52 protein-coding genes (2 of these 52 running past the window's edge) are annotated in these 57,437 nt (G+C 72.1%); 11 read left to right on the top strand and 41 right to left on the bottom strand.

Features of this window, described 5'->3' with window-relative positions:
* Positions 1-398, top strand: the 3' portion of a protein-coding gene (locus AMYBE_RS0117160) for an ArsR/SmtB family transcription factor (RefSeq protein ID WP_020660622.1). 343 nt of this gene lie to the left of the window's left edge; 398 of the gene's 741 nt are visible here — the last part of the coding sequence; its start codon lies beyond the left edge, outside the window; the stop codon is at positions 396-398.
* A 123-nt stretch (positions 399-521) separates the two neighbouring features.
* On the opposite strand, the gene AMYBE_RS0117165 is transcribed toward AMYBE_RS0117160, so the two are convergent.
* The 11 genes from AMYBE_RS0117165 to AMYBE_RS0117215 form a co-directional block, all read right to left on the bottom strand.
* Positions 522-1,130, bottom strand: coding sequence for a hypothetical protein (locus AMYBE_RS0117165; protein ID WP_020660623.1), 609 nt, complete (start codon positions 1,128-1,130; stop codon positions 522-524).
* Between the two features lie 150 nt (positions 1,131-1,280).
* Positions 1,281-2,132: a DivIVA-like cell division protein Wag31 gene (gene wag31 / locus AMYBE_RS0117170; RefSeq protein WP_020660624.1), complete on the bottom strand. Its 852-nt coding sequence runs from the start codon at positions 2,130-2,132 to the stop codon at positions 1,281-1,283.
* 52 nt (positions 2,133-2,184) lie between these two features.
* Positions 2,185-2,457: a YggT family protein gene (locus AMYBE_RS0117175; protein ID WP_020660625.1), complete on the bottom strand. Its 273-nt coding sequence runs from the start codon at positions 2,455-2,457 to the stop codon at positions 2,185-2,187.
* Between the two features lie 114 nt (positions 2,458-2,571).
* Positions 2,572-3,144 carry a cell division protein SepF gene (locus AMYBE_RS0117180; protein ID WP_020660626.1) on the bottom strand — a complete coding sequence of 191 codons (573 nt, stop codon included), beginning with the start codon at positions 3,142-3,144 and terminating at the stop codon, positions 2,572-2,574.
* 89 nt (positions 3,145-3,233) lie between these two features.
* Positions 3,234-4,064 carry a YggS family pyridoxal phosphate-dependent enzyme gene (locus AMYBE_RS0117185; RefSeq protein WP_020660627.1) on the bottom strand — a complete coding sequence of 277 codons (831 nt, stop codon included), beginning with the start codon at positions 4,062-4,064 and terminating at the stop codon, positions 3,234-3,236.
* 98 nt (positions 4,065-4,162) lie between these two features.
* Positions 4,163-4,876 (bottom strand): peptidoglycan editing factor PgeF, encoded by a 714-nt coding sequence (gene pgeF / locus AMYBE_RS0117190; RefSeq protein ID WP_020660628.1) that lies wholly within the window; start codon positions 4,874-4,876, stop codon positions 4,163-4,165.
* A gap of 151 nt (positions 4,877-5,027) precedes the next feature.
* Positions 5,028-6,341, bottom strand: coding sequence for a cell division protein FtsZ (gene ftsZ / locus AMYBE_RS0117195; protein ID WP_020660629.1), 1,314 nt, complete (start codon positions 6,339-6,341; stop codon positions 5,028-5,030).
* Between the two features lie 229 nt (positions 6,342-6,570).
* A complete protein-coding gene (locus AMYBE_RS0117200) occupies positions 6,571-7,338 on the bottom strand; it encodes an anti-sigma factor (RefSeq protein WP_020660630.1) in 768 nt (255 codons plus the stop codon).
* Positions 7,335-7,925, bottom strand: a complete 591-nt coding sequence (sigK, locus tag AMYBE_RS0117205) for an ECF RNA polymerase sigma factor SigK (protein WP_020660631.1) — start codon at positions 7,923-7,925, stop codon at positions 7,335-7,337. The genes AMYBE_RS0117200 and sigK overlap by 4 nt, the downstream gene beginning before the upstream one ends.
* A complete protein-coding gene (locus AMYBE_RS0117210) occupies positions 7,918-8,643 on the bottom strand; it encodes a DUF1365 domain-containing protein (protein ID WP_027927744.1) in 726 nt (241 codons plus the stop codon). The genes sigK and AMYBE_RS0117210 overlap by 8 nt, the downstream gene beginning before the upstream one ends.
* Positions 8,637-9,902, bottom strand: coding sequence for an NAD(P)/FAD-dependent oxidoreductase (locus tag AMYBE_RS0117215; protein ID WP_020660633.1), 1,266 nt, complete (start codon positions 9,900-9,902; stop codon positions 8,637-8,639). Before AMYBE_RS0117215 ends, AMYBE_RS0117210 begins: the two co-directional genes overlap by 7 nt.
* An 82-nt stretch (positions 9,903-9,984) precedes the next feature.
* Here AMYBE_RS0117215 and AMYBE_RS0117220 point away from each other — a divergent pair, with 82 nt between their 5' ends.
* Positions 9,985-11,217 (top strand): SAM-dependent methyltransferase, encoded by a 1,233-nt coding sequence (locus tag AMYBE_RS0117220; RefSeq protein WP_020660634.1) that lies wholly within the window; start codon positions 9,985-9,987, stop codon positions 11,215-11,217.
* Entirely contained in the window at positions 11,202-11,993 is a 792-nt protein-coding gene (locus AMYBE_RS0117225; RefSeq protein ID WP_020660635.1) for a DUF1295 domain-containing protein, read from the top strand. Before AMYBE_RS0117220 ends, AMYBE_RS0117225 begins: the two co-directional genes overlap by 16 nt.
* A 159-nt stretch (positions 11,994-12,152) precedes the next feature.
* Here AMYBE_RS0117225 and AMYBE_RS0117230 read toward each other — a convergent pair whose 3' ends face one another.
* A complete protein-coding gene (locus tag AMYBE_RS0117230; protein ID WP_027927745.1) occupies positions 12,153-12,662 on the bottom strand; it encodes a DinB family protein in 510 nt (169 codons plus the stop codon).
* Positions 12,663-12,774: 112 nt separating this feature from the next.
* Here AMYBE_RS0117230 and AMYBE_RS0117235 point away from each other — a divergent pair, with 112 nt between their 5' ends.
* Positions 12,775-13,209, top strand: a complete 435-nt coding sequence (locus tag AMYBE_RS0117235) for an OsmC family peroxiredoxin (protein ID WP_020660637.1) — start codon at positions 12,775-12,777, stop codon at positions 13,207-13,209.
* A 151-nt stretch (positions 13,210-13,360) separates the two neighbouring features.
* Here AMYBE_RS0117235 and AMYBE_RS0117240 read toward each other — a convergent pair whose 3' ends face one another.
* The 17 genes from AMYBE_RS0117240 to AMYBE_RS0117320 form a co-directional block, all read right to left on the bottom strand.
* Positions 13,361-14,194 carry an NAD(P)H-binding protein gene (locus AMYBE_RS0117240; protein ID WP_020660638.1) on the bottom strand — a complete coding sequence of 278 codons (834 nt, stop codon included), beginning with the start codon at positions 14,192-14,194 and terminating at the stop codon, positions 13,361-13,363.
* A 187-nt stretch (positions 14,195-14,381) separates the two neighbouring features.
* Positions 14,382-15,239: a cell division protein FtsQ/DivIB gene (locus AMYBE_RS0117245; protein WP_027927746.1), complete on the bottom strand. Its 858-nt coding sequence runs from the start codon at positions 15,237-15,239 to the stop codon at positions 14,382-14,384.
* The gene (murC, locus tag AMYBE_RS0117250) at positions 15,236-16,654 is read right to left on the bottom strand and encodes a UDP-N-acetylmuramate--L-alanine ligase (RefSeq protein WP_020660640.1); all 1,419 of its coding nucleotides are present in this window, start codon (positions 16,652-16,654) and stop codon (positions 15,236-15,238) included. Before murC ends, AMYBE_RS0117245 begins: the two co-directional genes overlap by 4 nt.
* Positions 16,647-17,771: an undecaprenyldiphospho-muramoylpentapeptide beta-N-acetylglucosaminyltransferase gene (gene murG, locus AMYBE_RS0117255; RefSeq protein ID WP_020660641.1), complete on the bottom strand. Its 1,125-nt coding sequence runs from the start codon at positions 17,769-17,771 to the stop codon at positions 16,647-16,649. Before murG ends, murC begins: the two co-directional genes overlap by 8 nt.
* Positions 17,768-19,198, bottom strand: coding sequence for a putative lipid II flippase FtsW (gene ftsW, locus AMYBE_RS0117260; protein ID WP_020660642.1), 1,431 nt, complete (start codon positions 19,196-19,198; stop codon positions 17,768-17,770). The genes murG and ftsW overlap by 4 nt, the downstream gene beginning before the upstream one ends.
* Positions 19,185-20,591 carry a UDP-N-acetylmuramoyl-L-alanine--D-glutamate ligase gene (gene murD, locus AMYBE_RS0117265; RefSeq protein WP_020660643.1) on the bottom strand — a complete coding sequence of 469 codons (1,407 nt, stop codon included), beginning with the start codon at positions 20,589-20,591 and terminating at the stop codon, positions 19,185-19,187. Before murD ends, ftsW begins: the two co-directional genes overlap by 14 nt.
* A 61-nt stretch (positions 20,592-20,652) precedes the next feature.
* Complete coding sequence (mraY, locus tag AMYBE_RS0117270) at positions 20,653-21,735, bottom strand: phospho-N-acetylmuramoyl-pentapeptide-transferase (protein WP_020660644.1); 1,083 nt, start codon at positions 21,733-21,735, stop codon at positions 20,653-20,655.
* On the bottom strand, positions 21,732-23,246 hold the full coding sequence (locus AMYBE_RS0117275) for a UDP-N-acetylmuramoyl-tripeptide--D-alanyl-D-alanine ligase (RefSeq protein WP_020660645.1): 1,515 nt from the start codon (positions 23,244-23,246) through the stop codon (positions 21,732-21,734). The genes mraY and AMYBE_RS0117275 overlap by 4 nt, the downstream gene beginning before the upstream one ends.
* A complete protein-coding gene (locus tag AMYBE_RS0117280) occupies positions 23,243-24,802 on the bottom strand; it encodes a UDP-N-acetylmuramoyl-L-alanyl-D-glutamate--2,6-diaminopimelate ligase (RefSeq protein ID WP_020660646.1) in 1,560 nt (519 codons plus the stop codon). The genes AMYBE_RS0117275 and AMYBE_RS0117280 overlap by 4 nt, the downstream gene beginning before the upstream one ends.
* Positions 24,803-25,079: 277 nt before the next feature.
* The gene (locus AMYBE_RS0117285) at positions 25,080-27,002 is read right to left on the bottom strand and encodes a peptidoglycan D,D-transpeptidase FtsI family protein (protein ID WP_020660647.1); all 1,923 of its coding nucleotides are present in this window, start codon (positions 27,000-27,002) and stop codon (positions 25,080-25,082) included.
* A 181-nt stretch (positions 27,003-27,183) separates the two neighbouring features.
* Positions 27,184-27,876 (bottom strand): cell division protein FtsL, encoded by a 693-nt coding sequence (gene ftsL / locus AMYBE_RS0117290; protein ID WP_020660648.1) that lies wholly within the window; start codon positions 27,874-27,876, stop codon positions 27,184-27,186.
* Positions 27,873-28,829 carry a 16S rRNA (cytosine(1402)-N(4))-methyltransferase RsmH gene (gene rsmH, locus AMYBE_RS0117295; protein ID WP_020660649.1) on the bottom strand — a complete coding sequence of 319 codons (957 nt, stop codon included), beginning with the start codon at positions 28,827-28,829 and terminating at the stop codon, positions 27,873-27,875. Before rsmH ends, ftsL begins: the two co-directional genes overlap by 4 nt.
* 189 nt (positions 28,830-29,018) lie before the next feature.
* Positions 29,019-29,450, bottom strand: coding sequence for a division/cell wall cluster transcriptional repressor MraZ (gene mraZ / locus AMYBE_RS0117300; RefSeq protein ID WP_009080393.1), 432 nt, complete (start codon positions 29,448-29,450; stop codon positions 29,019-29,021).
* A gap of 506 nt (positions 29,451-29,956) precedes the next feature.
* The gene (locus AMYBE_RS0117305) at positions 29,957-30,670 is read right to left on the bottom strand and encodes an ESX secretion-associated protein EspG (RefSeq protein WP_020660650.1); all 714 of its coding nucleotides are present in this window, start codon (positions 30,668-30,670) and stop codon (positions 29,957-29,959) included.
* Positions 30,667-31,251: a PPE domain-containing protein gene (locus tag AMYBE_RS0117310; protein ID WP_020660651.1), complete on the bottom strand. Its 585-nt coding sequence runs from the start codon at positions 31,249-31,251 to the stop codon at positions 30,667-30,669. The genes AMYBE_RS0117305 and AMYBE_RS0117310 overlap by 4 nt, the downstream gene beginning before the upstream one ends.
* Positions 31,252-31,273: 22 nt before the next feature.
* Positions 31,274-31,819 (bottom strand): DUF3558 family protein, encoded by a 546-nt coding sequence (locus tag AMYBE_RS0117315; protein ID WP_020660652.1) that lies wholly within the window; start codon positions 31,817-31,819, stop codon positions 31,274-31,276.
* Positions 31,812-32,177: a hypothetical protein gene (locus tag AMYBE_RS0117320; protein WP_020660653.1), complete on the bottom strand. Its 366-nt coding sequence runs from the start codon at positions 32,175-32,177 to the stop codon at positions 31,812-31,814. The genes AMYBE_RS0117315 and AMYBE_RS0117320 overlap by 8 nt, the downstream gene beginning before the upstream one ends.
* Positions 32,178-32,439: 262 nt before the next feature.
* Between AMYBE_RS0117320 and AMYBE_RS0117325 the strand changes: the two genes are divergently transcribed.
* The 3 genes from AMYBE_RS0117325 to AMYBE_RS0117335 all read left to right on the top strand — a co-directional run bounded on the left by AMYBE_RS0117325 (position 32,440) and on the right by AMYBE_RS0117335 (position 37,643).
* Positions 32,440-33,510 (top strand): AAA family ATPase, encoded by a 1,071-nt coding sequence (locus AMYBE_RS0117325; RefSeq protein WP_020660654.1) that lies wholly within the window; start codon positions 32,440-32,442, stop codon positions 33,508-33,510.
* A 31-nt stretch (positions 33,511-33,541) separates the two neighbouring features.
* The gene (locus tag AMYBE_RS0117330) at positions 33,542-34,813 is read left to right on the top strand and encodes a DUF58 domain-containing protein (protein WP_020660655.1); all 1,272 of its coding nucleotides are present in this window, start codon (positions 33,542-33,544) and stop codon (positions 34,811-34,813) included.
* Between the two features lie 262 nt (positions 34,814-35,075).
* Positions 35,076-37,643, top strand: a complete 2,568-nt coding sequence (locus tag AMYBE_RS0117335; protein WP_020660656.1) for a transglutaminase TgpA family protein — start codon at positions 35,076-35,078, stop codon at positions 37,641-37,643.
* Between the two features lie 307 nt (positions 37,644-37,950).
* Here the strand turns inward: AMYBE_RS0117335 and AMYBE_RS0117340 are convergent, their stop codons facing one another.
* The 3 genes from AMYBE_RS0117340 to AMYBE_RS0117350 all read right to left on the bottom strand — a co-directional run bounded on the left by AMYBE_RS0117340 (position 37,951) and on the right by AMYBE_RS0117350 (position 41,028).
* A complete protein-coding gene (locus AMYBE_RS0117340; RefSeq protein WP_020660657.1) occupies positions 37,951-38,355 on the bottom strand; it encodes a DUF3040 domain-containing protein in 405 nt (134 codons plus the stop codon).
* Positions 38,356-38,974: 619 nt separating this feature from the next.
* Positions 38,975-40,192 carry a DNA polymerase IV gene (dinB, locus tag AMYBE_RS0117345; RefSeq protein WP_020660658.1) on the bottom strand — a complete coding sequence of 406 codons (1,218 nt, stop codon included), beginning with the start codon at positions 40,190-40,192 and terminating at the stop codon, positions 38,975-38,977.
* 110 nt (positions 40,193-40,302) lie between these two features.
* On the bottom strand, positions 40,303-41,028 hold the full coding sequence (locus tag AMYBE_RS0117350) for a methyltransferase domain-containing protein (protein ID WP_020660659.1): 726 nt from the start codon (positions 41,026-41,028) through the stop codon (positions 40,303-40,305).
* Positions 41,029-41,139: 111 nt separating this feature from the next.
* Here AMYBE_RS0117350 and AMYBE_RS0117355 point away from each other — a divergent pair, with 111 nt between their 5' ends.
* From AMYBE_RS0117355 to AMYBE_RS0117370, 4 genes are all read left to right on the top strand, one after another.
* The gene (locus AMYBE_RS0117355) at positions 41,140-41,991 is read left to right on the top strand and encodes a ParA family protein (RefSeq protein WP_027927749.1); all 852 of its coding nucleotides are present in this window, start codon (positions 41,140-41,142) and stop codon (positions 41,989-41,991) included.
* Positions 41,992-41,994: 3 nt separating this feature from the next.
* Positions 41,995-42,813: a DNA-formamidopyrimidine glycosylase family protein gene (locus tag AMYBE_RS0117360; protein WP_020660661.1), complete on the top strand. Its 819-nt coding sequence runs from the start codon at positions 41,995-41,997 to the stop codon at positions 42,811-42,813.
* A 592-nt stretch (positions 42,814-43,405) separates the two neighbouring features.
* Positions 43,406-43,978 (top strand): GNAT family N-acetyltransferase, encoded by a 573-nt coding sequence (locus tag AMYBE_RS0117365; RefSeq protein WP_020660662.1) that lies wholly within the window; start codon positions 43,406-43,408, stop codon positions 43,976-43,978.
* A gap of 90 nt (positions 43,979-44,068) precedes the next feature.
* The gene (locus AMYBE_RS0117370) at positions 44,069-45,097 is read left to right on the top strand and encodes a quinone-dependent dihydroorotate dehydrogenase (protein WP_027927750.1); all 1,029 of its coding nucleotides are present in this window, start codon (positions 44,069-44,071) and stop codon (positions 45,095-45,097) included.
* Positions 45,098-45,200: 103 nt separating this feature from the next.
* Here the strand turns inward: AMYBE_RS0117370 and AMYBE_RS0117375 are convergent, their stop codons facing one another.
* The 9 genes from AMYBE_RS0117375 to AMYBE_RS41850 all read right to left on the bottom strand — a co-directional run.
* Complete coding sequence (locus tag AMYBE_RS0117375) at positions 45,201-46,532, bottom strand: allophanate hydrolase-related protein (protein WP_020660664.1); 1,332 nt, start codon at positions 46,530-46,532, stop codon at positions 45,201-45,203.
* A gap of 455 nt (positions 46,533-46,987) precedes the next feature.
* Positions 46,988-47,983: a phage shock envelope stress response protein PspM gene (gene pspM, locus AMYBE_RS0117380; RefSeq protein ID WP_020660665.1), complete on the bottom strand. Its 996-nt coding sequence runs from the start codon at positions 47,981-47,983 to the stop codon at positions 46,988-46,990.
* A gap of 37 nt (positions 47,984-48,020) precedes the next feature.
* On the bottom strand, positions 48,021-48,863 hold the full coding sequence (locus AMYBE_RS0117385) for a PspA/IM30 family protein (protein ID WP_020660666.1): 843 nt from the start codon (positions 48,861-48,863) through the stop codon (positions 48,021-48,023).
* Between the two features lie 242 nt (positions 48,864-49,105).
* Positions 49,106-49,564: a helix-turn-helix domain-containing protein gene (locus AMYBE_RS0117390; protein ID WP_020660667.1), complete on the bottom strand. Its 459-nt coding sequence runs from the start codon at positions 49,562-49,564 to the stop codon at positions 49,106-49,108.
* Positions 49,565-49,664: 100 nt separating this feature from the next.
* Positions 49,665-50,129 carry a CinA family protein gene (locus AMYBE_RS0117395; RefSeq protein ID WP_020660668.1) on the bottom strand — a complete coding sequence of 155 codons (465 nt, stop codon included), beginning with the start codon at positions 50,127-50,129 and terminating at the stop codon, positions 49,665-49,667.
* On the bottom strand, positions 50,129-50,758 hold the full coding sequence (gene pgsA / locus AMYBE_RS0117400; protein WP_034288733.1) for a CDP-diacylglycerol--glycerol-3-phosphate 3-phosphatidyltransferase: 630 nt from the start codon (positions 50,756-50,758) through the stop codon (positions 50,129-50,131). The genes AMYBE_RS0117395 and pgsA overlap by 1 nt, the downstream gene beginning before the upstream one ends.
* 29 nt (positions 50,759-50,787) lie before the next feature.
* Positions 50,788-52,245 (bottom strand): 30S ribosomal protein S12 methylthiotransferase RimO, encoded by a 1,458-nt coding sequence (gene rimO / locus AMYBE_RS0117405; protein ID WP_027927751.1) that lies wholly within the window; start codon positions 52,243-52,245, stop codon positions 50,788-50,790.
* 154 nt (positions 52,246-52,399) lie between these two features.
* The gene (locus tag AMYBE_RS43405) at positions 52,400-56,848 is read right to left on the bottom strand and encodes an AAA family ATPase (RefSeq protein ID WP_051124731.1); all 4,449 of its coding nucleotides are present in this window, start codon (positions 56,846-56,848) and stop codon (positions 52,400-52,402) included.
* Between the two features lie 156 nt (positions 56,849-57,004).
* Positions 57,005-57,437 carry the end of an acyltransferase family protein gene (locus AMYBE_RS41850; protein WP_020660671.1) on the bottom strand. 1,616 nt of this gene lie beyond the right edge of the window, so only the last 433 of its 2,049 coding nucleotides appear in the window; its start codon lies off the right edge, out of view; it ends in the stop codon at positions 57,005-57,007.

Genomic DNA, 57,437 nt, shown 5'->3' on the forward strand with positions numbered 1-57,437 from the left:
ACGTCGCCGGTCGGCTCGGCGTGACCATCACCGCGGCGCTGCTGGACCGGGGCGCACTGGCCACTGTGGACGGTGACCCGACCACCCGCCGCCGCGCCGGGGACCGGATTTCCTCGCAGCTGCCGGAACATCCGTACGTACTGGGACCCGCCTCGGCCGAGGTGTTCGGGGAGCTGGGAGTGGACGTCGCGATGGCGGCGGCGGGGCGGCGGCCACTGCTGCGGTTCTGCCTGGACTGGACCGAGCAGCGACATCACCTCGCCGGTGCACTGGGCGCGGCGGTGACCGAACGGTTCATGGCGGCCGGGTGGCTGCGCTCGCGAGCGAAGGCACACCGGGCGGTTCAGCTCACCGATAGCGGGAGCGCCGTGCTCGGGGACGTGCTCGGCGTTTCGTGAGCGGCAACGCCGTGCTCGCGGACCTGCTCAGCGTTTCGTGAGCGGCAACGCCGTACTCGGGGGTCTGCTCAGCGTTACCTCAGCGGCAACGCCTGTCCTCCCCGGCCGACCGCTCGGGCCGGGTCAGCGGTGCGCAGCCGCCAGCACTCCGTCCGGACCGCAGCGGGCGCACGGTGTGAAGCCGAGCTGGCGCGCCTCGCCGACACCGATCGGGATCGTGTCGCGGCCGGACAGCCAGCCGCAGTCGACCAGGTGGTAGCGCGGGTACTCGTCGACGACCACGACCTCGTCCTCGAGTTCCTTGACCACCGCGAGGTCTTCCGCCGCGGTCTCCTCCTCGCCGGGCGGGGTGTCGCGGGCCGCCTTCGCCTCCGCCGCCGCGGGCTCGGCGGTCACGTCCGGATGCGGCACGTCGGCCGGGTCGCCCAGCTCTCCGGTCTTCGGGATCAGCGCGGTCTGCTCGGCTTCTTCTTCGGCGGGCACGTCCGCCGTCACGTCCGTGTCCGCGGCCGAGTCCGCCGGCTTGTCCTCGTCCTCGTCCGCCGCCGCTTCGGGCTCCGCATCCGATTCGGGCGCGCGCCTGCGCCGGCGCAGCCAATCGACGAGCAGCAGCAGACCGGCGAGCACGGACAGCCCGATGGAGACCCAGGCCCACAGCGAAGTGCCCGTGACGAGGGCCGTGACGAGCAGCCCGAGAGCCGCCAGCACCAGAAGAAGGACGATGTAGAGCACGCTGAATTACAGCACGTGCCGCCCGCGAGAGGGGCGCGACCCGCCCACGCGGCGTACCACGACGGTTTCCCACCGTGGCCGTGCCGACCGCGGGCACGCCGAAACCCCGCCTGGTCCACAGAGGACCGGGCGGGGTTTCGCCGGATCAGATCAGCCGGCTTCGGCGCGCGGGCCGAACGAGTAGCCCTGGCCGCTGCCGCCGGTCGAGGACTGGTTCGAGCCGGACGACGCGGAGGCCGGGGCCGCCGAGCCGCGGTCGTCGAGTTCGCGCAGCTGGGACTCGAGGAAACCGCGCAGCCGGGTGCGGTACTCCCGCTCGATCGTGCGGAGCTCTTCGATCTTCTTGCCCAGAGCGCCCTTCTCGGCGTTCAGGTTGTTCATCGTCTCGGTGTACTTGCGCTGCGACTCGCGTTCCATCGTGGTCGCCTTGTCGCGCGCCTGGCGCTCCAGCGTCTCGGCACGCGTGCGCGCGTCGTTCAGCATGGTCTCGGCACGAGTACGCGCCTCGTTGACCATCGAGTCGGACTTCGCCCGGGCGTCGGACAGCAGCTGCTCGGACTTGGTCCGCGCCTCCGCCAGCATGCCGTCGGACTCGGTCTTGGCCTCGGCGGTGAGCCGGTCGGCCATCTCCTGCGCCAGGCCGAGCACCTTGGCCGCCTGGACGTTCGGCTCGCCGGCGTCCGGGACCATCGAGTGCGCCTGGGTCTGCTCCATCGCCGAGGCGGGAGGCGGGACCGGCGCGAGCCGACGCGACGGCTCCGGGTCCCGTGCCGGCGGCGGGCCGGCGACCTTCGCGTTCTCGAGCTCCGAGCGGGTCGACTCCAGCTCGCGGTCGAGCTGCTCGACCTGCTGGCGCAGCTCGTTGTTGTCCTCGATCAACCGGGCAAGCTCGGTCTCCACCAGGTCGAGGAACGCGTCCACCTCGTCCTCGTTGTAGCCCCTCTTGCCGATGGGCGGCTTGCTGAACGCGACGTTATGCACGTCAGCGGGGGTCAACGACATCAGATCACCTCACGCACTCCATGGACTGCTGTCAGCACCCGGGTTTCCCCGATCACCTGGGCGTCAGTTGCATCGCGAAGAACACAACCAACAGCAGCACCATAATCGACAAGTCCAGTCCTACGCCGCCGATCCGGACCATCGGAATCATCCGGCGGAACAACCGCACCGGCGGGTCGGTCACTGTGTAGATGGTCTCGAGCGTCACCGCAACCCCTCCGGCGGGACGCCATTCGCGCGCGAAGGTGCGCACGAGCTCGACCACGATCCGGGCCGTGAGCAGCAGCCAGAAGGCAAACAGCACGTACCAGATCGCAAGCCACACAGCAGTCACGGGAACCACTCTAGCGGGCGACAGCTCGATAACGCGCATCAAGCCGTCCGCCGGGCCGCATAGTCGACTAAATCACGTCTTGCTGCGCCCAGCGGTCCGATGTGTTCACCCGCGCAGGAACAATCCGCCCTCGGCGATCCGCCTGCGGTCCTCGGCGGTCACGTCGACGTCCGGCGGCGAGAGAAGGAACACCTTGTTGGTGACCTTGTCCATCGACCCGCGCACGGCGAACGCCAGCCCCGCCGCGAAGTCCACGATCCGCTTCGCGTCCGCGTTCTCCATCTCGGTGAGGTTGATGATCACCGGAATGCCCTCGCGGTAGTGCTCGCCGATGGCGCGCGCCTCGATGTAGCTCGTGGGATGCAGGGTGGTGATCCGGCTCAGCGGGTCCCGCGACGGGGCGGGGACCGGCTCGGCCACCGGCCGCAGCCGGGCCACCGGCTCCGGCTGCCGGTCGACCGCGAGCGCGCCGTGCGTGGTCGGCTCGGCAGTGACCGAGCGTGACCGCACTCGCGGGACCGGCTCCTCGTACCCGTCCTCGACGTCGCGGTAGCGCGACCGGGACCGGGCCGGGGGCTGGTCGTAGCCGTCGTCGTAGTCGTCGTACTCGGCCTCGTAGCCGTCCTCGTCCGCGGGCACCATACCGAAGTAGGCCTTCAGCTTCTGCAGCGCGCTCATGCCTCTCCCTAGCCCTTGCGACCCTCGGCGCTCCCGCACCGTTGTGCCCCGCCCGGCCGGACACTAAACGTGACCGGCGGACGGACTCCCTACGGCGAGGCTAAACCGCGGCTGCCGAGCAACGCGGTTCCGACACGCACACACGTCGAGCCGTGCCGGATCGCCTGGTCCAGATCATGGCTCATTCCGGCGGACACTTCAGCCGCTTCCGGGTGCTCCGCCCGGACTCTTTCCGCAGCCAGGGCCAGCCGGGCAAAAGCCGTGCCCGGGTCTTCCCCCAGAGGGGCCACCGCCATCACGCCACGCAACCGCAACTCCCCCGTGTGGGTGATGTGCGCGGCGAGGGCGTCGACGTCGTCCAGTGCGGTGCCACCGCGTGCGACGTCCCCGTCGAGGCTCACCTGGACCATCACGTCGAGCGGCCCGCTGCGCTCCCCTGCTTCGCGGGCGGCGGCGACCGCACGGGCGAGCGCGTCGGCGAGGCGGACGGAGTCGACCGACTGCACCTCGTCCGCCCAGCGGACGACCGAGCGGGCTTTGTTCCGCTGCAGCCGCCCGACCATGTGCCAGCGCGGCTTCGCGTCCGGACGGAGCGCGGCGACCTCGGCCGCCTTCGGACCGGCTTCCTGGTCGCGGTTCTCGGCGAGGTTCAGCAGGCCGAGGTCGGTCAGGAGGGCGGCGTCGCTCGCCGGCCGGGTCTTGGTGACGCCCAGCAGCCGCACTTCGCCGCGCTCCCGGCCGGCGGCGGCGCAGGCGGCCGCGATGCGTTCTTCGACCTCGGCCAGCGCGGCGGCGAGTTCTTCCCGCCGGACAGCGAGCGCCTCGGCGGCTTCGTCGCTTTCGCCGTTCGCTTCGCCCCCGGCCCCCGCGTCCGTGAGGGGCCCCTTGCCGGACTTAGATTCCCTCAAGGGGCCCTTCACGGACGCTGATTCCGGCAAGGGGCCCTTAACGGACGACATCGTCTGGTCCTCGGCCGATCCACGGCCCGTATCCGCCGCGCCGTCCCCCGGCCGCCCGGTCACGCTGTCTCCTCTTCCAGCCAGGTGATTCCCGCGATCCGCCCGGTCGTCCCGTCGCGGCGGAAGCTGAACAGCGTCTTGTCCTCCGCCGTGCAGCGCGGGTCCGCGCCGACCCGGCCCACGCCGAGGTCCGCCAGCTGCTGCCAGAGCCCGGCACGCAGGTCCAGCCCCGTCGTTCCCTTCCGCGTCTTGCACGAACTCCCCGGCAGATGCTTCTCGACGTCGGCCGCCATCGCGGCCGGCACCTCGTAGCAGTCGCCGCAGATCGCCGGGCCGAGCAGGGCCTCGACGCGGGCCGGATCGGCGCCCAGGTCGCGCATCGCCGCCAGCGCGGCCGGCAGCACGCCCACCCGCGCGCCGACCCGGCCGGCGTGCACCGCGGCGATCACTCCGGCTTCCGGATCCGCCATCAGCACCGGCACGCAGTCCGCGACCAGCACCACCAGCGCGACGCCCGGACGATCGGTCACCAGCGCGTCGGTCGCCTCGGCGGCCGAGGTCTCGCTGCCGTCCACCACGGTCGCGGTGCGGCCGTGCACCTGCTCCATCCAGGCCAGCCGGTCCTCGGCGAGGCCGAGTTCGGACGCCAGCCGCTTGCGGTTGGCATACACGTCTCCCGCGTCGTCGCCGACGTGGTCGCCGAGGTTGAAACTGTCGTACGGCGGCCGGGATGCCCCGCCCGCCCTGGTCGTGACGATTCGTCGTACGCGCACCCTGTCATCCTGCCAAAACCCGCACCCGGCGCCCGGCCCGAGCCTCGGGAGTGTTCGTCCCGGTCCTCCCCGGCGCCGACGCTCCCGAGAGCCGGGCATACGACAGCGGCCGCCCCGAACATGTCGGGACGGCCGCTGCCGAGGTTCCTGCTTACCGCCGCATGAACGGCGGGACGTCCACGTCGTCGTCGGTCGGATCGTCGTGCACCGTGGTCGGCCTGCTGGGCAGGCCGCCGGTCGCCGAGCCGGACCCGATCGGCGAGTAGCCGCGCGAGCCGCCGCCGGGCTGGGGCAGGCCGCCCGGCGGGGTGCCGGCGCCGGGCTGCGGGAGCCCGGGCTGCGAGGTGCGCGGCGGCGCGACCGGGTAGCCGGAGCTGCCCGCGGGCGGCACCGGGGTGGCCCCGGTCTGCGGCGGGGACGACTGGCCGGAGCCGCCGACCTGCCCGGCCGACGCGGACGCCGTCCCGTTGCCGCTCTTGCCGCTGAACGCCGGCGGGTCGAGCTTCTTGTGGGTGGGCGCGCCGGCGTCGAAGCCGGCCGCGATCACCGTCACCCGGACCTCGTCGCCGAGCGAGTCGTCGATGATCGTCCCGAAGATGATGTTCGCGTCCGGGTGCGCCGATTCCTGCACCAGCGACGCGGCCTCGTTGATCTCGAACAGCCCGAGGTCCGAGCCGCCCGCGATGGACAGCAGCGCGCCGTGCGCCCCGTCCATCGACGCTTCCAGCAGCGGCGAGTTGATCGCCTTCTCCGCGGCCTGGATCGCCCGGCCCTCGCCGCGCGCCGAGCCGATGCCCATCAGCGCGGAGCCCGCGCCGGACATGACGCTCTTGACGTCGGCGAAGTCCAGGTTGATCAGGCCCGGGGTGGTGATCAGGTCGGTGATGCCCTGGACACCGGACAGCAGCACCTCGTCGGCGGAGCGGAACGCGTCCATCAGGGACACGCCGATGTCGCCGAGCTGCAGCAGCCGGTCGTTCGGGATGACGATCAGCGTGTCGCACTCGTTGCGCAGCGCCTGGATGCCTTCCTCGGCCTGCTTGCCGCGGCGCTTGCCCTCGAAGGTGAACGGGCGGGTCACCACGCCGATGGTGAGCGCGCCGAGCTTGCGGGCGATCTGCGCGACGACCGGCGCGCCGCCGGTGCCGGTGCCGCCGCCCTCGCCCGCGGTCACGAACACCATGTCGGCGCCCTTGATGACCTCTTCGATCTCTTCCCGGTGGTCCTCGGCCGCCTTCTGCCCCACCTCGGGGGCGGCGCCGGCGCCGAGGCCGCGGGTCAGTTCCCGGCCGATGTCGAGCTTGACGTCGGCGTCGGACATGAGCAATGCCTGCGCGTCGGTGTTCACCGCGATGAACTCGACACCTTTGAGGCCGACCTCGATCATCCGGTTCACGGCGTTCACGCCGCCGCCGCCGATGCCGACGACCTTGATCACCGCAAGGTAGTTGTGCGGGGGCGTCATCGGGTCCGCCTTCCTGATCGTGATGTGCACATGCCGCCCGCCGGGGCCGGAAACCCTCAACCTCAACCCGAGAGTGAGAGTTATGTCAACCACCGGCGTCAAGGCAGGACGGTAGGCGCCGCGCAAGCTCTAATCCAGTAGCCACGCCGTGCTGCGGCAAAGGTGTTTTGCCACAAGGCGAACCCGCGTGCAAGGCCGGCACCCGCCGCCAGGCCCGTCGTGGGGTCTGCTATGCGGGCACCGACGCGATCAGCACGACGTCCTTCGACGGCTTGCCGGTCGGCGATCCGCCGGCCTGCTCCACGCTCACCGCGAACTGCTGCGCACCAGCCAATCCGTCCGCCACGACCAGCGAACCCGAGGGCCCGCCAGGCAGCAGCCCGGCCGGTCGCGGGGCGAGTTCGGGACCCATCAGCCAGGCTTCGTAGACCTGTCCGGCCGGCACCGGCGGCAGCCCCGACTGCAGGAACATCACGCGGTCGAGCTGGTGCGACACCATCACCGTGCCGCCGCCCCCGTGCGGCGCCGCGACGTGGACGGTCTGCGCGTCCGGCGCGGCGAGCAGTTCCGCCACCGGCAGGTACCGGTTGCGCGCGTCGTCCAATTGGGACTGTGCGCTGTGCAGCTGGCTGCTGGTGTTCAGCGCGACGGCGCCGAACACGCCGGCGAGCGCGAGCCCGATCACCGCGGCGGCCGCCGCGAACAGCATCGGCCAGCGACGCGGGCCGCGGGTCCGCTCCTCCGGTTCGGCCTGCCCGGTCCGCGGCGGCAGCTGGGGCGTGGTCCGCATTTCCGCGAGCACCCGGTCCTTGAATCCGGACGGCGGCTGCTCGTCCATCGCCGCGCCGAGCCGGGCGGCGGTCTCGCGCAGCTCCCGCACTTCCTGCGCGCAGGCTTCGCATTGTTCGAGATGGCGGCGGAACTGCGCGGCTTCGGTCTCCGACACCGCGTCGAGCGCATAGGCACCCGCCAAGGTGTGCATCTCCGGACTGGTCACGCCGTCACCCCCAAGCAGTCGCGCAATCGGATCAGCCCGTCACGCAGTCTGGTTTTGACCGTTCCCTGCGGGGTCTCCAGCACGTCGGCGACCTCGCGATAGGTGTAGCCCTGGTAGTACGCCAGCAGAACGGATTCCCGCTGCAATTCGGTGAGCGCCTTCAGGCAGCGGCGCACCGCCGAGCGCTCCAGACGGGTCGCGACCGATTCGGCGACCTCGTCGAACGGACGGCCGCGCGCGGCTTCGAAGGTGGCTTTTTGCTCTCGTTCGGTGCTCGCCCGCGCGGACCGCACCCGGTCCACCGCCCGCCGGTGCGCCAGCGTCATGGCCCAGTTCAGGACGCTGCCCTTCTCCGCGGAGTAGCGCGTGGCGGTCTTCCACAGTTCCACGAGCACTTCCTGCGCGACCTCCTCGGACTGCGCGGGATCCCGCACGATGCGGCGGACCAGTCCGTAGACCGGGCCGGCGAGCTGGTCGTAGAGCCGCTCGAAAGCCCGCTCGTCGCCCTTGGCGACCAACGCCATCAAGTCCTCGGCCCCGGCCGGCACCGCGGCGAGCGGTTGGCTCTCGCGAGCGTTCTCATCCATGGCAGGCTCCCGTGTCGAACGCGGTCCGGGCGGTGATCGGCGCGCGGCGGCGCCACAGGGCGAGACCGTGCCGGCGGATCAGCGCGGACACCCGCTGCGGCTGCAACGGCCGGCCCAGCAGGTACCGCGCGAGGGTGCGCGGTCCGATCGGACGGCGGACTCCCCGCAGCGTAGCGGTCAGCGCCGGCTCGCCGTCGTGGTGCAGGACGACGGTCAGCGCCAGCAGTGCGTCCGGGCGCGGCAGATGCATCCGGTACTCCCCGGTCATCGGCTGGAACGGCGACACGTAGAACTCCTTGTCCGCCCGCAGCTCCTCGCCGGGACGGAGCAGGTAGGCGTGCCTGCCCCGGTAGGTGTTGTGCACCTCGGCCACGACACAGGCGAGCTCGCCGTCCGGCGTGTGGCACCAGTAGACGGTGATCGGGTTGAACACGTACCCCAGTGCCCGCGCGGACGCGAGCATCACGACCGGCCCGCCTCGCAGATCCACTCCATGGCGCGCCAGCCAGCGGTCCAGCTTGGACCGGATGTCGCCCGGCTCGTCTCGGGCGAAGTGATCGCGCCCGTCGAACCGGGCGAACGGGCGGAGCCAGCGCGGGAGCTGCGGCAGGTCGTCGAGATCGGCCAGCCACAGGTACATGCGGTGCGCGAAGGAGTAGCGCGGACCGGCGCGGCGGACGTGCGCGACGGTGGCGTCGTAGAGGGCAGCCGTCACCAGCTCACCCCGAAACTGGCCGCCGCGCGGACGCCCGAGGAGCAGCCGTCCTCGTGGAACCCCCAGCCTTGGTACGCGCCGGCGTAGGCGAGCGTGCCGTCGTTCAGCTCCGGCAGCCGACGTTGCGCGGCAACGGATTCCGGCGTGTAGACCGGGTGCTCGTAGGACATCTTCGCCACCGCCGAACGGGGCTGCTCGCCCGGGTTCAGGGTGACCGCGTAGGTGGTCGTCTCCTCCAGCCCCATCAGTCGGTTCAGGTCGTAGGTGACCTGGACGGCGTTCAGATCCGCGCCGCAGGAGGGCGTCCGGTAGTTCCACGACGCCCGCGCGGCAGGAACGGTGGGCAGCACGGCGGGATCGGTGTGCAGCCAAGCTTCGTTGCGGGAGTACCTGAACGCGCCGAGCAGTTCCCGCTCGGCCGCGGTGGGATCGGCCAGCAGCCGCAGCGCCTGGTCCGCGTGCGTCGCGACCACCACGCGGTCGACGCGGTGCGGAGTGTCCGCGTCGTCGCGCACCTCGACGCCGTGGGCGGTCCGTCGCACCGCGCGTACCGGGGTGGACAGGTGGACGGCCGTCAGCTGCTTCGCCGCCCGCTCGACGTACTCCCGCGAGCCGCCGACGACCGTCCGCCAGGTCGGCGAATTCCCGACGGTGAGCATGCCGTGGTTGCGAAGGAACTCGAACAGGTACCGCGCCGGGTACCGCTTGGTGTCGGCACGGTCGGCCGACCACACGGTGGAAACCAGCGGCAACACGAAATGGTCGACGAAGTACTGCGAGTACCCGCCGATCGCCAGGAACGCACCGAGCGGGACGTCGCCGGCGTCCGGCCGGTCCAGCAGCCGCGCGGCGTGCCGGTGAAAGCGTTTCACCTCGGCCAGCATCATCAGGTAGCGGGCCGACCCGGCGTTGCGCCGTTGCGCGAACAGACCGGACAGCCCCTTCGCCCCGGCGTACTGCAGGCCGCAGCCGTCGCAGCGGATGCTCATCGACATTTCGGTGGCGCGGGTGCGGACGCCGAGCTCGTCGAACAGCCGGATGAGCGTCGGGTAGGTGCGCTCGTTGTGGACGATGAACCCGGAGTCCACGCCGACCGTTCCGCCGTGCGCGCTGGGCACGTCGTGAGTGTGGGCATGTCCGCCGAGCCGGTCGTCGGCCTCGAACAGCAGAACCTCATGGCGGCGCTGCAGGAGGTACGCGGCGGTGAGGCCGGCGACCCCGCTGCCGATGACAGCGATGCGTTGTCCCGTGGTGTGGTGCACGACGGGGATTCGGCGCCGGTCCCGCCGCGGATGGGTCCGGGTTCGCACCAATCCGCGCGCGCACCGGCGCCGAAGTCCGGGCATGCCGAATTCCGCTGCGCACCGCCTCGCCGACTTCGCCGAACGCCTCCTCGGCGGGCCGCTGCCCGTCGCGATCCGCGCCTGGGACGGGAGCCAGGCCGGTCCCGCCGGGCCGACCGCCGTGCTGAAGAACCGCCGCGCGCTGCGCTGGCTGCTGTTCGCGCCGGGCGAGCTGGGGCTCGCGCGCGCGTACGTTTCCGGCGATCTGGACGTCGAGGGCGATCTCACCGAAGGCTTCCGCCGGATCTGGGCTTACCGGCCGCAGCTGGCCGCCCGCGACCTCGCCCGGGCGGCCAAGCTCGCCGCCCGGCTGGGCGTGCTCGGCCTGCCGCCCCGCCCGCCTGCCGAGGAGGCCCGGCTGCGCGGCCCGCTGCACAGCCTCGGCCGCGACCGGTCGGCGATCTCGCACCACTACGACCTGTCGAACAGCTTCTACCAGCTCCTGCTGGACGATTCGATGGCCTACTCGGCGGGCTTGTGGTCCGACCCGGCCGACCTCGCCCGGGCACAGCACGACAAACTCGACCTGATCTGCCGGAAACTCGGCCTGCGGCCGGGGATGCGCCTGCTCGACGTCGGCTGCGGCTGGGGCTCGCTGCTGCTGCACGCGGCCAAGCACCACGGCGTCCAAGCGGTCGGCGTGACGATCTCGGCGGAGCAGGCGCAGCACGTGAAAGCCCGGCTCGCGCAGCACGACCTGGACGACCGGGTCGAGGTCCGCAGGCAGGACTACCGGGAGCTCGGCGACGAGTCTTTCGACGCCGTAGCCTCGGTCGAAATGGGCGAACACGTCGGCGAGCAGAACTACCCGGCCTACGCGGCGACGCTGTTCCGGTCGCTCAAGCCGACCGGGCGCCTGCTGCTGCAGCAGATGTCGCGCGGCGCGATCGCTCCCGGCGGCGGCGCGTTCATCGAACGCTATGTCGCCCCGGACATGACGATGCGTCCGCTGAGCCGCACCCTGAGCCATCTCGAAACGGCCGGTTTCGAAGTCCGCGACGTGCACGCGATGCGCGAGCACTACGTGCCGACCGTGCGGGCCTGGGCGGACACGCTGGAGCAGCGGTGGGACGAAGCGGTGGCGCTGATCGGCGAGGCCGGCGCACGGGTCTGGCGGCTCTACCTGGCCGGCGGCGCGCTCGCGTTCGAGGAGAACCGGATGGGCGTGGACCAGATTCTGGCCGTGCGCCCGGACGCTGACGGCCGCAGCGGAATGCCGTGGGGGCGGGTGTGATCGCGCTGCTCGCCGTCACCGCCGCGATCACGCTGGCCGCGGTGACGGCGACGTTCGGGATCGCCCGGCTGCGCCGCCGCTACGACACCATCGACACGTTCTGGGGCCTGGGTTTCGCGCTCGTGGCGGTGACCGCGTTCCCTTTCGGCACCGGTCCGCTCGCGCTGCGCCTGACCGTCGCCGGCCTGACCGTGGCGTGGGGCGTCCGGCTGGCCGTTCACCTGCACCTGCGCAACCACTCGCGGCCGGAGGACCCGCGGTACAAGGAGATCGTCGAACGCGCCGGGCCGAACCCCGGCGTCCGGGTGTTCGTGCGGACGTACTTGGTACAGGCCGTGGTGCTGTGGTTCGTTTCGCTGCCGGTGCAATTCGCCATGTCCGGCACCGGTTTCGGGGTGACCGGCTGGCTCGGCGTCGCGGTCTGGCTGGTCGGCTTCGCCTTCGAGACGATCGGCGACGAGCAGCTGCGCCGCTTCCGGGACGACCCCTCGCGCCGCGGCGACGTGCTCGACACCGGCCTCTGGCGCTACACCCGCCACCCGAACTACTTCGGAGACGCTTGCGTCTGGTGGGGCCTCTACCTGCTCGCCTGCTCCACCTGGCCCGGCGTGGCGACGGTGCTGTCCCCGCTCGCGATGACGGCCACCCTGGCGAAGGGCACGGGGAAGCCGATGCTGGAGAAGAGCTTGCGCGAGCGGCGGCCGGGTTATGCCGATTACGTGGAGCGGACCAGCGGGTTCGTCCCGCTGCCGCCGAAGCGGACCGCGCACCGGTAGGCGGCGGGTTCGGGGGCCCGCTCGGGCCTGGCGGTTCGCACGCGGCAGGCAGGCCAGCGGAGCTTTCTCGCGCGGTGGCTCCTGGCCGGGTCCGCCGCCGGTCTCCCGCACCACCGCGGCCCGGGGTGCGGAAGCCGTGCCCCGGGCCGCGGCCCCGCCTCACTCCCCGGTGAGCCCGTCCGTCATCTCCCGCAGCAGGTCGAGATGCCCCAGGTGGCGCGCGGTCTCCTCGATCATGTGCGCCACCACCCAGCGCACCGTCAGCTCCCGGTCGCCTTTGAACAGCACCGTGTCGTCGAACCCCCGGGCGGCCACCACTTCCCGGCACCGTTCGGTCTCCGCCTGGTAGTCGGCGATCAGCTGGGCCATCGGGATCTCCAGCGCGGCGCGGAACTCCGCGTCGCGGTCGATCTCCAGCCGCTCCGCCCACTCGTCGGGCTGGCCGTCCAGCACGACGCGGAACCAGTAGTTCTCGACGAGCGTGAGATGGCACAACAGCCCGGCGACGGTGGTCAGCTTGCTGGGCACGAGCTCCCGCCGCGCCTGCTCGTCGCTCAGTCCGGAGCATTTCCACACCACGCTCGCGCGCAGGAAGTCGAGAAAACCGGTGAGCTGAGTACGCTCGTCGCCGGCCATCGGCGGGTCAGGACGCTCGGGAGCTTCAGTCATGCCCGCAGTCTGCAGCATCGGGCCAGCGAATTTCCGAGGATAACTTGTGCACAATTAAATTGTGTAATAGTGTTGACCGGGTCCGAACCCCCGCACCGATCAGGAGGCACCGATGCCCAGCCGCGACGCGACCACCCACTGGACCGGCGGACTGCAGAAGGGCAAGGGCGAAGTCACCTTCGACTCGTCGAACCTCGGCACGTTCACCGTGACCTTCCCGACCCGCGCCGGCGACCCGGACGGGCATACCAGCCCCGAAGAGCTGATCGCCGCCGCGCACTCGTCCTGCCTCGCGATGAACTTGTCCGGCGTGCTGGAGTCTCAGCAGCTGGAGGCCGAATCCATCGACGTCTCCGCCGAGGTCACCCTCGGACCGGCCCAGGGCGGCGGGTTCGAGATCAGCGGCATCGCGATCACCCTGCGCGCGAAGCTCGACGGCGTCACCGCCGAGCAGTTCGCCGAGCTGGCCGAGACCGCCGAGAAGACCTGCCCGGTGTCGAAGGCGCTGGCCGGCACGACGATCACCCTCGACGCCGCGCTCGCCTGAACCGCGGACACCCCGGCTGCCGCGAGCCAAAAGCCGTGAAGGGCTCCCTGAGGGAATCCAAGTCCCCCAAGGAGCCCTTCACGGAATCTGCGTCCGTCAAGGGGTCCCCCGCGGAGCGCAAGTCCCCCAAAGGGCGCTCACGGGCTTCCGCTCAGGAAAACGCCGCGACGTTCGCGCTCGCCCACTCCGCGTAGGCCACCCCCGAACGGCCGAGCAGGTCCTCCACCACGCCAGTCGGCGTCTCCGGCCGCGCCGCCGCCTGCTCGAATATGCCGAGCAGCCAGGACGCGATGTCCGCCGGATAACCCACCCCGGTCCACTCCGCCATCTGCTGCTCCGGGGTCAGCTCGACGAACGACACCGGCTTGCCCAGCGCCTCGCCGATCGCCGCGGCCATCCGCTCCAGTGAGATCGACTCCGGCCCGCTCAGGACATGCGTCTTGCCGACGTGCCCATCGGTGGTCAGCACGTGCGCCGCTACCGCGGCGATGTCCGACAGGTCGATCGGCGCCTGGGCGGCCCCCGGGTACGCCGACCGCACCTCGCCGTGCTTGCGCACCGACTGCGCCCAGCCCAGCGAGTTCATCATGAACGCCCCCGGCCGCAGAAATGTCCAGTCGAATCCGGCCGCCTCGACCGCCTTCTCGACCGCGGCGAATCCGTGCCCGCTGGATCCGGGATGCGTGTCCCCGACGCTCGACCCGGACAACGCGACTACCCGCCGGATCCCGGCCTCGCCCGCCAGCTCGCAGAACCGGCCCACGGTCCGCTGGTACGGCGCCAGGTAGACCGCCTCGACGCCGTCGAGCGCGGGCGGCAGCGTCGACGGCTTCGCCAACGAGCCGACCACCACCTCGACGCCGTCCGGCAGCGCCGCCCGCTGCGGATCCACCGTCAGCGCCCGCACCGAAACCCCCCGCGCCACCAGTTCGTCGACCGCCAGCCGACCGACGTTGCCGGTCGCGCCCGTCACCAGAATCGTCATGCCCCCACCTTCCCGTATGCCGTACGGACAGTATAAGCGTACGCCATACGGGAAATCGGTGCCAACGCGATTGCGCGGCACCCGCCCCGGACGTCCGTGAAGGGCCCCATGAGAGACTTAGATTCCCTCCAGGAGCCCTTCCCGGACCCGGATGCCCCAAGGGGCCCTTCCCGGAACGCGCCGGTGATCAGGGCGTGATGGTCGGCAGCTCCGGCGCGGAAACGTCGTAAACCGTCCCCTGCTGGGTGAGCAGCGCGGCCAGCACCTTCGCCTTGCGGTCGGTGTTCTCCGCGTTGCCCCATCGCACCGTCTTGCCGTTGGTCAGCGTGAACTCGACGCTGGCCGGCGTCTGCGCGGTGGTGGTCTTGACCTGTTTCAGCAACTGCTCCGGCAGCACGCCGAGCACCGCGGTGACCGCCCGGGTGACCGGGTCGGCGACCGACACCTTCTGCAGTTTCAGCTCCGGCAGCCCGGCCGGGCGGGTCTTCACCGTCTTGAACACCACGCCGCCGCCGTCGACGAGGTGCACGCCGTCGCCGCCGGGACCGCTGTCGAAGAACGCGATCGGAGTCCGTTCGGTCACCGTGATGTCCAGTGTGGTCGGCCAGGACCGGGACACGTCGACGGTCGCGACGGCGGGCATCTCGGCCACCCGGTCTCGGATCGCATCGACGTCCAGCCGCAGCATCGGCTGGCCGGAGGGCACCTGCGCGGCCGCGCGGATCTGGTCCGCCGGCACCGATTTCGCACCTTCCACCTCGACCGTCTTCACCGACAGCACCGGGCTGAAGAACAGCAGGTACCCCAGCGCCAGCACGGTGACCACGCTCAGCAGCGCCACCCAGCGGCGGCGGATCTCTTGGCCGCGGCTGGGACGGGCCTTGCGCGCGGCGGCCCGCGCCGACCGGCGCGACTTGCCGCGCGCACGGGTGCGCAGGCGTTCCTCCTCGGACCGCCTCCCCCGCCGCTCCCGGGCCATGGCAGCACGCTGCTGCTCGCCCGCCCTGGCGGCGGGCGGGCGGCGGCGCTGCCGGGTCCCGGTCATGCTCCGGCCGCCCTCCGGTCCAGCTCGGCCAGGATCTCCGGGCCGAGCTGCGTCACGTCGCCCGCGCCCATGGTGACCGCGAGGTCGCCCGGCTTGACCAGGTCGGCCATCAGCCCGGCGGCCACGTCGAACGCGGGCTGGTAGTGCACCGGAACGGTGACCCGGTCGGCGATCAGCGCGCCGGTCACGCCCGGCACCGGCTCCTCGCGCGCGCCGAACACGTCCAGCACCACGACCTCGTCGGCCAGCGACAACGCCTCGGCGAACTCGTTCGCGAAGGTCTTTGTGCGCGAGTACAGGTGCGGCTGGAAGACCACGACGACCCGGCCGCCGCCCGCCGCGGCACGGACCGCGCGCAATTGCGCGGCCACCTCGGTCGGGTGGTGCGCGTAGTCGTCGTACACCCGGACGTCGCCGGCCCGGCCCTTGAACTCGAACCGGCGGCGCACCCCGCCGAAGGCGGCGAGCCCGGCGGCCATCCCGTCCAGCGGCGCGCCCAGCTCCAGCCCGGCCAGCAGCGCGGCGATCGCGTTCAGCGCCATGTGCTCGCCCGGAACCGCGACCCGCAGGTCCCGCTCGGCGCCATCGAGCACGATCCGCACCACGCCGCCGTCCGGCGCGGGCGTGTAGTCCAGCACCCTTGCGTCGCCTTCGCCGGAAGCGGCGCGACCGTAGCGGCGCACCCGCACGCCAGCAGTCGCGGCTTCCTCGCCCAGCCGGGCCGCGCCCTCGTCGTCGGCGCAGACGATCAGCAGACCGCCCGGCTCGATCCGGCCGACGAAGTCGCTGAACACCTTCACGTACGCCTCGGCGGTGCCGTGGTGGTCGAGGTGGTCCGGCTCGACGTTCGTCACCACGGCCACCGACGGCGTGTAGGTGAGGAACGAACCGTCGCTCTCGTCGGCCTCCGCGACGAACATGCCGCCCTCGCCGTGATGGGCGTTGGCGCCGGACTCGTTGAGGTCTCCGCCGATCGCGAACGACGGGTCCATCCGGCAGTTCTGCAGCGCCACGGTGAGCATCGACGTCGTCGAGGTCTTGCCGTGCGTGCCGGCGATGCACGCGACGCGGTGCCCGGCCATCAGCCCGGCCAGCGCCTGCGCGCGGTGCAGCACCGGGATGCCGCGCTCGCGGGCCGCGGCCAGCTCCGGGTTGGTCTCCTTGATCGCGGTGGACACCACGACCGCGGACGGCGGCTCGGGCAGCGCGTCGAGGTTCTCCGCGGCCTGGCCGACGAACAGGGTCGCGCCCTGCGCGCGCAGCGACAGCAGCGCGCGCGATTCCTTGGCGTCCGAGCCGGATACCGCCGCGCCGCGGGCCAGCAGGATCCGCGCGATGCCGGACATCCCGGCCCCGCCGATCCCGATCAGGTGCGCCCGGCGCAGCTGTGCGGGCAGTTCAGGCGTTTCAGGCACCGGCGGCCTCCAGCACGATCCGGGCGAGCGCCTCGTCGGCCTCGCGGTGGCCCAGCCCGACCGCGGCCGCGCTCATCTTCGCGACCCGGTCGGCGTCGGTGACCAGCGGGATCACCAGTTCGGCGACCTTCGCCGCGGTCAGGTCGGCGTCGGCGACCATCAGCGCAGCCCCGGCGTCGACCGCCGGCTGCGCGTTGATCGCCTGCTCGCCATTGCCGTGCGGCAGCGGCACGAACACCGCGGGCAGCCCGACCGCGGACACCTCGGCCGCGGTCATCGCGCCGGAGCGGCACACCACCGCGTCGGCCGCGGCGTAGGCCAGGTCCATCCGCTCCAGATACGGCACCGGCACATACGCCGGCTTACCCGGGAACTCTTGCACCACAAGGGAATTCTTCGGACCGTGCGCGTGCAGCACGCCGACCCCGGCGTCCGCGAAGTCCTTCGCCGCGCCGGACACCGCGTTGTTGATCGACGCCGCGCCCTGCGAACCGCCGAACACCAGCAGCGTCGGCGCGTCCGGGTCCAGCCCGAAGTGCGCGCGCGCCTCGGCCCGCAGCGCGGCCCGGGCCAGCGAAGTGATCGAGCGGCGCAGCGGAATGCCCACCACCTCGGCCTTCGGCAGCGGCGTGCCGGGCACCGCGACCGCGACCCGGGACGCGAACCGCGCGCCGACCTTGTTGGCCAGCCCCGCCGACTTGTTCGCCTCGTGCACCACGATCGGCGTGCGGCCGCGGGCGGCCAGGTACGCCGGCAGCGCGACATAGCCGCCGAAGCCGACCACGACGTCCGCGTGCACCCGGTCCAGCACCTCGCGCGTGCGGCGGACCGCATCGCGCACCTTCAGCGGCAGCCGGAGCAGCTCCGGCGTCGGCTTGCGCGGCATCGGCACCGGCGGGATCAGCTCCAGCGGGTAGCCGCGCGCGGGCACGAGCTTGTTCTCCAGGCCGCGCTCCGTGCCGAGCGCGATCACTTCGGCGTCCGGGCGCAGCCGCTTGACCGCATCGGCCAGCGCGAGGGCCGGCTCGATGTGCCCGGCGGTGCCCCCGCCCGCGACCACCACGACCGGCGCCCGGCGTGCCGCCGAACGCTCGGTTCCCTTGACGGGTTTGCTCACCGATGACCTCTCCGGTTCGCGGTGCCCCGGGCACCGCGGTTCGCTGTCGTGCGCCGCGCGGACCGGCGGCGTTCCTGTGCGGGCCGGGCCGCACGCGGCGCCGGCCGGGCCGCCCTGCTCCCGCTGCCCGCGCCGCGTGTTCCCTTGCGGGAGGACGGCGGGCGGTACGGATCGGGTGCGGGCAGCCGCAGCAGACGTCCGAATTTACCCGGGCCGTGCGAACGCAGCGCGGCCACCGCCTCGGGTTCGTGGCGCGCGGCGTTCGCCAGCACGCCCATGATGAGCATGGTGATCACCAGCGACGTGCCGCCGTAGGAGATCAGCGGCAGCGTGACGCCGGTGACCGGCAGCAGGCCCACCACGTAGCCGATGTTGATCGCGGCCTGCGCGACGAGGAAGACCGTCAGCGTGCCGGCCACGATCCGGATCCACGGGTCGATGTTGCGGGTCGCGATGCGCAGGCCGACCACGGCTACGCCGGCGAACAGGCCGAGCACCACCGCGCAGCCTACGAAGCCGAGTTCCTCGCCGATCAGCGCGAAGATGAAGTCGTTCTGCACGTTCGGCAGGTAGCCCCAGTTCGACGCGCCCTGGCCGAGGCCCTTGCCGAACAGCCCGCCGTCGGCGAGCGCGAGCTTGGCCTGGTTCGCCTGGAACCCCTCGGCCGACTTGTCCGCGTCCGGCGACAGGAACGACATCACCCGGGCGAGCCGGTAGGGCGCGATGATCGCCAGTACCAGGATGCCGCTCAGGCCGCCCGCCAGGATCACTCCGAACAGCCGTTTCGGCGCGCCGGCGAACCACAGCAAGCCCAGCAGCACCACCGCGAGGGTGATCGTGCCGCCCAGGTCGGGCTGCAGCATCACCAGCGCGAACATCACCAGCGCGACCGGCACTACCGGGACCAGCAGGTGCCGCCACTGGTGCAGCACGTGGTACTTGATCACCAGGACGTGCGCGCCCCAGAAGGCCAGCGCGACCTTCGCCGCCTCGATCGGCTGGAAGGTGAACACTCCGAGCTTGAACCAGCCCTGCGAGCCGTTGACGGTCGAGCCGAGCGGCGTCAGCACCAGCATCAGCAGGCCGAGGCAGAGCACCGTCATGGTCGCCGACATCCGGCGGATCCGCTCCAGCCGGACCCGCAGTCCGAGCCAGAACACGATCCCGCCGAGCGCGACGAACATCAGGTGCCGGAAGAACAGCGAGTACACGCCGCTGCCGGTCTTCGGGTTGTAGGAGGCCACCGACGACGCGGACAGCACCATCACCGCGCCGATCACGGTGAGGATGCCGGTCAGCGCGAGCACCAGGTGGAACGACGCGAGCGGCCGCGACAGCCAGGCGGTCAGCCCGGTGCGGAACGCGACGAACGGGCTTTCCTTGCGGACCCGCCGCGCCCGGCTGCGTTTTTCGTCAACGACTGTCATCCGCCGCCCCAGCCGCGCCGTCGACCAGACGCTGCACCGCGGCTTCGAACGCGGTGCCCCGCGCTCCGTAGCTCGGAAACATGTCCAGCGAGGCGGCGGCGGGCGCGAGCAGCACCACGTCACCAGGACGAGCCAGGGCGCTGGCCGCATTCACCGCCGCAGTCATGGGCTCATCGTCACCCGGAAGGAGGCGGTTGCACGGGACATCCGGCGCGTGTCGCGCCAAAGCGGCCTCGATCACCGGAGCGTCGACGCCCAGCAGCACAGCCGCGCGCAGCCGTCCGGCGACCGCCGCGACCAGCCCGTCCACCGAAGCACCCTTGAGCTGCCCGCCAGCGATCCAGACGACGCTCTCGTGCGCGAGCAGCGAGCCGAGCGCGGCGTGCGGGTTGGTGGCTTTCGAGTCGTTCACGTAGCGGATTCCGCCGGCCTGGCCGACCTCCACCGCGCGATGCGGCGCGGGCTGGTACTCCCGCAGGCCCTTGCGCACCGCTTCCGGAGGCACGCCGTGCACGCGGGCCAGCGCGGCCGCGGCGAGCGCGTTCGCCAGGTTGTGCGGACCGGCCGGGCGCACGTCGGCGACCTCGGCCAGCTCGTCCGCGCTCGTCGCGGGGTCCGCGACGAAAGCACGGTCCACCAGCAGGTCCTCGACCAGGCCCAGCTCGCCGACGCGCGGCGTGTCCAGCACGAAACCGATCCGCCGCGCCTCCGCCGGCGCGTGCTCCTGCGCGATCCGGGCAGACCACGGGTCGTCGACGTTGTGCACCACGGCGCGCGAACGGTGGTGCGCGCGGCCCTTGGCGGCGGCGTACTCCGCCATCGAGCCGTGCCAGTCGAGGTGGTCCTCGGCGAGGTTCAGCACCACCGACGCTTCCGGCGCGATGGTGGACGACCAGTGCAGCTGGAAGCTGGACAGCTCGACGGCCAGCACCTGGTGCCCGCCGCGCACCGCGTCCAGCACCGGATAGCCGACGTTGCCGCAGGCCACCGCGTCCACGCCGGCCGCGCGCAGGATCGACTCCAGCATCCCGACCGTGGTGGTCTTGCCGTTGGTTCCGGTGATCACCAGCCAGGCTGGCGGGTGCTCGCGCAGCTGCCCGATCCGCCACGCCAGCTCGACGTCGCCGATCACCTCGATGCCCGCCTCGGCCGCCGCGACCAGCAGCGGCGAGGTCGGCCGCCAGCCGGGGCTGGTCACCACGAGCGCGGTGTCCGCCGGCGGTTCGGTCAGGCCGGGGACCAGTTCCGCGCCGAGATCGGCCAGTTCGGCGAGCCGCTCGGCGTTGCCGTCGGTGACGGTGACCCGGGCGCCCAGCTCCCGAAGCACGGGCACCACCGACTTGCCGGTGACTCCCGCGCCCGCGACCAGTACGTGCTTGCCGTCCAGCTGCACCCGGACTTCTTCTCCTCCACCATCCGCAACGGTGGCGCTGCGCGCCGCTGAGCCCACCCCGTCAGCCTCCGAAGTTCAGCTGCTCGCTGTAGAACAGCCCGAGCCCGAACATGCAGCAGATGGCCGACAGCAGCCAGAACCGGATGATGACGGTGGTTTCCGCCCATCCGGCCAGCTCGAAGTGGTGGTGGAAAGGCGCCATCCGGAACAGCCGTCGCCGGGTGGTCCGGAAGACCGCGATCTGCGTGACCACCGAGATCATCTCGACCATGAACAGGCCGCCGATGACGATGGCGAGCAGTTCGGTGCGGGTCGTCATGGACAGCCCGGCGACCAGGCCGCCCAGCGCCAGCGAACCGGTGTCGCCCATGAAGATCTTCGCCGGGGCCGCGTTCCACCACAGGAACCCGATGCAGGCACCGGTGGCGGCGGCAGCGACCACTGCCAGGTCCAGCGGGTCGCGCACGTCGTAGCACGCTTGGGTGGCCTGCGTCGAGCAGGAAAGCCTGGCCTGCCAGAACGAGATGACCACATAGGTCGCGAGCACCATCGCCGCCGCGCCGCCGGCCAGGCCGTCGAGGCCGTCGGTGAAGTTCACCGCGTTCGACCAGCCGGAGATGACGATGTAGCAGAAGATCACGAACACGATCCACGGGAACGTGATCAGCGACAGGTCGCGCACGTAGGACAGGTTCTGCGACGCCGGGGTGAGCCCGTGCTCGTCGGCGAACTGCAGCGACAGCACCGCGAACAGGATGGTGACCACCAGCTGGCCGACCAGCTTCGCGGTCTTGTTCAGCCCGAGGTTGCGCTGCTTGCGGATCTTGATGAAGTCGTCGAGGAAGCCGACCACGCCGAGGCCGACCGCGAGCATCAGCACCAGCAGACCGGACGCCGAGGGCGCGGCGGAGCGCGAGTTGCCGATCCAGGTGATCAGGTGCGCGACGAAGTAGCCGACGACCATCGCGATGATGATCGCGACGCCGCCCATGGTCGGCGTGCCGCGCTTGGACTTGTGCCCCTGCGGGCCTTCCTCGCGGATCTCCTGGCCGAAGCCCTGCCGCGAGAAGACCCTGATGAGGTACGGCGTGAGCAGGATCGAGACCAGCAGACCTGCCGCGGCCGCGATCATGATGTTGATCACGCGGGACCACCGTTCGAGCGTTCGGAGGACGGGGAGGGGGGGTCGCCCGGGTCGGCCAGCAGCGCCTCGGCCACCCGCCAGAGACCGGCGACCTTGGACGCCTTGACCAGCACGACGTCCCCGGGACGGAGCTGATCATGCAGCACGGCGACCGCGGCCCCGACATCGGGTACCAGCACCGACTCGTCGCCCCAGGAGCCTTCCTGGAGCGCGCCCTGGTGCATGGCCGCCGCGTCCTGGCCGACGACGACCAGCTTCTCGATGTTGAGCCGGACGACCAGCCGGCCGATCTCGTCGTGCGCGGTCACCGAGTCGGCGCCGAGCTCGCCCATCACGCCGAGCACCGCCCAGGCGCGCCGGCCGCCGCGGCTCATCGAGGCGAGCGCCTTGAGCCCGGCCCGGACCGATTCCGGGTTCGCGTTGTACGAGTCGTTGAGGATCGTGACGCCGTCCGCGCGGGTGGTGACGTCCATCCGGCGCTCCGAGCGGCGCTGCAGCGAGGACAGCCGCTGCGCGATCTCCTCGGTGCTCGCGCCCAGCTCGCGGGCGATGGCGGCGGCGGTGAGCGCGTTGCCGACGTGGTGCTCGCCGTGCAGCGGCAGCGTCACCGGAGCCTCGCCCTCCGGCGTGACCAGCCGGAACGACGGGCGCGCTTCCTCGTCCACGGTGATGTCCTCGGCGCGGACCTGCGCCGACGGAGACTCCCCCACGCCGACGACGCGGGCCTTGGTGCGGCTCGCCATGGCCGCGACCAGCGGGTCGTCGAGATTGAGAATCGCCAGGCCGCCGTGTTCCCCGTCGGGCAGCGCCTCGACCAGCTCGCCCTTGGCCTTCGCGATGCCCTCGCGCGAGCCGAACTCGCCGACGTGCGCGCTGCCGACATTCAGCACCGCACCGATCCGCGGCGGAGTGGTCGTGGCGGCCTCGGCGATGTGCCCGACGCCGCGCGCGGACATCTCCAGCACGAGGAACTTGGTGGCCCGGTCGGCGCGCAGCGCGGTCCACGGGTGGCCCAGCTCGCTGTTGAACGACCCGGGCGGCGCGACGGTCGGGCCCATCGGCTCGACCAGCTGCGCGATGACGTCCTTGGTCGAGGTCTTGCCGGACGAGCCGGTGACCCCGATGACGGTCAGGCCGTCCGCGGCGAGCACGCCGACGACGTGCCGGGCGAGCTTGGCCAGCGCGGCCAGCACGGCGGCCCCGGAGCCGTCGGTGTCGCCGGTCAGCGCGACCGACCCGGCGTTGCCCTGGCCCGCCGGCAGCGGCGGCACCACGATCGACGGCGCGTCGACCTCTCGTGCGGCCAGCACGCCAACCGCGCCCGCGACGACCGCCTTGGCGGCGAAGTCGTGCCCGTCGACACGCTCGCCGGGCAGGGCGATGAACAGCCCGCCCGGACCGACCTTGCGGGTGTCGAACTCGACGCTGCCGGTGACGACAGCGGTTCCGTCGGCGTTGTGCAGCCGGCCGCCGACGATGTCGGCGATCTCGGCAAGGCTCAGCTCGATCACGCGGTCACCTCGAGACGCTTGCGGATGGCGGCCTCCAGCTCGTCCCGGTCGGAGAACGGGTGCACGACGCCGTTGCTCTCCTGGCCGGTCTCGTGGCCCTTCCCTGCGATCAGGACGATGTCGCCCGGGCCGGCCAGCGAGACCGCGTGCGCGATGGCCTCGCGCCGGTCGCCGATCTCCAGCACCTCGCCGCCCGCGGCGGGCCCGACGGCGCGCGCCCCGGCCAGCATCGCGGCCCGGATCGCGGCCGGGTCCTCCGAGCGCGGGTTGTCGTCCGTCACGATCAGCACGTCGCTGCGGCGCGCCGCCGCCTCGCCCATCATCGGGCGCTTCGCGGTGTCGCGGTCGCCGCCGCAGCCGAGCACCGTGATGACCCGGCCCTCGGTGCGAGCGCGCAGCGCGTCGAGCCCCTGGGCCACCGCGGCCGGCTTGTGCGCGTAGTCGACCACCGCGGTGAACTCCTGGCCGAGGTAGACCCGCTCCATCCGGCCGGGCACCTCCACCGCGGCGAGCCCGGCGACGATGTCGTCCGGCGCTACACCGGCACTGGCCAGGATCGCGGCCGCGAGGACCGCGTTGGCCACGTTGAACGTGCCGGGCAGCGGGATCTTCGCCGCGACCGCGAGCCCGTCCGGGCCGAGCAGGGTGAAGGTCTGCTCCCCGGCCGGCGTCGCTTCGATCCCGGACGCCCGCCACGCGGCGTCGGTGCCCGGCTCGATCGACACGGTCACCGTCTGCGGGGTGAGCAGCGCCTGCCCCCACGCGCTGTCCACGACGACCACCTCGGTGGTGGACCGCCCGTCGAACAGCAGGGACTTGGCGGCGAAGTACTCCTCCATGTCCTTGTGGAAGTCGAGGTGGTCCTGCGACAGGTTGGTGAACGCGCCGACCGCGAACCGGGTGCCGTTGACCCGGCCGAGCGACAGCGCGTGGCTGGACACCTCCATCGGCACGTGCGTCACGCCGCGCTCCAGCATGACCGCGAGCAGCGCCTGCAGATCCGGCGCCTCCGGCGTGGTGAACCCGCTGGCCAGCCGCTCGCCGGCGATCCGGGTCTCGACCGTGCCGATCAGGCCGGTGGTGGCGCCCGCGGCCCGCAGGCCCGCGTCGACCAGGTAGGAGGTGGTGGTCTTGCCCGAGGTGCCGGTGACGCCGAGGACGGACAGCCGCAGCGACGGTTCGCCGTAGATCCAGGCGGCGATCTCGCCGAGCGCGGCGCGCGGGTCCGGGTGCACCAGGACCGGGACCGCGGCGTCGCGCAGCGCGGGCCGCTCGGCTCCGGACTGGTCGGTCAGAACGGCGGCGGCTCCCGCCTCGATCGCCTGGCCGCTGAAGTCGGCGCCGTGCGCGCGGGCACCGGGCAGACCGGCGAACAGGTCACCGGGGAGCACGTGCTGCGCACGCAGCGTGGTGCCGGTGACGGCGAGGTCGGCGGCCTCGGGGCGGTCGGCGATGAGCCGGGCTCCGGCCCGGGCGAGCAGCGTGGCCAGCGGGACCGGGTCGATCCGGGCCGGCCGGGGCGGCGCGGCGGCTGCCTTGGCCGGGCTGTCCGGCAAAGGCGCGGCGGGCCCGTTTGAGGGCTGGGACGAGGACACGGACACGCCGGAGAGGTTACCGAGGCCGGAATCGGGTGACCCAACGCGGTACGGCGAACGCGCACGGCAGGCGCCGGTGTGCTATGGCCACCGGAAAAGATCTTTGCGAGGCAAGGCTTTTGCCGGACCGCCACCGGCCCGTGTGGACGTTCGCGGCGTCTCTCCCGGCAAACGTCCGGGAAGGGCCCCTTGCGGGAATCCAAGTCCCGCAAGGGGCCCATCCCGGACCTTCCGGCAGTCAGCCGACGATGAGAGGCACCACCGGCGACGGGCCGTCGGACAGCGGAATCTGGTACCGCTGCGTCAGGTACGAGGCGATGGTGTGGAACAGCGGGGCCGCCGAGTGCCCGGCCGGCGTGCTGTCCGGCGCGTCCAGCCGGATGCCGACGACAAAACGGGGGTGGTCGGCGGGCAGGATGCCGGCGAAGGTGATGTTCGCCAGGCTGGCGCTGTATGCCTTGGTGTTCGGGTCGATCTGCTGGCCGGTGCCGGTCTTGCCGGAGATCTGGTACCCCTCCAGCGCGGCCGAGGGCGCCGTGCCGGAGTTCTGGCCCTTGCCTTTCTGGATCACCGCGCGCAGCATGTCCCGCACCGTCTTCGCGGTCTCCGCGCTCACCACCCGTTCGGTCTTCGGCGCCGGTTCCGGCACCAAGGTGCCGTCCGGGTTCTTCTTCGCCTTCACGATCCGCGGCTGGACGCGCAGCCCGTCGTTCGCGATCGCCTGGTACATCCCGGCCATCTGCACGACGGTCATCGAAAGGCCCTGCCCGATCGGCAGGTTGCCGAAGGTGGACGCGGACCAGGTCTTGCGCGGCGGGACGAACCCGGAGCTTTCGCCGGGCAGGCCGATGCCGGTCTTCTGCCCGATGCCGAACTTCTGCAGCAGCGCCAGGTAGCGGTCCGGGCCGACCTGCTGGGCCAGTTCCAGCGTGCCGACGTTGGAGGATTTCGCGAACACGCCGGCGGTGGTGAACGTCTGCGTCCCGTGCACCCACGCGTCGTGCACGGTCCGGTCGGCGACCTTGATCGAGCCCGGCACCTCCAGCGTCGAGTCCGGGGTGGCGATCTTGTCGTCGATCGAGGCGGTCGCGGTGACCACCTTGTTCACCGAACCCGGTTCGTACGGCGTGGTGACCGGCCGGTTGTTGAGCAGGTCCGGCTTGAGGGTGGACGGGTCGTTGGGGTTGAACGTGCTCGCGTCGGCCAGCGCGTACACCTCGGCGGTCTTCGCGTCCATGATCACCGCCTGGCCGCCCTTGGCGCCCGCCTTCGCGACGTAGTCGCTCAGCTGGCGCTGCAGTTCGAACTGCAGGTCGGAGTCGATGGTCAGCTCGAGGTCGGAACCCGGGACGGCGGCCTGCAGCACGTGCTCGGTGCCGGGCAGGTAGAGGTTGTCGTTCCCGTTCTGCGTGTTGACGATCTCGCGCCCGGGCGTACCGGCGAGTTCGGCGTCGCGCGAGGCTTCGAGCCCGACCACGCCGTGCAGGTTGTGCTTGGAGACGTCCGGGTCGTCCATCCGCCAGTTCGCCAGGCCGACGATGTTCGACGCGAGAGTGTCGCCCGGGTACTCGCGCTTGGCGCGCTTCTCGACGCTGATCCACGGGTACTGCTTGACGATCTCGTCCGCCGCCGACGGCTCGACGTTGTCCACGAGGTAGGTGAAGGACTGCTGCTTGTGCAGCAGCGCCAGCTGGTCGGCCTCGGTGGTGAGGTGCGGCAGCTTCTGCCCGATCAGCTTGGCCGCGCCGGCGACCTGGGACTCGAAAGTCTTGGTGGTGCCGGGGTGCTTCGCGGCGTAGTCGTCCATCGCCTTGTGCAGTGCTTTGAGGTTCACCGACAGCGTGCGAGTTTCCACGCTGAACGCCAGCTTCGCCCCGTTGCGGTCCAGAATGGACCCGCGCTGCGCCGGGATGTCGAGGGTGAGGGTGCGCTGCCGTTCGGCGGCGGCGGACAGCGCCGGCGCCTCGAACCACTGCACCTGCACGAGTTTCGCGCCCGCGACGACCATCAGCACGACCAGCACGATGCGCACCGCGGAGAACCGGCTGCGCTGCCCGCCGTTGCCCCGCTTCGCGACCGCGCGGCGGGTGCCCTCGGCGTAGGTCCGCCGGGCGCTGCCCGTCGCCCGGGAATTCCTGGAACGGGTACCGCCCGCGGCCATTACTCTTCTCCTCCGGAGTCTGGGGCGTCTGCCTGTCGGATGCGGCCGGCGGGCCGGACCGCCGCGAACCGCCCGCCCGGCCTCGCGCCGGACGCCGGGATCGCCGCCGTCTCCCGGACGGCCGCCGGATCAGTCCACTGTGCACTGTCCGGCCGCCGGGAGTGGCCGCGCCTGCCCGGAATCATTGCCCGCCTCCGGCTCCCGCCGCGGTTCCGGGCAGGTCGCCTTCGATGCCGGACTCGTTCGCGGGCGGCGCGTTGTCGGCCGGTGCGTTGTTGGCGGGCGGTGCGTTGTTCGCCGGCGGGGTGGCCGCGTCGCCTTGCGGCGCTTCGGCTTTCTTGGGTTCGCCGACGACAGTCGTCTTGCCGTCCTTGCCGACGACGATCCGTGCCGGGTCGCCGCCTGGCACCATGCCCAGCTGTTTGGCCGCCGGGGCCAGCGATGCGGGCGACTGTGCCTTCGCGACTTCGCGCTCCAGCCGGTCCTTCGTCTCCATCAGCGAAGCGTTGTCCGTACGCAGCTTTTCCAGCCGGTACGAGTCGGCGATCGCCTGCGTGGTGAACAACAGCGTCGCGGCGACGCCGACCGCCAGCAGCCCCATCATCACCAGCACGAACGACGCGCGAGAGCGCGGCCAGCGCAGCTTGAGCCGCGTACGCACGGTCGTCGCTTCGATCGTTTCCGGTTCGACGGAAGGCTTTTTCGGCGCGCGCTGGCGCAGCAGGTCAGCCCGCTGGGCGCGCCGGGCGTACGCGCGCTCGGCCGCGGAAGTGCGACGGCGGGCCGGCGCTTCGGTCTCGGTGTCGGCGGTGTTCCGCGGCGCTCGCTCGGCAGCGGTCGACGACGAGCGGCGGGTCTTCGCGGGTGCGGTCATCGCGGCTCTCCGATCCGTTGTGCTGCGCGCAGCCGCACCGAGGCGGCCCGTGGGTTGTGCTCGATCTCGCTCTCGCTGGCCTTTTCCGCGCCCCGGGTGAGCAGCTTCAGCTCCGGCCCGTGCCCGGGCAGTTCGACCGGAAGACCTTCCGGCGTCCGGGACTTCGCCCGTTCCGCGAACGCCTGCTTGACCAGCCGGTCCTCGAGTGACTGATAGGACTCCACGACGATCCGCCCGTCCACGGCGAGCACGCCGAGCGCGGCCGGCAATGCCCGGCGCAGCACTTCCAGTTCGCCGTTGACCTCGATCCGCAGCGCCTGGAAAGTGCGCTTGGCCGGGTGCCCGCCGGTGCGCCGGCTCGCCGCCGGGACCGCCGAGTAGAGCAGTTCGACCAGTCGCCCGCTGCGGGTGAACGGTTCCTTCTCCCGCTCGGCCACGACGGCGCGGACGATCCGCTGCGCGAACCGCTCCTCGCCGTAGTCGCGCAGGATCCGGATCAGCTCGCCGGGCGCGTAGGTGTTGAGCACGTCCGCGGCGGTGAACCCGGTGGTCGGGTCCATCCGCATGTCCAGCGGGGCGTCCTGGGAATAGGCGAACCCGCGTTCGGCGCGGTCCAGCTGCATCGACGAGACGCCGAGGTCGAACAGGATGCCGTCCACTCTGGACAGTCCGAGCCCGGCGATCGCTTCCGGGAGTCCGTCGTAGACGGTGTGCACGAGATCGACCCGGTCGCCGTGCCGCGCGAGCCGCTCCGCGGAGCGCTCGAGCGCGGCCGGGTCCCGGTCGAGACCGATCAGGCGGAGCCGGGGGAAGGCGGACAGCAGTGCGTCGGAGTGGCCGCCGAGACCGACGGTCGCGTCGACGAGCGTGGCGTCCCGGTCGGCCAGCGCGGGGGAAAACAACTCGACAATGCGGTCGAGCAGCACGGGAACGTGCTGCGGCGTGTCCGTCATGATCTTCCCCCTTTCCTGCGGCGTGTTCCCGGGGAAGATGCGGCGGATGCCGTCAGGTCCCTGCCCGCCTTGCTGACCTGGCACCGGGGAAGGTGCGCCAGGGGCGAAGTGCGGACAGAGGCCTCACGGCATCCGCGTCGAACGGCGAACCCCCGTCCCCCGACGACGCAGGTGCGCGCTGGACGTCTCCTAGAAGACGCCCGGCAGAACTTCCTCCCGAGCCTGTGCGTAGCTGTCCTCGTGTTCGTCCAGGTAGCCCTGCCACGCTTGGGCATCCCAGATTTCGAGCCGCGTGATCGCTCCGATCACGACGCACTCCTTGTTCAGCCCCGCGTACCGGCGAAGCTCCGGCGCGATGGCGACGCGCCCTTGCCCGTCCGGACGCTGTTCGTCCGTCCCGGCGAACAGGTAGCGCTGGTAGGCGCGCACCGCCTCGTTGGTGAACGGGGCTTCGGCGACCTTCCTGGCCATCTGCTCGAACTCGGCGCGGGGGAAGACGAAGAGGCAGTGGTCCTGCCCCTTGGTGACCATCAGCCCGCCGGCCAAGGCTTCGCGGAACTTCGCGGGCAGCGTGAGCCGCCCTTTGTCGTCCAGCTTCGGGGTGTGGGTGCCGAGGAACATCGGCGTCCACCTCCCTACCGGATCCGGTTGGCTCCCCGCCCGGTTCCGGCCCCGGGGCTCCCTTCCGCCCCACTGCGCACCACCGTACCCCACTTTTCACCACAGTCAACGAGTCCGACGGCCGCGCCACTCCGTCGTGTCGAGTGTTTGCGCAGGTCACAGCGGTGGGTGTGGGTGGGGGGACAGTGGGGGGACCGTGGCGAAGATCCCCCGCGACGGGGTCTTCGGCAACCTCGGACGGTCTGAAACGTCCACGTTTCGGCAGCGTGCAGACCAGATGCGGGACGCGGTGGGGGACGTGGTGGGGAGTGGTGGAGCGGCTGATGGGGCGCGGTGGGGACAGCGGGCGGGGGCGACTGAGGAGCGGCCCGGTGGAGTGAGGCGGGCCGCGTCGGTGACGCTCGGTGGGGGGGGGTGGGGCCAGCGGCCCCGCCGCACCGAGACACCCGGTGGGGACAGGCGGGACGAGCGACCCCGTCGCATCGAACCCGGCGAGCCCCGCCGCGTCACCTGCGCACCAGCCCCATCACCCGCTCCCCCAACCGAACGCTGTCCACCGGGGACACCGTCACCCACTCCTCGCCGTCCCGCCCGGCCGAAGGCACCGCCGAATACGCTCCCGCGTCCGTGTCGAACCACGTCAGCCCGCCCGTCCGGACCGCTTTCCCGGCCTGGTCGCGGACGCGCACCGTGAACTGCCCCGCCGCGAACACCGGCCGCGCCTGGATCGCGCGCAGCTCGTCCCCCTGCACACCGCGCGCCGAAACACCGTCCGCTGAAGCACCGTCCGCGGGCAGCCGCACCCCATACCCGGGCCCCGCCGACAGCTCCGGCAGCACGCCGACGATCGACGACGCCAGCTCGCTTTCGCCGATCCCCCGCAGCCCGATCGTCCGCGACGGCTGCACCGCGACCACCGCGTTCCGTCCGCGCACCGCCGCCACCGCGCGGAACGGCTCGTCCGCGGTCATGTCCGCGAGCGCCTCGCACTCCACATATACGTCCGCCGACGCCAGCACGCGCAGGCGGTTCTCCAGTTCGGCGTCCAGCCGTCCGTCATAGAGGCCGCGCTCTCGCAGGTTCCGGTAGACCTCCTCGCGGATCGCAGACCGGTCGGCCGGAGTCTCCCCCACACTGCGCACGGCCAGCGGCGCGGGCGGCCGGTCGAGGCCGAGGTCGGACCAGACGATGTCGAACGCGGACGACGACAGCCCGATCAAGCCGGCCCCGTGCCCAGCGCCGGGACCGCGGGGAAACCGGTGCGCGGGACGAGGCTGTGCAGCGCCGCGTCGCGGGTGCGCAGGACGTCGATCGCCTTCTGCCGGGCGGCGTCGGCTTCGGCCCGGCGGGCGTCCATGGCGAACGACAGGCCGGCCAGTTCCAGCACGTTTCCGCTGGCCGCGGCGGAGCGGATCATCGCCGCCGGGTCGTAGTCCACCGGCGGCGGCATGTCCGCGCGGGCGCGGGCGGCGACTTCTGCCTGGCCCTGTACGGCGTCGGCGACCTGCACCGACACCGTCGCCGTCTCGGCCAGCCAGTTCGCCGCCTTGCCGAGCACCGCGCGCATCGCGTCGCCGGAGTCGCCCTGCCAGGTTTCCTCGCTGCCCGACGACAGCGCGGCCAGGCCGCTGATCGAGTCCTGCAGCCGGTGCGCCAGCCCGGCCCAGCGGGCGCCGGACTCGCCGGCCGCGGCCGGGTCGTTGCCGTCGACCGCCTGCGCGGCCAGCGCCGCGTGGCTGAACGCCTCGTACCGGGCGCTCGGCACGGGAACGACCGGGGAACCGGCCGGGGTGTCGGTCACGACTGTCCTCCTCGTGCGGGGTTCACGGCAGCTTCGGTTCGAGCAGCCCGGCGACCTCCGACGCCCGGGAGCAGGCGAGCGCGGAGTCTGCGAAGCTGGCGTTGTTCACGTCGACCTGCACGCTCGCCGCGCCGCCGACGTCGAGCAGCACCGCACAGGTGCCGTTGCGGCCGGACACCTGCAGCGCCTGGTGCGAGCCGACGTCCTTCTTGGTCCGCTTGCCTTTCGAAACGTCGAGATTGGCGAGCCCGTTGACCTCGTCGAGCGTCACTGTCAGCCCAAAAGTGGACGGCACCGTCCAGTCGCAGGCGCGCGCCTCGCCGATCGTCTTCGGCTTGCCCTGCACCGTGAGCCCGGCCGTGGACCGGTCCTGCGGGGACAGCAGCGTGCACGGGTCGAGCTTGGCCAGCGACGCGCCGGACGACGGCGGCGGCCCGGCGGAGGACGGCGCGCCGTCGGCGGGAGCGGCGGGCAAGATGCCCGGCATCCGGCCGCATCCGGCCAGCGCGAGCGACAACGCGACCGGGACAGCAAGGAGGGCGGCGCGCGCCGCGAACCGGTCAGCCACCGACGCAGTCCACGCCGTCGGCCGCTTCGCTGTCCTGGCCGCGGTACTTCTCCAGCGCCCCGCCGATGCGCGTCTTGAGCTTGGCGATCTCCTTGCCGAACGCGGTCAGCTGGTCGGCCGCCGATCCGTCGCCGTCGATGCCGTACTTGGCCATGAACTCCCCGACCTCGCCGGCGTACCCGCCGCCGAGCGGCACCGCCCGGCCGAGCACCGCGGCCTCGCGCGCCATCTCGCCGACGACGTCCTGCAGCTCGCCGAGTTTGGCGTAGGTCGCCGACGCCAGTTCCGGGGTCACCGCGAACCTGCCCCCGGAAAGCCCGGGCAGCCCGGCTCGCCGTTCCGCCTCGGCCTCGCTCATGCGCGGTGCACCTCTTCCGACGTCGAACAATGGTCGGGCGACCTCGTTGCACAGCGTACGACAGTGCATACAGTCAGCGGGATCACCTGAAAATGCCCCATAATCACTCGGAAGAAGGAGCTCAGAGGTAGCTCCGCGTCAACACGGGGCGATCTCGGGGTCTTCGCACCACCAGTTCGCCCGGGTTTGACACACTGGGGAGAACGCTGGACGCGGCGCGCACCCCGGCGGTCCGTCCAGCCAACGCGCCACAGGAGGCCGAGTGACGTCGAGAATCCAGTCCGCTTCCCCTGCCGGTCCGCAGGGAGGCGATTCCCCGGGGAACGGGCAGCCGTACCCGCCGGTCGCGTCGCCGGACGGGGTGCCCCGGCTGCCGGCGGCCGGGCTGGACGAACTGCACGACACCGCCCGGCGGATCGCCGCGAACGTGGAGCGGGTCCTGGTCGGCAAGCCGGACGTCATCCGGATCGCGCTGGTGACCCTCCTGGCCGAGGGCCACCTGCTCGTGGAGGACGTGCCCGGCGTGGGCAAGACGTCGCTGGCGAAGGCGCTCGCGCGCTCGATCGACTGCACGGTCAGCCGGGTCCAGTTCACGCCGGACCTGCTGCCCAGCGACGTCACCGGCGTTTCCATCTATAACCGGCAGACCGGCGAGTTCGAGTTCCGGCCCGGTCCGGTGTTCGCGAACATCGTGGTCGGCGACGAGATCAACCGGGCCTCGCCGAAGACCCAGTCCGCGCTGCTGGAGTGCATGGAAGAGCACCAGGTCACGGTCGACACGAGCACCTACCGGCTCGGCGCGCCGTTCATGGTGCTCGCGACGCAGAACCCGATCGAGATGGAAGGCACCTACGCGCTGCCGGAAGCCCAGCGCGACCGGTTCACCGCACGGGTGTCCATCGGCTATCCCGACCAGCAGGCCGAGCTGGCCATGGTCGACGAGCACTCCGGGCACAACCCGCTGGCCGACCTCGCCCCGGTGTCCGACGCCGCCACCGTGCTGCGGCTGATCGAAAAAGTCCGGACGGTGCACATCGCCCCCGAGGTCCGCCGGTACGCGGTGGACGTCGTCGCGGCGACCCGGCAGGTGCCGGAGATCCGGCTGGGCGCGTCGCCGCGCGCGACGCTGCACCTGGTCCGGGCGGCGCGCGCGCAGGCCGCGCTGTCCGGGCGCGACTACGTGGTGCCCGACGACCTGCACACGGTCGCCGTGCCCGTGCTGGCGCACCGGCTGGTGCTCACCACCGAGGCGCACGCCGCCCGCCGTTCGGCGACCGACGTGGTCCGCGCGGTGCTGCACCGCGTCCCCGTCCCCCAGGGCTCGGCCCGCTGAGGCGTCCCCGCTACCCGATTCGAGAATCGACATGCTGCGCGCGCTGTCCGGCCTGACCACCCGCGGGCGATGCCTCCTGGCCGCGGGGATCGCCGCGGCGGTGTGCTCCCTGGTGCTCAACGAACGCGACCTGCTGCGGGTCGCGGTGTTCGTCGTCGCCCTGCCGCTGCTGGTCGCCGTCTACATCTCGGCGACCCGGCTGCGCCTGGGCGCCGCCCGGACGCTGCGCCCGGACCGGGTGTCGGTCGGCTCGACCGGCGAGGTCGACCTGGAGCTGTGGCGCAGCGGCCGCCTGCCCGGCGGCGAGGTGCTGCTGGAGGACGGCGTGCCGTACGCGCTGGGCACCCGCCCGCGTTTCGTCGTCGAACGGCTGCCGCACGAACGGCGGGTGCTGCTCCGCTATCCCCTGCAGCCCGGTCTGCGCGGCATCCAGCAGGTCGGTCCGCTGCGCGCGACCATCACCGACCCGTTCGGCCTGTGCGAATTCGAACGCGAACTGATCGGCCACTCGCGGCTGGTGGTCGTGCCGCGCGTGGTGCCGCTGTGGGGTCTGCCCGGCGGAGCGGGCGCCGGAGCCGGCGACGACGGCAGCGTCCGGCTGCACTCCGGCCAGGGCGAGCCGGACGTCATCGTCCGCCCCTACCGCACCGGCGACGACATGCGGAAAGTCCACTGGCGCTCGACGGCCCGCCGCGACGAGGTCATGGTCCGCATCGAAGAACGCCCCTGGCGCGGCGGAACGACGGTGCTGCTCGACCACCGGGCGGCGGCGCACCACGGCAGCGGCCCGGACGCGAGCCTGGAGTGGGCGGTGTCGTTCGCCGCGTCGGCGTCGCTGCATCTGCGCCGGACCGGCCACCGCGTGCGCCTGGTGACCGAACACGGCACCGCCCTGGCCGACGCCCCTGCGGACGGCGGGGAGAGCTACGACAATCTCGTCCTGGACGCGCTCGCCGCGCTCCAGCCGGCCCACCAGCGCGACGTGACACTCGGCCACGACCCGGCCGAAGGACAGGAACTGATCGCGATCCTGGGCACGGTCGGCGCGGAAGCGGTGCACGAGCTGACCCGGTACCGGGCGCGCGGGATACGCAGCCTGGCGGTCCTGCTCGACACTCCGAGCTGGACCGGCTCGACCGACCCGGACCGGCCGGCGGCGGCGACACGAGAGTCGGCGGACTTGTTGCGCGGTGCAGGGTGGGGCGTCGTGGTCGCCGGGCCGAGGACGCCGATGCCCGAGGTGTGGGGCCAGCTCTGCCGAGCAGGCACTCACCGTTCGACGGTGATCGGCGGGACGCGATGACCGCCGAGGGAAGTCCGGTCTTCGCCGCGCGGCGCGTGGCGGGATCGTCGGGCGGGGCTGTGCCGCACAACCGCGAGCACCCGTCTCGGCCGCTGCCCAGGCAATGCCCGGAAGCCCGGCCCGGCACCCTGCCGGTACGCGCCGCCTCACCCCAACTGGCCCGCACCACGCGGCCCGCCAACCGCCCGGCACGCGCCGCCGCCCGCCAGCCGGCCCGCACCACCCGTCCCACGCTCACCACAACCGAAGGCAGCGGGATCCGATGACCACGACCGCTCCCCGCCCTTCGTCCGCGCCGCCGATTCCGCACACGCCGACCCCGCGCCCGACCGAGCCGCCGCCCGCGTGGCGCAGCAGCCTGCTGCCGCCGGTCGCGGCCGGGGTCGCGACGTTGTGCGCGGCCACCTCGCTGACCAGCGTCGTCTCCGGCTGGGCGTGGTTCGGCTATCTCGTCGTCGTGGTCGTGCTGGTCGCCGGGACCGGGCTGGCGCTGCGGTCGTTGCGCGCGCCCACCGTCGTCGCCGGGTTCGGGCAGCTGCTCGCGCTGTTGTTCCTGGTCACCGGAGCGTTCACCACGCAGGGCGTGCTCACGGTCTTCCCCGGGCCCACCGCGTTCGGCGAGCTGCGGGCGACGCTGGTCGCGGCTGCCGACCAGATCCGGATCGGGTTGCCGCCCGTCGACAGCACGCAGCCGATCCTCTGCCTGGTCACGATCGCGATCGGCCTGGTCGCGGTGCTGGTCGACACTCTCGCCGTCGCGGCCGCGGCGCCAGCGGCGACCGGCCTCGTCCTGCTCTGCGTGTACGCGGTGCCCGCCGCGCTGTCCGACGAACTGCTCCCCTGGTGGACGTTCGTGCTCGGCGCCGGCGCGTTCGCCTGCCTGCTCGCGCTCGACGGCAACCACCGGCACCGCCGCTGGGGCAACCGCGACGCGCCCGGCTCCGGCGGCTCGCTGCGGTTCGCGCAGGCCCCGGTCGCGGTGGTCAGCTCGGCGATCGTGCTCGGCCTGCTCGGCGGCGGCATCACCTGGGTCGGGACGGTCGGCAAGATCCCGTTCGGCACGGGAGCCGGCGGCAGCGGAGACGGCGCCGGCGGGTTCGGCATCGCACCGTTCACGCAGCTGCGCGGACTGCTCGACCAGGGCGCGAACACCGAACTGTTCCAGGTGCGCGGCCTCGGTTCGGATCGCAGGCTGATGCGCGCGTTCACCCTCGACACCTACACCCCCAACAAGGGCTGGGGCCTGCGCGCCGGCGGCCAGGCGCAGACCGGCGTCCTGGCCAACAGCACACTGCCCGCCGCACCTGGCGACGACGGAACCGGGGTGTCGCGGGAGATCCAGATCCAGCCGACCCGCTGGGTCGACAACTGGCTGCCGATCTACGGCGCCCCGCGCGCGCTCCGCGGCGTGCCGCCGCAGTGGCTGTACGACCGCACCAGCGGTTCCGTCTTCACCACGACCAGCGAGACCGCGCCGCCGTACGTGGAAACCGCGTCGTTGAAGGAGCCGACCGCCGCCGAATTGCGCACCGCTGCGCCGAAATCCGACGAGGTGCCCGCGCTCTACACCCGGATCGGCCAGGTCGACAAGCGCGTCGTCGCGCTGACCGACCAGCTGATCTCGGGCAAGGCCAACAACTTCGACCGGGCGACCGCGCTGTGGCAGTACTTCAGCGCGCAGAACGGTTTCGTCTACGACACGAAGACCGCCGACGCGACCGACGCGGACGCTCTCGCCGACTTCATCCTCAACGGAAAACGGGGCTACTGCGAGCAGTACGCGTCGGCGATGGCGGTGATGCTGCGGGTCGCGCACATCCCGGCGCGCGTCGCGATCGGCTTCACGCCGGGCGTGCAGAAGAACGGCTACCAGTCGATCAGTTCGCAGGACGCGCACGCGTGGGTCGAGGCTTACTTCGGCGACAAGGGCTGGGTGACCTTCGACCCGACCCCGCTCGCCGACGGCCGCGGCATCGTCCCGCCGTACCTGGAGCAGAACAACCCGAGCTCGCAGCAGCCCAACGCGACCGACGAGCTGCCGACCGCTTCCCGCTCCGCCGTCCCGTCGGCCAAGCCGCCGGCCGACAAGGGCCAGGACCAGGCAGCCCCCGCGGCCGCGACCGGCACGACCGAGAACGACAGCTGGATGAGCTGGCTGGCGTTGGCACTGGCCGTCCTGGGCGTCGGCGCCGTGGCGACGTCGTACGTCCTGCGCCGCCGCCCGCCGCCGACCGTCGCGGCACCGCCTTCCGGGGTGCCGCCGGGCGCCCATCCGGACGGAAACGTCCTCGTCCGCGACGCGGAACTCGCTCCGAGCCCGGTGCAGGTGGCGGTCTTGTGGCTGCCGCTGGCCGGCGCGGTTCTCCTGCTGGCCGCACTGGCCCTGCTGGCCGCAATGGTGTCGTGGTGGTTCGCGGTGGTGGTCGTGCTCGTGCTGGCGGCGATCGGCGGCCCGTCCTGCGCGCGGGACCTGATGCGCCGCCTGCGGCTCCAGACCATCGCGACGCACGCCCCCGGCGCGGCCGACGCGGCGTGGCGCGAACTGAAAGCCGAGTGTGTCGACCGCGACCTGCCGATCTCGGACAGCGACACGGTCCGGGTGGCCGGCGGGAAGATCGCCGAGCGCCACCATCTGGACGACGAGGGTCGCGACGCCCTGCGGAGCGTGTTGAGCGCGGTGGAACGCCGCTGGTACAGCGATGCGGAGACGCCGGACCCGACCCTGGGGCCAGCCTTCGGGCGGCTGCGCGAGAGTCTGCGCCGCACGGCCCCGCTGTCGTTGCGGGGACGCTTGTTCCCACGTTCGGTGCTGCGCCGCCGGGGTCGGTAAGGCCGGGTCGGCATCGACCGCGGCCCGGGTTCGCTAACGGCTGGCCCGCGCGGCGGCTGCTGGCGCGCGGGCTGCTGAGCACGCGGTCCGTTGGAGCGCGCGATCCCGCTTCCAGGCGATGCGGCTGGCCGGTCCGGACGCCCCGCACTCGCTCCGCGGCCGGTCCGTGAAGGGCCCCTTGAGGGAATCTAAGTCCCTCAAGGGGCCCTTCACGGACGTCGGCAGCCGGAACACGACGGTCCAGCGGCCCCGCGCACGAGAAATCCGCGCTCCACCCCGAGGGGAGAAGCGCGGATTCACCGGCGCGTTATTGCCCTTCGAAGCGCTGGCGGAAACGTTCCTCCATGCGCTGGGTGAACGAGCTCTTGCGGCCGGCCTGCTTCCCGCCGCTGCCGCCGCCGTCGTCGTGGGAGTTCTTGCCGCTGTCGCTCTGGTGCAGCGACGTCACGGCCATCATGACCCCGAAGAACATCACGAGGAACCCGAGCACGCTGACCACTGGGACGTCGGCGACCCGCAACACCGGGATCACCGCACCGAGCACCAGCAGCGCGACGCCCACCACGAACAGGGCGATCCCCTGGATGCGCCGACGGCGCGCGGGTCGGCGCAACCGGGTGCCACGCACCGTGGATGCGAACTTGGGGTCCTCGGCATAGAGCTCGCGCTCGATCTGGTCGAGCAGCCGCTGCTCATGCTCGGAGAGTGGCATCTTTCCTCCTCCGGCACAGCTGTCGCGGGCGCCGGGCCGCGCAACGTCCTGGACCCAACAGCCAACCCCAGGCGGGGTGGCACTGTCCAGGATACGAGCCCCGCGCTCGTCCGACTACCCGATCCCCGATCCGGAAATGATCGAATCGGGGGAAATCCCGGAAGAACCCTGTTGACGGTGGGTTACCGCGACGGAAGTCACCCCGTTCGGCGCATGCCGCGCGCCCGGAAAGGCCCGCCTGCCTCCCCCGCGCGGGGTCCCTCGTCACGGAGAGCGGCCGGATCCGCCCCGGCCACCCGACCTGTCGACACCGGCCCGCGAGACCGATCGGCCGATCGACACCGACTGCCACCGATTCACCCGCTCGACGCACAGCGCGGCAATCCCTGACCGCACCGGCGGCGGGGCGGGAGATGACTCAGCGCTACCGCTTCACCGGGATCCGCGCCCCGGACGGCGGTGCCGCCCGGGCCGCCGACCGCACGGACCAGGGTGCCGTCCCCTAGGGGTATTCCGGGCGGCGATCCGGCCCTGAGCGGGCCCGCGGGTTGGCTTCCCGACCGGCCGGGCTGGGCGCGGCCCAGGTCACTGCGGGCCCGGCCGCGTGCGCCCGCTTCCCTCACTCCGGCCGAGGAGCCAGTAACGACGCCGGCCGAATCGCCGCCGAGCCGAACTTCCGCCGGGCTACGTCCGCCGCCACTTCCGCGTCCCGCCAGCGGGGCTCGTCATTGGCGAACGCCAGCTGTTCCCCCGCGTCCCCCGCGTCCAGCCCCTCCGCCCGCACTCCGATCAGCCGCACCGCTCCGGTCGGCGCGTGCTCGGCCAGCAGCTCCACCGCGGTCCGGTGGATGTCCCGCGCCACGTCCGTCGAGGACGGCATCGTGCGGGCGCGGGTGATCGTCTGGAAATCCGCGAACCGCACCTTGATCGAAACCGTCCTCGCCCGCAGACCGCGCGACCGGAGCGTCGCCCCGACCCGTTCGGACAGCCGCAGCAGTTCCCGGCCCAGCTCGGCCCGGTCGAGGACGTCGACGTCGAACGTGTGCTCCGCCCCGATCGACTTCTCCGCCGACTCCGGTTCCACCGCCCGGTCGTCATGGCCGTTCGACAGCGCCCACAAGTGGTCCCCCGCTGCCCGGCCCACCGCGCGGCGCAATCGGGCCGGCGGAGCGGCCGCGACGTCCGCGATGGTGTGCCAGCCGTGCTGGCGCAGCTGTTCCTCGGTCCGCTTTCCGACGCCCCACAGCGCCGACACCGGCAGCGGACGCAGGAACTCGAGCATCTCCGCGGCCGGAACGATCACCATCCCGTCCGGCTTCGCCATCCCGGACGCCAGCTTCGCCACGAATTTCACCTTCGCGACGCCGACCGAGCAAGCGATCCCATGCTCGGACTGCACCCGCTCCCGAATCCGCGCGCCCAGCACGCCCGGAGTGCTTCCCAGCCGCCGCAGGGCGCCGCCGACGTCGAGGAAAGCCTCGTCGAGGCTCAGCGGCTCCACCAGCGGCGTGAGCTCCCGGAAAATCCGCATCACGCCGCGCGACACCTCGCCGTACAGGCCGGGCGTCGGCTGGAGGCAGACCAGCTGCGGGCACAAGCGCTTGGCGGTCGAAAAGGGCATCGCCGAGCGCACCCCGAACCGCCGCGCCGGGTAGCTCGCCGCCGCCACGACCGAACGCGGGCCGCCGCCGGACACGACGACCGGCTTGTCCGCCAGTTCCGGCCGGCTGCGCAGTTCGCAGGACACGAAGAAGGCGTCCATGTCCACGTGCAGGATCGAGCAGCCGGTGTCGTCCGGCATCTCGGTCGCGCCCGTGGTGACGCGGTAGCGGGCCATCCCGCTCGGCAGTTCGGCGTTTCTCCCCACGCCCGCGGACGCTACCCGGCGGCACCGACAATTCCCGGAGCCCGCCGACCGCGTCGACGGACCGGGTGACTTCCGCCCGGTCAGCCGCGCCGGGCGATCGCGTGCAACCGGCCGGCGACGTCGCGCAGCGCGGGCACCGCCGAAGCGGCCAGCTCGAACTCCGCCAGTTCGTCTTCGCGGACCCCGCCCGGCACGACGTCGGAGATGACCCGGTCGCCCTGCACCAGCCCGACCTCCAGGCCGGCCGCGATCAGCGACTCGGTCAGCCCGGCGCTGTCGTACCGGCGCAGCACGGTGTCCCCTGCCACGATGCCCTCGGCGTTCTCCAGCAGCCGCTGCGCTTCGGTGATCCGGCCGGCCAGCGCGCGGTGCAGCACCGCCGCCATCCGGTTGGCCACCAGCACCGAGACCGCGCCGCCGGGGGCGACCGCGGCGGCCAGCGCGTCGAGGACCACCCGCGGGTCGTCCACGACCTCCAGCAGGCCGTGCGCCAGCACCAGGTCCGCGGAACCGGCCGGGACGTACGCGCCGAGCGAGTCGGAGTCGTCGGCGATCACCGTGATGCGGCCGGAGACGCCCGCGTCCTCGGCCCGGCGGCGCAGCGTCGCGAGCGCGTTCGGGTTCGGCTCGACGACGGTGACCAGGCAGCCGGCCGAGGCGAACGGCACCGCCCAGCCGCCGCTCCCGCCTCCGACGTCCACGACGACCGGCTGCTCCACTCCGCGGGCGCGCGCGGCCCGCAGCTCAGCCTCGAGAGCTCGGCGAACAGCGCCCGAACCTCGGGCGGCGACGGTGTCGGTCTTCATGGCGGACAGGGTAATGGCCGCCGGTCACGCGCCGTGACCCGCGTGGGCGCCGCAGCGGCGTTCACCACCTTCCGCGCTACCGCCCCGGCGCGGGGCCCGTACGCTTGCCGAGTGCACACCGTCGCCGTTCTCAGCCTCAAGGGTGGTGTCGGCAAAACGACAGTTGCGCTCGGTATCGCGTCGGCCGCGTTGCGTAGGGGAACCCGCACGCTCGTAGCCGATCTCGACCCGCAGGGCAACGCCACCACCTCGCTCGACCCGCCGTTCACCGACGCGACCCTCGCGGACGTGCTCGAGACGCCGGCCAGGGCGGTGCTCGAACGCGCCATCGCGGCCAGCGTCTGGAGCGAGGACATCGACGTGCTGGTCGGCGCCGAGGAGCTGGAAGCGCTCAACGAACCCGACGCGGACCCGCGGCGGCTGGAGAACCTCGCCCGCGCGCTCGACGAACTGCATCAGCACCCGATCCGCGAGGACCCGTACGAACTGGCGATCGTCGACTGCCCGCCGTCGCTGGGCCGGTTGACCAAATCGGCGCTCGTAGCCGCCGACAGCGCGTTGATTGTGACTGAGCCCACAATGTATGCGGTCGCCGGCGCTCAGCGCGCGCTCGAAGCGATCGAGCGGATCCGCGAGGAGAGCAACCCGGGGCTGCGGCCGATCGGCGTGCTGGTGAACAAGCTGCGGGTGCGGTCGTACGAGCACCAGTTCCGGGTCGCGGAGCTGCGCGAGAACTTCGGCTCGCTGGTGATGCCGACGGCGATCCCGGACCGGCTGGCGGTGCAGCAGGCGCAGGGCGCGTGCAGCCCGATCCACGAGTGGCACTCCCCCGGCGCCCAGGAGATCGCGCTGACGTTCAATATGGTCCTGGCGAAGATCCTGCGCTCCAACCGCGCCGGACGCCACCGCGTCCGCGGCGAAGAGGAAGCCGCGCAGCCGGAAGTGTCGGAAAACGCGGGCTGACCGGTGCCCGAAGGCGACACCGTATTCCTCGCCGGGAAGCTGCTCGACCGCGCACTCGCCGGGAAAACGCTGGTGCGCGGCGAGTTCCGGCATCCCGAGTTGGCCACTGTGGACTTGGCAGGCCGGCGGGTGCTCGGCGTGGGAACGGTCGGCAAGCATCTGTTCGCCCGGTTCTCCGGCGACCTGACGCTGCACAGCCATCTCAAGATGGACGGCGACTGGAAGATCCAGCCGGCCGGCGCGAAGTGGCCGATGCCGGCGCACCACGCGCGCGTCGTGCTGATGACCGACGACGTCCAGGCGATCGGTTTTCGGTTGCACGACTTGAAACTGCTGCCCACCGCGGAGGAGCACTCGCTCGTCGAACACCTCGGCCCGGACCTGCTGGATCCACAGTGGACAGACGAGCACGCCGCACGGGCCGCGGCGAACCTGGCGGCGAAGCCGGACCGGGAACTCGGCGACGCACTGCTGGACCAGCGGACGATGGCCGGGGTCGGCAATCTGTACAAGACGGAGATCTGCTTCCTGCTGCGAGTATCGCCGTGGACTCCGGTGTCCGAAGTGGACACTGGACGCGCGGTGGCGCTCGCGCGCAAGCTGCTCGCGGCCAACGCCTGGCGCCATGAGCAGGCCACCACCGGCGACCTCCGCCGAGGCAGGCGCACCTGGGTCTACGAACGCACCCGGCAGGGCTGCTTCCGGTGCGGCGGACCGGTCGTGGTGCGCCCGCAGGGCGACGGGCCCTACCAGCGGCCGACCTGGTGCTGCCCGCGCTGTCAGCCCGGCCCGATCCCACCGGACGGACTGCCGCGCAAATGATGTTGCCGGACCCGCAGGTCCGAGGTTAGCGTGGCAGTACACAAGAGAGGAGGTGGTCCTGAGTTGTATTCCCACAGGACTTGTGAGGTGGCTGTCCGCTAGCGGATGGCACGTGTTGGGACTTTGAGCAGCGATGCAACCTGAGCCACCTTCGGCTCATCGCCTGCTTCACGTGCTGCCTGCTGACGAATACCAGGCAGTCACCGGATTCCCGGGGTTCCCGAGCACCAGTCCGGCTCGGGCCGGGACGCCCACGGCGTCCCGGAGCCGCCCCGGGAATTTCCTATTGCCCGGCTCCGCGCGGTACGGCCCGATCCTTCCCGAACCGGACGGCTCCGCGACCGAGTCGCCCAGCCGCGCGACCAAACTTCTCTTGAGTTCCGTGAAGGGCCCCTTGCGGGAATCCAAGTCCCGCAAGGGGCCCTTCACGGAAACTACCACCGCAAGCCGAGCGGGCGAGTCACGCCGAACGGACGAAGGAGACGGCGGGCGACGGCCGGTTCGCAGCGGCCGACTCGCCGGACCGACCGCCCGGCGATCTTCCTGGCCGCAGCGGCTGCTCCGGGCGGCCGGATCTGGCTAGGCTGGGCCAATGCTCAGGCCGGACTACCCGATCAACACCGAGCGCCTCGTACTGCGCCCCTTCAAGGACGACGACCTCGATGCCTTGAACTCCTTCCAATCCCGCGCGGACGTGGCCCGCTACCTCTACTGGGGACCGCGCAGCCGCGCGGAATCCGCCGCGGCGCTGGCAAAGCGCATCCACAGCTCCACCCTGTCCGAGGAAGGACAGCTGCTCGCCGTCGCCGTCGAACTCGCCGAGACCGGGCAGCTGATCGGCGATCTCAACCTCGAATACCTCAGCGCCGAACACCGCTGCGGCGAGATCGGTTTCGTGTTCCACCCGGACCACCACGGGAAGGGCCTCGCCCGGGAAGCCGCCCGCGAACTGCTCCGGCTCGGCTTCGAGGACCTGGGGCTGCACCGGGTCATCGGCCGCTGCGACGGGCGGAACACCGCGTCCGCGACGTTGATGGAGCGCCTCGGAATGCGGCAGGAGGCGCATCTGCGGGAGAACGAGATCGTCAAGGGCGTGTGGACCGACGAACTGGTCTACGCCATGCTCGAGGACGAGTGGAAGGCCGCGGCGGCGAGGGCTGAGTGAACCTGGCCCCGGGTTTCGCGGCAGCGACCCGGGCCACACGTGCGGGCGGGTCCGGAAGCCGGTTCCGCGCCGATGCGGCAGCATGGGCGCGTGCTCTTCGACAGGATCGTCCGCCCCGCGATGTACCGGCTCGCCTACCACGACCCCGAGGTGGTGCACGAGCGCACCATCCGGCTGCTGAGCCGCGCCGGTGGCGCGATCCGGCCGGTTTCGCGGCTCTACCGGACCGACGACCCGGTCACCGTGTTCGGGCTGCGGTTCCCGAATCGCGTCGGGCTGGCCGCCGGGATGGACAAGAACGGCCGGGCGCTCGCGGCGTGGCCCGCGCTCGGCTTCGGGTTCGTCGAGGTCGGGACGGTCACCCGGCATCCGCAGCCGGGCAACCCGAAGCCGCGGCTGTTCACTCTTCCGGCCAGCGACGCGGTGATCAACCGGATGGGCTTCAACAACGAGGGCGCGCAGGCGCTGGCCGACCGGCTCGCCGCGCACGGGAAGCCGGGTGTGCCGCTGGGGATCAGCATCGGCAAATCGAAAGTGACGCCGCTGGAGGACGCGGTCGAGGACTACCGGTATTCGCTGCGCGCTCTGCACCCGTACGCCGACTACTTCGCGATCAACGTCAGCTCCCCCAACACGCCGGGTCTTCGCGCATTGCAGGACAAGGCCGCGCTCGCCGAGCTGCTCGCCGAGCTCCGCAAGACCGGCGCCGAACTGGGCGGCGAGACCCCCCTGCTGGTCAAGGTCGCCCCCGACCTCACCGACGACGCCCTCGCCGAGCTCCTCGAAGTCTGCCTGGAGCACGGGGTCGCCGGGATCATCGCGACCAACACGACGCTGGCCCGCACCGGCATCGCGGCTTCCGAATCCGCGCTGGCATCCGAAGCCGGCGGACTGTCCGGCCGGCCGCTGACCGCCCGCTCGGCCGAGGTCGTCCGCTTCGTGCACGAAAAGACCGGCGGCGCCCTGCCGATCATCGGCGTCGGCGGCATCCTCGGACCGGACGACGCTCTCCGGATGCTCGACGCCGGGGCCAGCCTCGTCCAGCTCTACACCGCGTTCGCGCTGCACGGGCCGGGCGTGGTCCGGCGGGTCAGCCGCGGCATCGCGGCGCGCGGGTGACAGCGGGATTCGGTTGCGGTGCCCGGGCGGCACGAGGCCGACCCGGCACAGTCGCAACGCCTTCCCTGCCCAGGTCCCCGTCACCGCGGGCCTGGGCCCTTTCTCACCGCGGGAATCTCGGGCCCGCGGTGCTGACGAACCGCAGGTAGCCGCGCCAAGACGCGTACCGGTCCAGGCTTTCGCCGCCCGTCGCCGCGGCGGGGTCGCAGACGACCGCCAGCGGTGTGCTGCCGTCCTCCAGTTCCACTCGGTTCAGCGCGAACGGCGCGGCCAGCCTGTCCGCGAACCGGTCGAAGGTCGCTGGTGACAGCCGCCAGCGTTCGCCGTCGATGCCGGTCGTGCCGGTGACCAGGCCGGGCTGCGGCGGGGTCACGTCGGAGAGCAGGACCAGCCGGTAGCGCTCGCTGGTCCGGACGAGCCCGCCGAACCGGGCGCCGCGCAGCTCGTCGTGCAGCGGCTGACCGCAGAGGTGCGCGCCGAACACCACGACGTCGACTGCTTCGGCCGGATACGGGTCCGGGCATTTCTCGCCGGTCAGGACCGACGCCAGGTCGATCCCGATCTGGTCCTCGAAGGCCCGGGTGACCACGGTGATTCCGTACGGCCGGCGCTGGCCGGGCACCGTCGCGGCGGCCAGGTCCAGGTCGTTCAGGGTGGATTCCGCGAAGCCGACGGTCGGCAGGAGGAGCGCGTCCAGGTCTGCCAGCAACGTCCTGGCCGCCGCCGCGCTGCCGGCTGGGGAGACCGCGCTGGCGTCCACCGGGACCAGCACCGCACCGGACGCTTCCAGGGACGCGGCGGCCACGTCGAACGCGCGTCGCGCGGGCAGCGGGAGGCTGGCAGCGTCCGGGACCCCGAGCCGTGGCCGGTGGCCGGCACCGAGCCGGACGTCGGGCGGCCATTCGCGGACGTCCGGGTCGAGGCCGTCGGGTCCCAGCATCGCCGCGACCGCCCGCTGTGCGGTCGCGAGGGTGCGAGCGGACACCGAAATGCTTTCCCGGACCCCGGTTCGGGGGACCAGACCCGGTGTCGGTTTGAGGCTGATCACGTCGGCCGGGGCGGAGATCTCTCGCGCGGACGTGGTCAACGCCAGGTCGGCGATGCCCAGGCCGATAACGGCGCATTCCGGATCGAACACCGTTGTCCCGAGCAGGACCGCGCCGGCGGCGGTCAGCCGCGAAACGGCGGAACCAGGCGGCGAGCCGTAGCGATCGTCCACGGTGCAGACGACGCCGGCGAGCGACAAGGTCTCGCCGGCGCGGACGCGTTCGTCGACCGTTTTCGCATCGACGAGCACTTCGTCCATCGTGCGCAACGCGACCCAGGACGCGGGCCGGTCGGCTTTCGCGATCCGTTCGAACGCGGTGCGCGCTCGCTCGTGCGCGCTGGGCGGGGGCAGGGGGATGTATTCGGGTTCCGGCGGGAGCGTGGTCACGGGGCGTCCTTTCCTCGGCGGATCGAGAAGAGTCCACTGTGTACGTCCGGCTCCGCGGAACCTCAGCCCACGACGCCGGACCTGGCAGGTGCCGACACCGACCTCATGGGAAAAACGTTAAACCGCAGACGTTTCCGTCACCAGCAGGATCGGATTACGCGATTGTTTCGGTGTGCGGGGCAGACTCACGCACCGTCGCGGCCGGGGTGGCGCGTTGCGCCGACCGGATTCCCAAACTCGGCCATCAGGCGGCATTTCCGGCCGGGACGAGCGTAAACCGCAGCCGGCCGGGTCGGACACGGCCGGACGCGGCCAGGCGACATTCACCCGCCGGGCCCGGCGTGGCGGGCCGGCGGAGCGTCCGGATTGCCGGGACCGCGGCGAGCCGACGCCGCGGTAGCACGTCGCAAACGCAGTAAGCCACCCGCAAGGCGCTCAGTGCGAGGCGACCGGCCTCAGCCCAGGTCCCGCAGCGCCAGAGCCAGCCCGGCGAGCCGGTCCGTCGCGTCTGTCAGCGCCTCGCGCGAGGTGCCCAGGCCGTCGCTGCTCGCGGCCACTGCCCGGCCGGCCGCGGCGACCAGGCTGCCGTAGCCCTCGATGCCGTCGTCGAGTTGTTCCCGCAGCTTCGTGATCGCCGCCTGCAGCGCGGAGCGTTCCCGTTCCGGCGCGGAGTCGCGGCCGCGTTCGATGGCCTGGATGCGATCCGCCAGGCCGCGGAGCGCGCGCGCCGCTTCGGTCGAAGTGGCGCGGGCGTCGGCCACCGACACTTCCGGCACCGCGGTGGTGCCCAGCGAGGTCGGCACGGACAGCTGGCGCAGCAGTTCGCCCAGCGACGCCTCGGACTCGGCCAGCCGTTCCATCGGCTCGCGTGCCACCGATCCGGCGGGCGGCAGCGGCGGCGGGCCGCTCGGCGCGGCCGGCAGTTCAGTCTTCTTCAGCTCGCGCAACCGCAGTCCGGTGCGGACGCTGAACGTGCCGAACACCAGCGTGGCGAACCCGCCCAGCACGGCCTGGCCGATCTCCGGGCCGCTGACCTGGCCGAGCAGGCCGGTCGCCGACAGCACGGTGAGCACGCCGAACAGGATCGTGATCAGCACCCACAGGGTGAGCATCCGGGAGGTGCGCCGGATCCGCCGCTGGTGCTTGGCCGCCGGTTCGTTCCAGCGCTGCCACTTCGCGCGGACCTCGGCGACCGCGGGCACCTGGCCGGCGACCGCGGAAAACGTGGTGGGCACCGTCGGACGACGGGGCACCGGGGGCTTCGCGGCGGCCGGGCGGTGCTGGAACCGGCCTGCCTGCTGCCCTTCCTGTCCCGGCTTCCCGCCGGCCTGATCGGCCGGCGGGAAGTACCGGTTCAGCTTCTCCTGGGCGCGCTGGGCATAGTCGGGCAGCCGTTCGATGTGCTTTTCGAGCTTGGCGTTGAACTCGCTGAAGTCCCGCCGCTTGGCCATCCCGCCACCCCCTGCGCTCTGCCCGTGGACCGGCCGGTCAGGCCGGGTTCTTGCCCTGCTCGGCCTGGACGCGGGCCTGGATCTCCCGCTGGATGTCCGCCGAGCTGCTGGCGGCCGGCTTCGCCGCCGCGCTGCCGTCGGTCACCTGCGCGACCGAGTCGCCGCGCATCGAGGCGCGGATCTGCTCCAGCCGCGAGTGGCCGGCCATCTGGGTGGCCGACTGCTGGACCTCCATCATCCGGCCCTGCACCGAGTTCTGCGCCAGCTCGGCCTGGCCCAGCGCGGTGGTGTAGCGCTTCTCGATCTTGTCCCGGACCTCTTCCAGCGACGGCGTGTTGCCCGGCGCGGCCAGCTGGCTCATCTGGTTGAGCGAAGCGGAGACCTGCTCCTGCATCTTCGCCTGCTCCAGCTGCGACAGCAGCTTGGTGCGCTCGGCCAGCTTCTCCTGCAGCATGGTGGCGTTGCGCTCGACGGCCTGCTTGGCCTGCGCGGCCGCCTGCAGCGACTGGTCGTGCAGCGTCTTGAGGTCTTCGATGTTCTGCTCAGCCGTGACGAGCTGCGCGGCGAAGCTTTCCGCCGCGGTCTCGAACTCGGTCGCCTTCGCCTCGTCGCCCTTGGAGCGCGCCTCGTCGGCGAGCACCAGCGCCTGGCGCGTGGACGCCTGGAGCTTCTCGACGTCGCCGAGCTGCCGGTTGAGCTTCATCTCCAGCTGCCGCTGGTTGCCGATCACGGAGGCGGCCTGCTGCGTCAGCGCCTGGTGGTTGCGCTGTGCCTCCTCGATGGCCTGCTGGATCTGTACCTTCGGGTCGGCGTGCTCGTCGATCTTCGACGAGAACGCCGCCATCATGTACTTCCAGAACTTCACGAACGGGTTGGCCATCTCCTCCGCCTGCCTTCTTGCGTCCCACGGGCCCTGAGTTTCCTCGGGGCGGGGCGTCGCTCCCCTAGTCACACAACGTCCCGACCCCGGCATCGGGTTCCATCGTGTCAGGTCGGCGTCCGCCGTTCCAGGCGACCCCGGGGGAATTCAGGGATGGCCCTGAGCGACGCTCGCCCCGACCCTGCCTACGCGTACGGCCCCGAGGGCGTTCCCCGGGGCCGTGCACGTATTCGATGCTCGCGTTACGCCGCGATCGTGGACGCCAGCTTCGGCGCGCCGATCGTGGTCCGCAACGTGGTGCTCATCCGCTGTGCGGGCTGAAGCCGCAGGTCGGACAGGTCGTCGCCGATCAGCTCGGACACCAGGCGGCCGCCTTCGAACCCGGCCGAGCCGGTTTCGCGGTCCGGCACGGTCTTCCGCGGCCCGGCGTCCACCTCTTCCGGCACCGGTGCGACCTCGACCTCGTCGAGGGCCGACACGTCGGCCGCGACCTTGTACAGCAGCTCGCCGAGCGGGAGCTCCAACGCCTGGCAGATGGAGGCCAGCAGCTCGCTGGACGCCTCCTTCTGGCCGCGCTCGACCTCGGACAGGTAGCCGAGGCTCACCCGGGCGGCACGAGAGATGTCACGCAGCGTTCGGCGCTGGTTTGTGCGGGCATGACGGAGCCGGTCACCGATCGCCTCGCGCAAGAGCACGGTCATCACGCGCCTCCCTTCCCGAACTGGTGCCTCCTACGTTACCCAGAGCTGCGCCCCGAGTGCAGGACTTGACACGTACGTACGCCAAGGGCGAACGCCGTTTTCAGTCTAGTTGTTCCCGGAGCAGCGCGAACGCGGCGCGCACCGAAGCCGCCCGGACGGCGGCCCGCTCACCGGCCGCGGCCAGCTCACGCACCGTGTCCGTGCCCGGTCCGCTCAACCCCACGAAGACCGTGCCCGGAGCCACGCCGTCCTGCGAGTCCGGCCCCGCGACGCCGGTCAGGCCGAGGCCCCAGGTCGCGCCGCAGCGCTCCCGCGCTCCCCTGGCCAGCTGCGCGGCCACCTCGGGGTGCACCGCGCCGTGCTCGGCCAGCAACTGCTCGTCGACGCCGGCCAAGGCCGCCTTCAGCTCCGTGGCGTAGACCACCAGCCCGCCGCGCAGCACCGCGCTCGCGCCCGGCACCTCAGCGAGCGTGGCGCAGACGAGTCCGGCGGTCAGCGACTCCGCCGCGGCCACGGTTTCCCCCCGACGGGTGAGAGCCTCGACCAGTTCGCGCGCCTGGCTCATCAAGCTCCCGTCGCGCGCCGGCCGGCCGCGCGGAGCCGGATCGCGCGGACCAGGTAGTCCACGCCGGTGACCACGGTCAGCGCCACCGCGATGCCCATCAGCGTCCAGCGCACCGGGTCCGCCCCGGCGGGAAGCGGCAGCAGGTACGTCACGATCGCGAGGATCTGCGCCATCGTCTTCGCCTTGCCGCCGCGGCTGGCCGGGATCACGCCGTGCCGGATCACCCAGAACCGCAGCAGCGTCACGCCGATCTCGCGGACCGCGATCACGACGGTGACCCACCAAGGCAGCTCGCCGAGGACGCTCAGCCCGATCAGCGCGGCGCCGATCAGCGCCTTGTCCGCGATCGGGTCGGCGATCTTGCCGAAGTCGGTGATCAGCCCGTAGCGGCGGGCGACCCAGCCGTCCACCTGGTCGGTGGCCGAGGCGAGGGCGAACAGCCCGGTGGCGATCAGCCGCCACGTGGTGTCCTCGCCGCCCGCGGTGAACAGCGCCAGCACGAACAACGGCACCAGCACGAGCCGCGAGATGGTGAGCAGATTCGCCAGGTTCAGCGTGGGGACCGGGGTCGCCTCGGGCACCTGGGCGCCGCCGTCGGCGGGGCCGTCGGGGGACGCGGCGCGGGGCACGCCCTCGCCCGCCCCGCCGGTCGCGGCACTCACCGGCCGGAGTCCGGCACCGGCCGGACGATCAGGTCCACCCCGGCGGAGTCGACCACCTCGCAGCGGACGAGATCGCCCACCGCGAAGGAGTTGGCGGCCTCGTCTTCGAGATTTTCGAGGATGACGCACTCGCCGTCGACCTCGGGCGCCTGGTGCGCGGCGCGGCCCACCGCGTCGTCGCCGTCCGCGCCGTCGTTCTCCACCAGCACAGTCACCACAGTGCCGATCCGGTCCTCGGCGCGCTGCGCGGTGAGCTCCTCGACCAGCGCCGAGATGCGGGCGACGCGCGCGGCGACCTCGGCCGGGTCGAGCTTGCCGTCGAAGGTCTCCGCCTCGGTGCCGTCCTCGTCGGAGTAGCCGAACACGCCGACCGCGTCGAGCCGGGCGCCGGTCAGGAACCGCTCCAGCTCGGCCAGGTCGTCCTCGGTTTCGCCGGGGAACCCGACGATCACGTTGGTCCGGATGCCCGCCTCCGGCGCGTACTCGCGGATCTGCGCGGTGAGCGCGAGGAACGAGTCGGTGGAGCCGAACCGGCGCATCCGGCGCAGCACCTGCTCGCTGGAGTGCTGGAAGGACAGGTCGAAGTAGTCCGCGACGCCCGGCGTGGTCGCGATGGCCTTGACCAGCTGCGGACGGGTCTCGGCAGGCTGCAGGTAGGACACCCGGACGCGCTCGATGCCGTCGATCTCGGCCAGCCGCGGCAGCAGCAGCTCCAGCGCGCGCGAGCCCTCGCGGCCGAAGTCCTTGCCGTAGGACGTGGAGTTCTCGCTGACCAGGAAGAGTTCCTTGACGCCGTTCTCGGCCAGCCAGGCCGCCTCGGCGACGATCTCGTCCGGCTGGCGCGACACGAACGACCCGCGGAACGACGGGATCGCGCAGAACGAGCAGCGCCGGTCGCAGCCGGAGGCGATCTTCAGCGCGGCGACCGGGGAATCGTCCAGCCGGGTGCGCAGCACGCGCGGGCCCCAGCCGTGCTGGGCGTGGCCGGGCACCTCGACCTCGGTCGTGGCGGCGGGCCGCTGGACCGGGCTGATCGGCAGCAGCTTGCGGCGGTCGGACGGGGTGTGCGCGGCGATCGCGCGTCCGGCGACCACGTCGTCCAGCCGGGAGGACAGGTCGGCGTAGTGGTCGAAGCCGAGGACGGCGTCCGCCTCGGGCAGGCTGTCGGCCAGCTCGTTGCCGTACCGCTCGGCCATGCAGCCGACCGCGACCACCTTGCGGCCGGTGTCGGCGGCGGCGAGCAGCGTGTCGACCGAGTCCTTCTTCGCGGACTCGACGAAGCCGCACGTGTTCACCACGACGACGTCGGAGTCCTCGGGTTCGGCGGCCAGTTCCCAGCCGCCCGCGGCCAGCCGGCCCGCCAGCTCCTCGGAATCGACCTCGTTGCGGGCGCAGCCCAAGGTCACGAGGGAGACACGACGGGCGCGAGCGGGTTCAACGGCTGGAGAAGGCACGACGTTCAGGGTAGCCGTCGGCCTCGGACGGCTCCGCGACGGAGTCGCTCAGCCGGGCGAACGGCCTTCTCCCGGCGTCCGGGAAGGGCCCGCGGAGGGAAGCAGAGTCCCTCCAGGGCCCCTCCCGGACCGGCCGCCGAGCGAGCGGACGGGTTCAGGCGGCGGCGACGTCGGCGACTGTCAGCATCGTCAGCTCGGTGTCGTCCAGCGCCTCGAGATCGACGTCCGGGCCGGCCAGCCGCATCGCCTGGGAGCGGATCGCGCGCTCCAGCAGCCCGCGCGCGGAGCGGCCGTTCGCGAAGCCGGTGCCTCGGTCGATGCCGGCGATGAAGCCGGGCAGCGCTTCGGTCAGCTCGGGGTCGAGACGGTAGCCCTGCTTGCCTGCCATGCTCGTGAAGATCTCCGCCAGCTGTTCGTTCGTGTAGTCGGCGAAGTGCACCGTCGCGCCGAACCGGGACCGCAGGCCGGCGTTGGCGTCGAGGAACCGGTCCATGTCCGCGGGATAGCCGGCCGCGATGACGATCAGGTCCTCGCGATGGTTCTCCATCTGCACCAGCAGCTCGGCGACCGCCTCGGTGCCGAAGTCGCTGTTGTTCGAATAGGTCTGGACCAGGTTGTACGCCTCGTCGATGAACAGCAGCCCGCCGATCGCCCGCTCGCAGACATCGCGCGTCTTCGGCGCGGTCTGCCCGATGTACTCGCCCACCAGGTCCGGCCGCGCGACCTCGACCAGGTGCCCGGACGGCAGCACGCCCAGCTCCCGGTAAAGCTGGCCCATCAGCCGCGCGACGGTCGTCTTCGCGGTGCCCGGGTTGCCGGTGAACACGAGGTGCCGGCTGCGCGCCCCGACCGGCAGCCCGGCCTTGCGCCGGCGCGCGTCCAGCCGCGTCTCCGCGACCAGGGAACGGACCTGCGCCTTCACCTCGTCCAGGCCGATCATCCCGTCGAGTTCGGCCATCAGGTCGTCCAAGCCGCGCCGCGGCCCGGCCTCGTCGGTGACCGCGACCCCCGATTCGGCGGCCAGGTCGGCCGCGACGAGCGTGCCGAGCTGGTCGGCCGGGGTGTCCGGGGCGGCGGCGAGCCGCGAAGACTGCTTGCTGATCGCGGCTTCCAGCATCCCGCGCGCGGACCGGCCGTTCGCGAACCCGCGCCCGCGCGGGATCCGGCGCACGGCTTCGGGCAGCACAGCTTGGAGGTCTTCGGAGAGCTGGTAGCCGAGACCCTTCGCCATCACCTCGAAGATCTTCGCCAGCTCGTCGTTCGAGTAGTCCGGGAACTCGATCCGGCCGGAGAACCGCGACCGCAGGCCCGGGTTGGCTTCCAGGAACTCGTCCATCTGCTTCGGGTAACCGGCCACGAACACCACCAGGTCGTCGCGGTGGTTCTCCATCTGCACCAGCAGCTCGGTGACCGCTTCCTGGCCCATCGAGTCGTTTTCGTCCTTGACCAGGTTGTAAGCCTCGTCGATGAACAAGACGCCGCCGCTCGCGCGCTCGCACACCTCGCGCGTCTTCGGCGCGGTTCCCCCGGCGTATTCCGCGACCAGATCGGCCCGGCCGACCTCGACCAGGTGCCCGGACGGCAGCACTCCCAGCTCCCGGTAGATCTGGCCGACCAGCCGCGACACCGTCGTCTTCGCGGTGCCCGGGTTGCCGGTGAACAGCAGATGCCGGCTGCGGACCGCGACCTTCATGCCCGCGTCGCGCCGCCGCTGGTCGACGGCCATCTCGTCCACCATCGACCGGACCCGCTGCTTCACCGAGTTCAGGCCGATCATCCCGTCCAGCTCGGCGAGCAGCTCGTCGAGACTCCGGCGCGGGCCGGCGTCGTCGATCGCGCCGACCCCGGCCTCGCCCGGCGCCGGCAGGTCGGCGCCGACCAAGGTGACCAGGTCGGCATCGGAGACGTCGCCCGAGGTGAGCCGGGTCGACTGCTTCGCGATCGCGGTTTCCAGCAGGCCGCGCGCCGACCGGCCGTTGGCGAACCCGCGCCCGCGCGGGATCCGCCGGACCGCCTCGGGCAGCGCGTCCAGCAGGTCCGGGGCGAGCCGGTAGCCCTGGCCCTTCGCCATCACCGCGAAGATCTGCGCCAGTTCGTCGTTCGAGTAGTCCGGGAAGTCGATGACGCCGGCGAACCGGGACCGCAGGCCCGAGTTGGCCTCCAGGAAGGCGTCCATCTCCTTCGGGTAGCCGGCCGCGAAGACCACCAGGTCCTCGCGGTGGTTCTCCATCTGCACCAGCAGTTCGGCGACGGCTTCCTTGCCGAACTGGTCGTCCTTCTCGGTCATGAGGTTGTACGCCTCGTCCAGGAACAGCACACCGCCGGCGGCCCGCTGCACCACCGCGCGGGTCTTCTGCGAGGTCTCGCCGAGGTATTCGCCGACCAGGTCGGTGCGGGTCACCTCCACGACGTGGCCCTTCGGCAGCACGCCGAGCGCCTGGTAGACCTTGCCCAGCAGCCGCGCGACGGTGGTCTTGGCGGTGCCCGGATTGCCGGTGAGCAGCAGATGCCGGCTGCGCACGGCGACCTTCATGCCGGATTCGCGGCGCCGGGCGTCGATCGCCATCTCCGAGGTCAGCGAGCGGACCCGCTCCTTCACCGCGGCCAGGCCGATCATCGCGTCCAGCTCGGCGAGCAGCTCCTCGATGGACTGGCCGCCGCGCTTGCCGACCGCCGCCACCAGCGGCTCGATGTCCTGATGGGTCAGCTGGATGCGGCTGCCCGGCGTCGCGCCCCGGGTGATCGCCTGGCGCGATGCCGCGTCCAGCATCGCCTCCACCGCCGTGGCCTCGGGCTCCTTGACCAGCGCGGCGAGCCGGTCGCGGACGTCCGGGGGCAGCCCGAAGGACCGTTCCCAGGCCAGCGCATCGAGCAGAGCGGCCGCCTCGGCCGGCCGGTCGAACCGGGCCAGCCGGTACTGCAGGCTGGCCGCGACCAGGTCCGGTGCTTCGACGGCAAGGGTCTCCAGCATCTTCTCGGTGCCGGCCAGGATGATCAGCCGGCAGCTCTCCTGGTCGCGCGAATACGCGCGGAGCTGGCGGACCGTCGCTCCGGCGTCCTTTTCGAAGAACGCATCGGCTCGCTCCGCGAGCATCAGGCCGGACCCGCCGTCGTCGATCCGGTTGACTTCGTCGACGAGCGTGCGGTCGACCGCGTCGTCCGGGAACTGGGCGAGCAAACCGACGCTGTCGACGAACTGGGCGCTCTCGAATCCGACCTCCGCGTCGGCCAGCGCGGTCTTCAGCGCCCGGGCGAACCGGCGCTGTCCGGTGTTCGGCTCCCCGATCAGCAGGACGAGCGGGTTCGGCTGCTTCGAGCCTTCCGACCTCCTGGCTTCTTCGCGCCGTTCCCAGGCCGCGTACGCCGCTTGCCAGGCCGCGTACTGCTGCTCGTAGTAGGAGTACGCGCGCTCGTACTCCTCTTGCCCGCGCCGGTCGTTGTTGCGCTGCTTCATCCGGTTGCCCGCGGCGAGCAGGTCGAGCGTGACCGATCGGCTGTGCCGGGCCATGTCGTCCAGCACGCCACCGCGCTGCCCGTTCGACTCCGGCGGGGCCGGCGGCACCGGCTCGACCGGAGCCGGTTCGCCGGGACCGTTCGCGGTGCCGTGCCGGGTCGCGTCCGCCCAGGCGATCACTCGGACGGCGTTCGCCAGGAACGCGGTCGCCGAATCCGGACCGCAGACGAAAGCGCCGGTCCGGCCCAGGTTCTCCACCCGGGCAGGCGGCGTGCCTTGCCGGGCCGGTCCGGCTGGCGGCGGTCCGCCCGCGGAAGCCGGCAACGGCGGCGGACCCGCCGGAGCCGTCGAGGCCGGCGGAGGTCCGCCGGGAGCCGGAGGCAGCGGCGGCGGACCGCTCGGAGCCGGGGGCAACGGCGGCGGACCGCCGGCCGGGAGCGGCGGCGGACTGCCAGCCGGCAGCGGCGGCGGCTGCGCCGGGACCTGCCCGGACCACGGACCACCCTGCGCTGCCTGCGGACCCTGCGGCGCCTGCGGATAGCCCTGCGGCGGGGTGCCGGGGTAGCCCTGCGGTGCGGCCGGGAAACCGCCGGGATTGCTTTGCGGGGCCGGATTCTGACCGTAACCGCCCGGGTGGCCGGGCTGCGGGGCCGCCCCGCCGAACCCGCCTTGCGGACCAGGACCGCCGGAGCGGCCGGGGTTGCCCTGCGGCATCGGCCCGCTGCCGGGGTTGCCCTGCTGCGGGCCGGGACCGCCCGGGTAGCTCTGCGGCACCGGGCCGGGACCGCCGAAATTCCCTTGCGGCGCAACGGGATACGGCTGCTGCGGCGGGGCTCCGTACCCGGGTTGCGGACCGCCTGGATACCCCTGCGGCACGCTGTATCCGCCGGTCCCGGGGGCCGGACTGGCTGGGTAGGCCGGGCCGGGGGCAGGGGCGCCTTGGGGAGGCATCAGCTGGGCGGCCGCCCGGTAGTTCGGGTCGGCGGGCGGTTGCGCGGACAGCCAGCTCCCGTTCGTCAGCCGGCGCTGCCACTGCTGGCCAGGGGCCAGCTGCCACACCATGCCGTCCGGCCCGGTCAGCACCGCCGTGCGGCCGGCCGCCGCCTCGGACTGCGCGGCTTGGAATGCGTCCCATCCTGCGCGCGTCATGAAAGCCCGCTCCCCCTCACGTCCCCTCGGCAGCCCGCCTGCCGCCGCCTCATTGTGCCCAATCCGGGACAGCGAGCGAGCACCTGCCGCCGGTGTCGTCCGGTATGTCTCGGATGATCGATTCGGTCTGGGGGCCGCGCACCGCGCCGGGCCGGCTCACCACTTCAGGCTGCGCTTCAGCTCGGGGACCGCGATCGGCGCGAGCGTCGTGTTGAACGTCGCGGACGGATGGTTGTCGTCCATGTACACCAGCACGTTCCCGACCACCGCGCGGCAGTTCTTCTCGTCGCAGTAGTAGTCGGTGAAGTCCAGGAACGTGACGTTGTCCGGGACGTCGTCGATCTTCTCGTACGCCGGGGTCGCGGCGATCGCGGCCGGCCGCGGCACCGAACACGCCGGGTCGGTCGGGCTCTTCTCGGCGACGCAGCTGGCCATGTTGAACGTGTAGCGCGGGTTGTCGCGCACGCCCACCACCGGGATGCCCGCCTTGTCCAAGGTCGACCAGACGTCGAGAAAGCCCGCCGGCGTCTTCTCGTGCGGGCCGGGCTTGGCGTTGATCGTGCTCAGCACGACGACCGCGTCCGGCCGG

The organism is Amycolatopsis benzoatilytica AK 16/65, from assembly GCF_000383915.1.
GTDB classification, from domain to species: Bacteria; Actinomycetota; Actinomycetes; order Mycobacteriales; family Pseudonocardiaceae; genus Amycolatopsis; species Amycolatopsis benzoatilytica.

Excerpts from the sequence above, each read along its gene's own strand:
- wag31 (WP_020660624.1), bottom strand. The coding sequence starts at position 2,132 with ATGTCGTTGACCCCCGCTGACGTGCATAACGTCGCGTTCAGCAAGCCG.
- AMYBE_RS0117180 (WP_020660626.1), bottom strand. The coding sequence starts at position 3,144 with ATGAGCGCGCTGCAGAAGCTGAAGGCCTACTTCGGTATGGTGCCCGCG.
- ftsZ (WP_020660629.1), bottom strand. The coding sequence starts at position 6,341 with ATGACGCCCCCGCACAACTACCTTGCGGTGATCAAGGTCGTCGGCATC.
- sigK (WP_020660631.1), bottom strand. The coding sequence starts at position 7,925 with ATGGATGAGAACGCTCGCGAGAGCCAACCGCTCGCCGCGGTGCCGGCC.
- AMYBE_RS0117220 (WP_020660634.1), top strand. The coding sequence starts at position 9,985 with ATGCCGAATTCCGCTGCGCACCGCCTCGCCGACTTCGCCGAACGCCTC.
- AMYBE_RS0117230 (WP_027927745.1), bottom strand. The coding sequence starts at position 12,662 with ATGACTGAAGCTCCCGAGCGTCCTGACCCGCCGATGGCCGGCGACGAG.
- AMYBE_RS0117235 (WP_020660637.1), top strand. The coding sequence starts at position 12,775 with ATGCCCAGCCGCGACGCGACCACCCACTGGACCGGCGGACTGCAGAAG.
- AMYBE_RS0117240 (WP_020660638.1), bottom strand. The coding sequence starts at position 14,194 with ATGACGATTCTGGTGACGGGCGCGACCGGCAACGTCGGTCGGCTGGCG.
- AMYBE_RS0117245 (WP_027927746.1), bottom strand. The coding sequence starts at position 15,239 with ATGACCGGGACCCGGCAGCGCCGCCGCCCGCCCGCCGCCAGGGCGGGC.
- ftsW (WP_020660642.1), bottom strand. The coding sequence starts at position 19,198 with ATGACAGTCGTTGACGAAAAACGCAGCCGGGCGCGGCGGGTCCGCAAG.
- AMYBE_RS0117285 (WP_020660647.1), bottom strand. The coding sequence starts at position 27,002 with ATGGCCGCGGGCGGTACCCGTTCCAGGAATTCCCGGGCGACGGGCAGC.
- ftsL (WP_020660648.1), bottom strand. The coding sequence starts at position 27,876 with ATGACCGCACCCGCGAAGACCCGCCGCTCGTCGTCGACCGCTGCCGAG.
- rsmH (WP_020660649.1), bottom strand. The coding sequence starts at position 28,829 with ATGACGGACACGCCGCAGCACGTTCCCGTGCTGCTCGACCGCATTGTC.
- mraZ (WP_009080393.1), bottom strand. The coding sequence starts at position 29,450 with ATGTTCCTCGGCACCCACACCCCGAAGCTGGACGACAAAGGGCGGCTC.
- AMYBE_RS0117320 (WP_020660653.1), bottom strand. The coding sequence starts at position 32,177 with ATGAGCGAGGCCGAGGCGGAACGGCGAGCCGGGCTGCCCGGGCTTTCC.
- AMYBE_RS0117330 (WP_020660655.1), top strand. The coding sequence starts at position 33,542 with ATGCTGCGCGCGCTGTCCGGCCTGACCACCCGCGGGCGATGCCTCCTG.
- AMYBE_RS0117335 (WP_020660656.1), top strand. The coding sequence starts at position 35,076 with ATGACCACGACCGCTCCCCGCCCTTCGTCCGCGCCGCCGATTCCGCAC.
- AMYBE_RS0117340 (WP_020660657.1), bottom strand. The coding sequence starts at position 38,355 with ATGCCACTCTCCGAGCATGAGCAGCGGCTGCTCGACCAGATCGAGCGC.
- dinB (WP_020660658.1), bottom strand. The coding sequence starts at position 40,192 with ATGGCCCGCTACCGCGTCACCACGGGCGCGACCGAGATGCCGGACGAC.
- AMYBE_RS0117350 (WP_020660659.1), bottom strand. The coding sequence starts at position 41,028 with ATGAAGACCGACACCGTCGCCGCCCGAGGTTCGGGCGCTGTTCGCCGA.
- AMYBE_RS0117365 (WP_020660662.1), top strand. The coding sequence starts at position 43,406 with ATGCTCAGGCCGGACTACCCGATCAACACCGAGCGCCTCGTACTGCGC.
- pspM (WP_020660665.1), bottom strand. The coding sequence starts at position 47,983 with ATGGCCAAGCGGCGGGACTTCAGCGAGTTCAACGCCAAGCTCGAAAAG.
- AMYBE_RS0117385 (WP_020660666.1), bottom strand. The coding sequence starts at position 48,863 with ATGGCCAACCCGTTCGTGAAGTTCTGGAAGTACATGATGGCGGCGTTC.
- AMYBE_RS0117390 (WP_020660667.1), bottom strand. The coding sequence starts at position 49,564 with ATGACCGTGCTCTTGCGCGAGGCGATCGGTGACCGGCTCCGTCATGCC.
- AMYBE_RS0117395 (WP_020660668.1), bottom strand. The coding sequence starts at position 50,129 with ATGAGCCAGGCGCGCGAACTGGTCGAGGCTCTCACCCGTCGGGGGGAA.
- AMYBE_RS43405 (WP_051124731.1), bottom strand. The coding sequence starts at position 56,848 with ATGACGCGCGCAGGATGGGACGCATTCCAAGCCGCGCAGTCCGAGGCG.